52 protein-coding genes, 1 pseudogene and 1 riboswitch (2 of these 54 only partly in view) are annotated in these 57,671 nt (G+C 39.6%); of the genes and pseudogenes, 15 read left to right on the top strand and 38 right to left on the bottom strand.

From position 1 onward, the window contains the following. From PCY12_RS02495 to PCY12_RS02460, 8 genes are all read left to right on the top strand, one after another. Positions 1 to 411 carry the final stretch of an MFS transporter gene (locus PCY12_RS02495; protein WP_301351378.1) on the top strand. It extends 756 nt beyond the left edge of the window, so the window shows 411 of its 1,167 coding nt (coding positions 757-1,167); its start codon lies beyond the left edge, outside the window; its stop codon occupies positions 409 to 411. 360 nt (positions 412 to 771) lie between these two features. Next, on the top strand, positions 772 to 2,268 hold the full coding sequence (locus PCY12_RS02490) for a gliding motility protein (protein ID WP_301351376.1): 1,497 nt from the start codon (positions 772 to 774) through the stop codon (positions 2,266 to 2,268). A gap of 42 nt (positions 2,269 to 2,310) precedes the next feature. Next, positions 2,311 to 2,736 (top strand): hypothetical protein, encoded by a 426-nt coding sequence (locus PCY12_RS02485; protein ID WP_061438612.1) that lies wholly within the window; start codon positions 2,311 to 2,313, stop codon positions 2,734 to 2,736. A 156-nt stretch (positions 2,737 to 2,892) separates the two neighbouring features. Beyond that, complete coding sequence (locus PCY12_RS02480) at positions 2,893 to 3,693, top strand: hypothetical protein (protein ID WP_301351374.1); 801 nt, start codon at positions 2,893 to 2,895, stop codon at positions 3,691 to 3,693. A 265-nt stretch (positions 3,694 to 3,958) separates the two neighbouring features. Further along, positions 3,959 to 4,285, top strand: a complete 327-nt coding sequence (locus PCY12_RS02475) for a PadR family transcriptional regulator (RefSeq protein ID WP_000273854.1) — start codon at positions 3,959 to 3,961, stop codon at positions 4,283 to 4,285. After that, the gene (locus tag PCY12_RS02470) at positions 4,272 to 4,865 is read left to right on the top strand and encodes a DUF1700 domain-containing protein (RefSeq protein WP_301351372.1); all 594 of its coding nucleotides are present in this window, start codon (positions 4,272 to 4,274) and stop codon (positions 4,863 to 4,865) included. The genes PCY12_RS02475 and PCY12_RS02470 overlap by 14 nt, the downstream gene beginning before the upstream one ends. Then, a complete protein-coding gene (locus tag PCY12_RS02465; protein ID WP_301351371.1) occupies positions 4,858 to 5,772 on the top strand; it encodes a DUF4097 domain-containing protein in 915 nt (304 codons plus the stop codon). Before PCY12_RS02470 ends, PCY12_RS02465 begins: the two co-directional genes overlap by 8 nt. A gap of 62 nt (positions 5,773 to 5,834) precedes the next feature. Then, complete coding sequence (locus tag PCY12_RS02460) at positions 5,835 to 6,899, top strand: DUF6574 domain-containing protein (RefSeq protein ID WP_301351369.1); 1,065 nt, start codon at positions 5,835 to 5,837, stop codon at positions 6,897 to 6,899. A gap of 189 nt (positions 6,900 to 7,088) precedes the next feature. On the opposite strand, the gene PCY12_RS02455 is transcribed toward PCY12_RS02460, so the two are convergent. The 18 genes from PCY12_RS02455 to PCY12_RS02370 form a co-directional block, all read right to left on the bottom strand. After that, positions 7,089 to 7,415 (bottom strand): hypothetical protein, encoded by a 327-nt coding sequence (locus tag PCY12_RS02455; protein ID WP_301351367.1) that lies wholly within the window; start codon positions 7,413 to 7,415, stop codon positions 7,089 to 7,091. An 881-nt stretch (positions 7,416 to 8,296) separates the two neighbouring features. After that, a complete protein-coding gene (locus tag PCY12_RS02450) occupies positions 8,297 to 9,151 on the bottom strand; it encodes a hypothetical protein (RefSeq protein ID WP_301351366.1) in 855 nt (284 codons plus the stop codon). 48 nt (positions 9,152 to 9,199) lie between these two features. Further along, positions 9,200 to 14,131 carry a ZmpA/ZmpB/ZmpC family metallo-endopeptidase gene (locus tag PCY12_RS02445; protein ID WP_301351364.1) on the bottom strand — a complete coding sequence of 1,644 codons (4,932 nt, stop codon included), beginning with the start codon at positions 14,129 to 14,131 and terminating at the stop codon, positions 9,200 to 9,202. Between the two features lie 202 nt (positions 14,132 to 14,333). Then, complete coding sequence (locus PCY12_RS02440; RefSeq protein ID WP_025172684.1) at positions 14,334 to 15,218, bottom strand: SPFH domain-containing protein; 885 nt, start codon at positions 15,216 to 15,218, stop codon at positions 14,334 to 14,336. An 827-nt stretch (positions 15,219 to 16,045) separates the two neighbouring features. Further along, entirely contained in the window at positions 16,046 to 17,551 is a 1,506-nt protein-coding gene (gene adcA / locus PCY12_RS02435; protein WP_301351362.1) for a zinc ABC transporter substrate-binding lipoprotein AdcA, read from the bottom strand. 9 nt (positions 17,552 to 17,560) lie between these two features. Then, on the bottom strand, positions 17,561 to 18,367 hold the full coding sequence (locus PCY12_RS02430) for a metal ABC transporter permease (RefSeq protein WP_000950030.1): 807 nt from the start codon (positions 18,365 to 18,367) through the stop codon (positions 17,561 to 17,563). Further along, complete coding sequence (locus tag PCY12_RS02425) at positions 18,360 to 19,064, bottom strand: metal ABC transporter ATP-binding protein (protein WP_301351360.1); 705 nt, start codon at positions 19,062 to 19,064, stop codon at positions 18,360 to 18,362. Before PCY12_RS02425 ends, PCY12_RS02430 begins: the two co-directional genes overlap by 8 nt. Beyond that, positions 19,064 to 19,504, bottom strand: coding sequence for a zinc-dependent transcriptional regulator AdcR (adcR, locus tag PCY12_RS02420; RefSeq protein WP_049511334.1), 441 nt, complete (start codon positions 19,502 to 19,504; stop codon positions 19,064 to 19,066). Before adcR ends, PCY12_RS02425 begins: the two co-directional genes overlap by 1 nt. A 151-nt stretch (positions 19,505 to 19,655) precedes the next feature. Continuing rightward, positions 19,656 to 20,924, bottom strand: a complete 1,269-nt coding sequence (dltD, locus tag PCY12_RS02415; protein WP_301351359.1) for a D-alanyl-lipoteichoic acid biosynthesis protein DltD — start codon at positions 20,922 to 20,924, stop codon at positions 19,656 to 19,658. Next, positions 20,917 to 21,156: a D-alanine--poly(phosphoribitol) ligase subunit DltC gene (gene dltC, locus PCY12_RS02410; protein ID WP_000351967.1), complete on the bottom strand. Its 240-nt coding sequence runs from the start codon at positions 21,154 to 21,156 to the stop codon at positions 20,917 to 20,919. Before dltC ends, dltD begins: the two co-directional genes overlap by 8 nt. 13 nt (positions 21,157 to 21,169) lie before the next feature. Further along, positions 21,170 to 22,414: a D-alanyl-lipoteichoic acid biosynthesis protein DltB gene (gene dltB / locus PCY12_RS02405; RefSeq protein WP_172930091.1), complete on the bottom strand. Its 1,245-nt coding sequence runs from the start codon at positions 22,412 to 22,414 to the stop codon at positions 21,170 to 21,172. Beyond that, on the bottom strand, positions 22,411 to 23,961 hold the full coding sequence (gene dltA, locus PCY12_RS02400; RefSeq protein WP_173212891.1) for a D-alanine--poly(phosphoribitol) ligase subunit DltA: 1,551 nt from the start codon (positions 23,959 to 23,961) through the stop codon (positions 22,411 to 22,413). The genes dltB and dltA overlap by 4 nt, the downstream gene beginning before the upstream one ends. A 20-nt stretch (positions 23,962 to 23,981) precedes the next feature. Further along, positions 23,982 to 24,113, bottom strand: coding sequence for a teichoic acid D-Ala incorporation-associated protein DltX (locus tag PCY12_RS02395; protein ID WP_000813667.1), 132 nt, complete (start codon positions 24,111 to 24,113; stop codon positions 23,982 to 23,984). Between the two features lie 308 nt (positions 24,114 to 24,421). After that, positions 24,422 to 25,600 (bottom strand): ryptide export MFS transporter, encoded by a 1,179-nt coding sequence (locus PCY12_RS02390; RefSeq protein ID WP_301351357.1) that lies wholly within the window; start codon positions 25,598 to 25,600, stop codon positions 24,422 to 24,424. Positions 25,601 to 25,749: 149 nt separating this feature from the next. Continuing rightward, positions 25,750 to 26,454, bottom strand: a complete 705-nt coding sequence (locus tag PCY12_RS02385; RefSeq protein WP_000980824.1) for an MIP/aquaporin family protein — start codon at positions 26,452 to 26,454, stop codon at positions 25,750 to 25,752. A gap of 70 nt (positions 26,455 to 26,524) precedes the next feature. Next, entirely contained in the window at positions 26,525 to 28,351 is a 1,827-nt protein-coding gene (glpO, locus tag PCY12_RS02380; protein ID WP_301351355.1) for a type 1 glycerol-3-phosphate oxidase, read from the bottom strand. 41 nt (positions 28,352 to 28,392) lie between these two features. After that, complete coding sequence (gene glpK / locus PCY12_RS02375) at positions 28,393 to 29,901, bottom strand: glycerol kinase GlpK (protein WP_301351353.1); 1,509 nt, start codon at positions 29,899 to 29,901, stop codon at positions 28,393 to 28,395. A gap of 157 nt (positions 29,902 to 30,058) precedes the next feature. Further along, positions 30,059 to 31,486 (bottom strand): helix-turn-helix domain-containing protein, encoded by a 1,428-nt coding sequence (locus PCY12_RS02370; protein WP_301351351.1) that lies wholly within the window; start codon positions 31,484 to 31,486, stop codon positions 30,059 to 30,061. 164 nt (positions 31,487 to 31,650) lie between these two features. On the opposite strand from PCY12_RS02370, the gene hslO reads away from it, so the two are divergent. After that, entirely contained in the window at positions 31,651 to 32,523 is an 873-nt protein-coding gene (hslO, locus tag PCY12_RS02365) for an Hsp33 family molecular chaperone HslO (RefSeq protein ID WP_031227923.1), read from the top strand. Then, entirely contained in the window at positions 32,510 to 33,490 is a 981-nt protein-coding gene (gene dusB / locus PCY12_RS02360) for a tRNA dihydrouridine synthase DusB (protein ID WP_301351350.1), read from the top strand. Before hslO ends, dusB begins: the two co-directional genes overlap by 14 nt. A gap of 75 nt (positions 33,491 to 33,565) precedes the next feature. Here dusB and PCY12_RS02355 read toward each other — a convergent pair whose 3' ends face one another. The 3 genes and pseudogenes from PCY12_RS02355 to PCY12_RS02345 form a co-directional block, all read right to left on the bottom strand. Then, the gene (locus PCY12_RS02355) at positions 33,566 to 35,410 is read right to left on the bottom strand and encodes an RICH domain-containing protein (protein WP_301351348.1); all 1,845 of its coding nucleotides are present in this window, start codon (positions 35,408 to 35,410) and stop codon (positions 33,566 to 33,568) included. A gap of 76 nt (positions 35,411 to 35,486) precedes the next feature. Beyond that, positions 35,487 to 36,014 (bottom strand): isoprenylcysteine carboxyl methyltransferase family protein, encoded by a 528-nt coding sequence (locus tag PCY12_RS02350; RefSeq protein WP_301351346.1) that lies wholly within the window; start codon positions 36,012 to 36,014, stop codon positions 35,487 to 35,489. A 69-nt stretch (positions 36,015 to 36,083) separates the two neighbouring features. Then, a pseudogene (locus PCY12_RS02345) lies at positions 36,084 to 36,284 on the bottom strand (DUF177 domain-containing protein); the annotation flags it as partial. 539 nt (positions 36,285 to 36,823) lie between these two features. Between PCY12_RS02345 and PCY12_RS02340 the strand changes: the two are divergent. Next, positions 36,824 to 37,612, top strand: a complete 789-nt coding sequence (locus PCY12_RS02340) for a YSIRK-type signal peptide-containing protein (protein WP_301351344.1) — start codon at positions 36,824 to 36,826, stop codon at positions 37,610 to 37,612. Further along, positions 37,548 to 38,024, top strand: coding sequence for an LPXTG cell wall anchor domain-containing protein (locus PCY12_RS02335; protein WP_301351343.1), 477 nt, complete (start codon positions 37,548 to 37,550; stop codon positions 38,022 to 38,024). Before PCY12_RS02340 ends, PCY12_RS02335 begins: the two co-directional genes overlap by 65 nt. A 329-nt stretch (positions 38,025 to 38,353) precedes the next feature. Here PCY12_RS02335 and PCY12_RS02330 read toward each other — a convergent pair whose 3' ends face one another. From PCY12_RS02330 to PCY12_RS02255, 16 genes are all read right to left on the bottom strand, one after another. Further along, positions 38,354 to 39,697, bottom strand: coding sequence for a HAMP domain-containing sensor histidine kinase (locus PCY12_RS02330; RefSeq protein ID WP_301351341.1), 1,344 nt, complete (start codon positions 39,695 to 39,697; stop codon positions 38,354 to 38,356). Next, complete coding sequence (rr06, locus tag PCY12_RS02325; protein ID WP_050112022.1) at positions 39,694 to 40,347, bottom strand: two-component system response regulator RR06; 654 nt, start codon at positions 40,345 to 40,347, stop codon at positions 39,694 to 39,696. Before rr06 ends, PCY12_RS02330 begins: the two co-directional genes overlap by 4 nt. 528 nt (positions 40,348 to 40,875) lie before the next feature. Continuing rightward, positions 40,876 to 43,308 (bottom strand): ATP-dependent Clp protease ATP-binding subunit, encoded by a 2,433-nt coding sequence (locus PCY12_RS02320; protein WP_301351340.1) that lies wholly within the window; start codon positions 43,306 to 43,308, stop codon positions 40,876 to 40,878. 1 nt (position 43,309) lies between these two features. Then, the gene (locus PCY12_RS02315) at positions 43,310 to 43,768 is read right to left on the bottom strand and encodes a CtsR family transcriptional regulator (protein WP_112444684.1); all 459 of its coding nucleotides are present in this window, start codon (positions 43,766 to 43,768) and stop codon (positions 43,310 to 43,312) included. Between the two features lie 118 nt (positions 43,769 to 43,886). Then, entirely contained in the window at positions 43,887 to 44,615 is a 729-nt protein-coding gene (locus PCY12_RS02310) for an ABC transporter ATP-binding protein (RefSeq protein ID WP_261053199.1), read from the bottom strand. Further along, positions 44,615 to 45,622, bottom strand: a complete 1,008-nt coding sequence (locus PCY12_RS02305; protein WP_301351338.1) for an ABC transporter substrate-binding protein — start codon at positions 45,620 to 45,622, stop codon at positions 44,615 to 44,617. Before PCY12_RS02305 ends, PCY12_RS02310 begins: the two co-directional genes overlap by 1 nt. Positions 45,623 to 45,659: 37 nt before the next feature. Beyond that, entirely contained in the window at positions 45,660 to 46,418 is a 759-nt protein-coding gene (locus tag PCY12_RS02300) for an ABC transporter permease (protein WP_301351336.1), read from the bottom strand. Then, positions 46,381 to 46,671 carry a thiamine-binding protein gene (locus PCY12_RS02295; protein ID WP_000647659.1) on the bottom strand — a complete coding sequence of 97 codons (291 nt, stop codon included), beginning with the start codon at positions 46,669 to 46,671 and terminating at the stop codon, positions 46,381 to 46,383. The genes PCY12_RS02300 and PCY12_RS02295 overlap by 38 nt, the downstream gene beginning before the upstream one ends. Before the next feature lie 68 nt (positions 46,672 to 46,739). Beyond that, a riboswitch (TPP riboswitch) is annotated at positions 46,740 to 46,842 on the bottom strand. A gap of 82 nt (positions 46,843 to 46,924) precedes the next feature. Beyond that, complete coding sequence (cbpD, locus tag PCY12_RS02290; RefSeq protein ID WP_301351334.1) at positions 46,925 to 48,271, bottom strand: choline binding-anchored murein hydrolase CbpD; 1,347 nt, start codon at positions 48,269 to 48,271, stop codon at positions 46,925 to 46,927. Between the two features lie 88 nt (positions 48,272 to 48,359). Further along, complete coding sequence (locus PCY12_RS02285; RefSeq protein ID WP_000128619.1) at positions 48,360 to 48,626, bottom strand: Veg family protein; 267 nt, start codon at positions 48,624 to 48,626, stop codon at positions 48,360 to 48,362. A gap of 1 nt (position 48,627) precedes the next feature. Continuing rightward, on the bottom strand, positions 48,628 to 49,980 hold the full coding sequence (gene dnaB / locus PCY12_RS02280) for a replicative DNA helicase (protein WP_120770774.1): 1,353 nt from the start codon (positions 49,978 to 49,980) through the stop codon (positions 48,628 to 48,630). A 43-nt stretch (positions 49,981 to 50,023) separates the two neighbouring features. Next, positions 50,024 to 50,476 carry a 50S ribosomal protein L9 gene (rplI, locus tag PCY12_RS02275; RefSeq protein ID WP_301351333.1) on the bottom strand — a complete coding sequence of 151 codons (453 nt, stop codon included), beginning with the start codon at positions 50,474 to 50,476 and terminating at the stop codon, positions 50,024 to 50,026. Further along, positions 50,473 to 52,446 carry a DHH family phosphoesterase gene (locus PCY12_RS02270; RefSeq protein WP_301351332.1) on the bottom strand — a complete coding sequence of 658 codons (1,974 nt, stop codon included), beginning with the start codon at positions 52,444 to 52,446 and terminating at the stop codon, positions 50,473 to 50,475. Before PCY12_RS02270 ends, rplI begins: the two co-directional genes overlap by 4 nt. Before the next feature lie 135 nt (positions 52,447 to 52,581). Further along, the gene (gene raiA / locus PCY12_RS02265) at positions 52,582 to 53,130 is read right to left on the bottom strand and encodes a ribosome-associated translation inhibitor RaiA (RefSeq protein ID WP_050142688.1); all 549 of its coding nucleotides are present in this window, start codon (positions 53,128 to 53,130) and stop codon (positions 52,582 to 52,584) included. Between the two features lie 78 nt (positions 53,131 to 53,208). Next, positions 53,209 to 53,871 (bottom strand): ComF family protein, encoded by a 663-nt coding sequence (locus PCY12_RS02260; RefSeq protein ID WP_301351330.1) that lies wholly within the window; start codon positions 53,869 to 53,871, stop codon positions 53,209 to 53,211. Beyond that, complete coding sequence (locus PCY12_RS02255; RefSeq protein ID WP_301351328.1) at positions 53,868 to 55,166, bottom strand: DEAD/DEAH box helicase; 1,299 nt, start codon at positions 55,164 to 55,166, stop codon at positions 53,868 to 53,870. The genes PCY12_RS02260 and PCY12_RS02255 overlap by 4 nt, the downstream gene beginning before the upstream one ends. A 55-nt stretch (positions 55,167 to 55,221) precedes the next feature. On the opposite strand from PCY12_RS02255, the gene PCY12_RS02250 reads away from it, so the two are divergent. The 3 genes from PCY12_RS02250 (at position 55,222) to cysK (ending at position 57,339) form a co-directional block, all read left to right on the top strand. Beyond that, positions 55,222 to 55,857 (top strand): YigZ family protein, encoded by a 636-nt coding sequence (locus PCY12_RS02250; protein WP_301351326.1) that lies wholly within the window; start codon positions 55,222 to 55,224, stop codon positions 55,855 to 55,857. A gap of 15 nt (positions 55,858 to 55,872) precedes the next feature. Further along, positions 55,873 to 56,316, top strand: a complete 444-nt coding sequence (locus tag PCY12_RS02245) for a PH domain-containing protein (protein ID WP_301351324.1) — start codon at positions 55,873 to 55,875, stop codon at positions 56,314 to 56,316. Between the two features lie 96 nt (positions 56,317 to 56,412). Next, entirely contained in the window at positions 56,413 to 57,339 is a 927-nt protein-coding gene (cysK, locus tag PCY12_RS02240; protein ID WP_061438556.1) for a cysteine synthase A, read from the top strand. A gap of 121 nt (positions 57,340 to 57,460) precedes the next feature. Here the strand turns inward: cysK and tsf are convergent, their stop codons facing one another. Further along, positions 57,461 to 57,671 carry the end of a translation elongation factor Ts gene (gene tsf / locus PCY12_RS02235; RefSeq protein ID WP_023936278.1) on the bottom strand. 830 nt of this gene lie beyond the right edge of the window, so only the last 211 of its 1,041 coding nucleotides appear in the window; its start codon lies off the right edge, out of view — the gene reads right to left on this strand; its stop codon occupies positions 57,461 to 57,463.

Here is a 57,671-nt window from a genome sequence, read left to right as displayed (position 1 = left end):
TCAATGACCATCCCAAGCCTGACAACCAGCTTGTCAACTCGCGACCGTCAGCTCATGCTCACTCTGGTCTCACTAGCTGGTGTGGTCGGCATTTCCATGCTCTTTTTCCCAGTCGGTAATTTCTTTTACTGGCTTGCCATCCATCTCCTCATCGGAACCGCAACCAGCGCCCTCTTCCCTTATCTCATGGTCAACTTTTCACTCAAGACAAGCGCCCCTGAAAAGACTGCCCAATTGTCTGGTTTATCTCAAACAGGAGGCTATATCCTAGCAGCCTTTGGACCGACTCTCTTTGGTTACAGTTTTGACCTTTTCCACTCATGGGTACCAGCTGTAGCTGCCCTCTTACTCGTCGATATCCTGATGACTGTGGCCCTCTTTACAGTGGACAGAGCTGATAAAATTCTCTAATTATTCTAAAATACTTCTCAGATATAAATAATGCAAAGCCAGACTCTGTCTGGTTTTTTAGCTTCATTCCTTTTCAAATAAAGAGAAGTATCCAGCCAACCACTGCCCCTATCTAAAAAAATGGTATAATATTATTAGACAAAGTCCTAGATACAACTTGTTTAGATTAGAACAGTATGGGAACCTAAAAAATTATTACTTTTTGGAATTGAAGTCCGGCATAGTTATTGATAGACCAGAGATCTATCTGAAGTAAAATCTTGAATCAACTTTAACTGTTTCAACGCCATTAAGAAGAGTTAATTTGATAAAAAATCTCAATTGTCCAAGGACTATAAAAACATTTAAGGAGAAATTGATATGTTCGCAAAAGCTGGAGACGTCTATTGCGTTTACAATACCCATTTAAAAAAATACACAGCTTGTCAAATAACGAAGTTAGAAGAGAAAGGAGAAAAGCTAAAGGCTATCCTTCTGTCATTAGACTGGGTAGGAGAACAACCTCTTAAAGAAGAAGAACTATCCTCATTGAAGCCACTCTACAAAGATTTTATGTACTGGGAACGAGGCCTACACCTAATTTATGTAGATATTAATGTCCCAGCCAATTATATTTTTATCGGAAATAGATCACCTTTAACGACTGAAAGCACCAATGCATATGCGGTTTCTTGGGAAAATGGCTACGACGTTTATAGGCAACTAAAATGGCAAGAAATACCAAAAGAGAAAAGAGACTTCTTTAAAAAGGCGGATAAGAGCAAGGAAACGGTCCTATTTCTAGGGGAAGAATGTGCTATTTCTAGGCAAAATCTGAATAGTAAACTGACAGAGTTTGATGATGCTCTGGAATTGAAGGTTTTCCCTTGCTTGTCTGAACTAACCTTAAACAAATGGCCTCAAAATTTATACGAGTATCTACAGTTCAATCCATTTTTGAATGTGATAAAGCTTGAAAACCATGAACAAACAAAGTTAGATTTCTCTCATACATATCTACGTAGACTGACCCTTGATATGACCGGCGTAAAGGAACTTCAATTAAACGATGATTTGGAAGAATTAATTTTAATTGGCGACTTTAACGAAAACTGTCAGATCCAAGCCAAAGAAAATGGAGCTAATTTACGGTTACTGCTTCATAAATCTGTGCCCATAGTCCAGGGATTAAAAGATTTAGGGGCTCTACATTGCTCAGGTATTCTGGAAATCGATTTTGCACAAGTCTTGAGTTGCTATCCTAAACTTAGGGAATTGAGATTGTGGGGAAAACCAGGAAACATCCGTAATTTCTATAAATTATCAGAATTCAAAGAACTAGCCGTTTTTTCAACCGTCGACCTGTTTGGCTTTACCGCAAAAGATATTCCTAGACCAGAAGATTTACCGAAACTAAACATGTTTTGGATGAGTAGCTTACCCGAAGATGCCGCTAAAGTAGCTAAAACATATTATAAAAAACAACAAGAAAAGGGACTAAATCTCTGGATTCAAAAACCTAGAAAATCTGAATGGCTGGCACAAAACTTGAACAATCCATTTCGTTCATGGGATGGACAAGAGAATATTTCAGCCGCAAACGCAAAAAAGGCAGCTACTCTATATAAAAAAACGAGAGCTGGTATTAGCAAGCTCGTTAAGAGTTCAGCTGACGAAATGATGCAGCAAGTCACTGACTTAGTAAGAGTTTATACCGAAGGCTTTAATAAAATGGACAAGCGTAACTGTTTTATTGAAACAAGCGAACGGGAGGACATCTACGCTGCTCTTGTTGATCTTTTAAATTTGATACCAGCTGAATTCAATATCAATAAAGAAAAACTGTTACAAGTATTTGACGAGCTAAGGGATTTTTAGATTGAAAGTTTGCTTAAGTCAATGTTTAAAATGGAGACTATTATGACTCGCTTTATACAAAATATCACAATAGAAAATCGGCAAGTCGACAGGGAAAATTTGTTTGCAATCGGTTATTGTCCAGAGATAGCAAAACATCTACTGTGTGTTCATATCTCTTGGATTGCAGGCTACGACCGCTATTATGAGTTGGATGAAGGCGATAGGGCTCTCTTTGAAATCAATCGAGAAATATTTCTCAAAAAATATGAAAAAGAAATCAAGGCACATCTGACTGAAAGATTGATTGGTGCTGGGGCATTGAGGGATTATGATTTTAGATGTTTGCCTGATGACATCCTAGAAAGCTTGGATAAATACCCTCCATTTGAAGGCTATGTCTATCAAGATGGCTTACTCTGTCCCCGAATCAAGATTGAAGACAGGTATTTTAATCTTCCTCCGATTTACGATAAAGAGTACAGGTAGTAAACACATCAAGGTTCAGATAGAGATACATAAATGTATATAAACAATAAATGTATATAAACAATAAGTGTTGAAACAATTATATCGGTGATAATGATGGACTGGAGAATCTCGCCCTTTGTAAAATAACTACCCGAGAATAATCAGGAGGTTGCCATGGCAATAGACGGAGTAAAGATTATAGACAGCGATGATGCTTACGATATTTATAACACCATAGTGGGAAGATATAAAAACGGCGAAAATATTGCTAAGATAATCGAAGATATTTTAAATGATGAAAATAATTTTTGTATAGATGATTTTTATACTGAGATTTATTGGACAGCCTTTGCCTACTCCTTGTGGAAGATTGGACATTTACCAGAAGACATAAAAAATAAAACTCTCAAAATTATCGAAAAAGGAGCGGATAAGTTCTGGCTTGAAATTGACAGCAAAGCATTGAAACAAAGACAGAAAGTACTTGATAAACTAGCTATTCAGCTACAAAGTATCAATCCGAAACCTCTTAAAGTTCCAAAGGCAAAAACAAAGAGGGAGCCGTACTTTAAGGTAGGAGATGTGCTTGTAGTTCAATTTGAAAATGAATACGGAGTCGGTTTTGTTTCAGCTCTCAACCAAAGTACGAGAAAAATAGAATATCACCTAGCCTTTACAAGGTTGCTACAAAAGAATAAGCCCAATATGACGGATTTTTTGAATAGCGAGATTGCTTGCAAGATGAATAATAGACAGTATGCTATTGATACTGACTGTTGGTTTAATCACAAGGATTTGGGGCTTTTACTAGATAAATTTGAGAAGATTGGTAAGGTCATATTAGAAGATTATGTTCTGTGGACTTTAGCACCTGCCTGCACCTTGGGTGATATCTATGAAGAAATCACAGCGAGTAAGAGAGCCCGAGGTCTTCGTTTTATGGAGACGTATAAATTGATAAAAGCTATGGAATAAATGAGGAAGATAAGGGTTTAGATGGGAAAGGAATCTGTTTCAAAGCATGTCCTAGATTATACATCATGATTCTAGCTTATCTTTAAAATATAAATTTCTGTGAAATAGCTGATGTTAGTTCCTCTAAACTTCTAGTTTTTCCTAGAAGTTTTTTATATATAAAAATTTTACACATTTCTCTTGACAGGGCTTTCTTTTAGATGTACAATGTATGTGTAGAAAAATTATATATAAAAATCTTACACATTAGAAAAGGAGGTTTCCCATGTACTTTCCAACATCCTCTGCCTTGATTGAATTTCTCATCTTGGCCGTACTGGAAAAAGGGGATTCTTATGGTTATGAGATTAGCCAAACCATTAAGCTGATCGCTAATATCAAAGAATCCACACTCTATCCCATTCTCAAAAAATTGGAAGGCAATAGCTTTCTGACAACCTATTCTAGAGAGTTCCAAGGTCGCATGCGCAAATACTACTCCTTGACAAATGGTGGTATAGAACAGCTCTTGACCCTAAAAGATGAATGGGCACTCTATACAGACACCATCAATGGCATCATAGAAGGGAGTATCCGCCATGACAAGAACTGAATACCTGACTCAGCTAGAACTCTATCTCAAAAAACTGCCTCAGGCTGACCAAATTGAAGCCATGGACTATTTCAGGGAACTCTTTGATGATGCTGGAGTCGAAGGAGAAGAAGAACTTATCGCTAGCTTGGGAACTCCCAAAGAAGCGGCTCACGAGGTTCTCTCCAATCTTCTCGATAAAAAAATCAATGAAGCACCTGCTCAAAAAAATAACCGACAAATTTTACATGTCGCCTTATTAGCCCTCCTTGCAGCACCCATCGGCATTCCTTTGGGAATCGCCATTCTCGTGACCCTGTTCGCAATCCTTGTGGCAGCCTTGACTGTCATTCTAGCTTTCTTTGCGGTTTCCATACTGGGTATCATCGGCGGATTCCTATTTTTAGTTGAAAGTTTCACTGTCCTAGCCCAAGCCAAATCAGCCTTTATCTTGATTTTCGGTTCTGGTTTACTGGCTATCGGTGCTTCTTCACTAGTCTTACTAGGTATTTCCTATGTAGCTCGCTTCTTCGGTCTACTCATTGTTCGCTTGGTGCAATTGGTTCTCAAAAAAGGAAAGAGAGGTGACCAGCATGCGTAAATTGACAAAAGGATTTCTCATTTTTGGTGTGGTGACTACCATTATCGGCTTTATCCTGCTCTTTGTAGGAATCCAATCTGACGGGATTAAGAGTCTGCTTGCCATGTCCAAGGAGCCTGTCTATGATAGTCGGATGGAAGAGTTGACCTTTGGCAAGGAAGTCGAAAACCTAGAGATTACTCTCCATCAACACGCACTGACCATCACAGACTCTTTCGATGATCAAATCCACATTTCTTACCATCCATCTCTTTCTGCTCACCATGATCTTATCACAAATCAGAACGATAAAACGCTGACCCTCACTGATAAGAAACTGTCTGAAACTCCATTTCTCTCTTCTGGAATTGGCGGGATTCTCCATATCGCAAGCAGCTACTCTCGTCGTTTTGAAGAAGTTATTCTCCAATTGCCAAAAGGGAGAACTCTAAAAGGAATCAACATCTCAGCAAATCGCGGTCAAACCAGTATCACCAATGCCAGCCTTGAAAATGCGACCCTCAATACCAATAATGGCTATCTCCTCCGAATTGAAGGAAGTCGTATCAAAAACAGTAAACTCACAACCCCTAATATCATTAATATTTTTGATACAGACCTTACAGATAGTCAGCTAGAGTCAACAGAACATCACTTCCACGCTGAAAATATCCAAGTCCATGGTAGGGTTGAACTGACTGCCAAATATTATCTCAGAATCATCCTAGACCAGAAAGAGAGCCAACGAATTAACTGGGACATCTCAAGCAACTATGGTTCTATCCACCAATTCACAAGAGAAAAGCCTGAATCAAGAGGCACGGAATTAAGCAACCCTTACAAAACTGAAAAAACCGATGTCAAGGATCAACTCATTGCGAGATCTGATGATGATATTGAACTAATATCCACACCAAGCAGACGTTGACAAAAACGCTTACATCTGCTACTATAGAAGCATATTTATCTAACTAAAAAGGAGGTTCTACCATGAAACAAGAATGGTTTGAAAGTAATGATTTTGTAAAAACAACAAGTAAGAACAAGCCTGAAGAGCAAGCTCAAGAGGTTGCAGACAAGACTGAAGAAATGATAGCCGATCTCGATACACCAATTGAAAAAAATACTCAAGTAGAGGAGGAAGTCTCTCAAGCTGCAGTCGAACTGGAAAGCCAGCAAGAAGAGACAATTGAAACGCCAGAAGACAGTGAAGCGAGAACAGAAATAGAAGAAAAGAAAGCATCTAATTCTACTGAAGAAGAGCCAGACCTTTCTAAAGAAACAGAAAAAGTCACTATGGCTGAAGAAAGCCAAGAAGCTCTTCCTCAGCAAAAAGCAACCACGAAAGAGCCCCTTCTTATCAGTAAATCTTTAGAAAGTCCCTATATCCCCGACCAAGCTCCAAAATCTAGGGATAAATGGAAAGAGCAAGCGCTTGATTTTTGGTCTTGGCTAGTGGAAGCAATCAAATCTCCTACGAACAATCTTGAAACAAGTAGCACACACAGCTATACAGCCTTTCTCTTGCTCATTCTGTTTTCTGCATCTTCCTTTTTCTTTAGTATCTACCACATCAAACATGCTTACTATGGACATATAGCAACTATAAACAGCCACTTCCCTGAACAACTAGCTCCTTTAACTCTCTTTTCAATCATCTCTATCCTAGTAGCAACCACACTCTTCTTCTTTTCATTCCTCTTGGGTAGTTTCGTTGTGAGACGATTTATCTACCAAGAAAAGGACTGGACGCTAGAAAAGGTTCTCCAACAATATAGTCAACTCTTGGCAATTCCAATCTTCCTCACTGCTACTGCTAGTTTCTTTGCCTTCTTTGACAGCCTACGATTTACAGCCCTCTTGTGTGTGATTAGCATTGGAATCATCCTGCTTGCTAGCCTTCATATCATTACAAGACCAAATCAAGCAAGTGAAAGCGACTCCTTCTATCAATTATTCTTGTCTATCCTTGTGAACGGAGTCATTATCCTCCTCTTCTTTGTAGCTGAAGTGGCACTGATTGGGGATTATCTCCGTATCTTGGCCTTTCTTTAAAATTCATACTCTTCGAAAATCTCTTCAACCACGTCAGCTTCGCCTTACCATAGATATATGTTCCTGACTTTGTCAGTCTTATCTACAACCTCAAAAAGAATGTTAATCTGTCTGTGGTTAGTCCTGTAGTTTACTTTTTGATTTCTGTTTAGCACTAGTGGATTATTTTTTGTTTCTCAACTACCCACTCTACCATTCTTCATAGTCAAAACCATCATAATCTGGATATTGTTCTGGTGGCGTTCCAACCGAACGTATGAGATAAGCCTCTTCGTCCTCTGTCTCGATTTCTCTCAGCACTTGACATTCGAAACGCCATTCATCACCGAAGTCGAAAATAAACTTAAATTTTTGTTTGACACTTAGGATATCCAGATAGACATTTTCTGTGTAACGTTCTTCAACATCGTCACTGACAAAGCTAAGAAAGTAAGAATCTGCATGACTCCACGCAACATTATCCATGAAAAATGCATGAGCATGATCATTTGCAAAATCAAAACTCCATGAAATCACATCTGCTAGTTCCGCTAACGTTTTTGTTTTTGGAATCTGTATATGTCGGTAGCAACCTTTTTAAAATTTGACGGAAATGACCCAGGCTTCTACAGATGCTGGCTTTTCAGCTTCTATTTCTTGTTTTACTAATTTTAAGTGTACCATAATACCTCTAATAGCTAATCGATAGGGTTGCTCCTAAGAGACATTCCCTCTCATCATTTTAACATAAGTTTGTCTAACTGTAGTATTTGAAACTAGATAATCCCTCTGTTTCACGCGAAACACCCTACGCCAAGCAAGGTGTTCTTATACTAAACAAAAATCATGATGCTGGGCAAAAAATATTTAAAATTAGAAAACACATATTGTCACGTGTCGAAAAATCTTGATACTAGGCGTTTTATTGCGGAAAATTTACTTCACTTTTTCCTGAAGTTAAGTTTTATCCAGCCTCTGTACCAGGGCTATAAATCCAAATTACCAGCCGGCACCTAAAGACGCTGGTTTTCACGTTGTTGTTTAGCTCTCATTGCTCTTGACGCGTCACTGACCTCTTAAAAAAGCTTTGGTATCATAGTGAAATTAAATCTGAACAAATCAATCAGGAAAGTCAAATCAATTTCTAGCAATGTTTTAGAAGTCACAGCATACTATTCCAGCTTCAACTCACTATACATCTGCAAACTCCAAAAAGTATGGTAGAGTATAATAGTCACATAATGCAAAAATCTCCTAGCAGACTTTCCTGCTAGGAGATTTTCTTATGAGAGGTACTTGTTTAAGCTTTGAAAATCGGACTTATTATTCGATAATTATCAAACAATCTACCAATTAAGCTTCTTCGTCTTCTTTACGACGACGACCTGCAAGACCAAGTAAAGCACTTGCGGCAGCTACTACCATAGTGCTGTACCTGTATTTGGTAATTCTTTAGCTGCTTTACGCGTATTTGCTTGTGCTGATGCTGTTTGACTAGCATTAGCTGGAGCTACAGCTGGTGTTTGAGCAGCTTGGTCCTTAGCCGGGCTTGTATGGTCAGTTGCTGGAGAAACTTTCGCCATAAAGTCTTCGATACGTTTCACCATTGCATCCACTTCTGCTTGACTTGCGTCTGCATTGGCAAATACTTTCTTAGCTTCTTCTAATAATGCTTTAGCTTCTTTTGTACTATTTTCATCCAATTTATCTGCTTGATTGATGATTAAGTCATCTAATTGGTGAATTACTGATTCTAATTTAGATTTATCTGTCTTAGAGTCAACTTCTGAGTAATAAACTTCTCTAAATGCGTCATCTCTTGGAATAGCTAATACTTGACCATCTTTTGTAACGATAGTCACATTTCCTTTTTCATCGATACTAATAGCTACTTCTTTTGTTTCTTTCTCACCATCTTTTGTAACGATTGTTGCATTACCATTTTTGTCGATGATAATTTTTGCACCGTTTTTAGATGTGTAAATTGTAGTTCCTTGATCGTCTGTTTCTTTCTTTAAACTATTCAAATCAAATTCTGGAACTTTTGTAATAGCACCTAAAATCATGAATTGGAATTGTTCTTTTTCTTTATCAGTAATCTTCTCAAGATTCGCTACTGTTACTTTACTGAAGTCAAAGTCTAGGTTATCTAAACGACGTTTAGCTTTATCATCGTTTGTATCTTTCACTAGTTTATCTTTAGAAATGGTTGCTGTAGAACCGTCTGGTAATGTTACTGTTGCGTTTCCTTTTTCGTCTACACAAGAGCGCAAAAAAAACACCTCTCTGAATGTTCATTCCAGAGAGATGTCCCTTTGGTCTTAACTATTGTAAATCGACTGTCTAAAGTCATCTGAATCTTTGAGATAAGCTTTATAAATCGCTTGTTTCAGTTTTTGAACTGGGGTTTCGATAAACTCAAACTTTTTAGCCGTGGTATTGCCTGCTTTTATCTGGGCTAGTTCAGCTAAAACAGCTTTCTGCATCAATTCACTTAACTTCTGACTTGTCAGACTTATTTGCTGACCTTCATATTGGATTGTCAAAGGTTTCAATTGATCAATCTTAGCTACTCTTTCCTTGAACTGTGCTTTTTTGAACTCAGCATAGCTCTTACCATTCAAAATTTTATTGAAAATGTAAGTATCAGATAGAGGCTTGTTTTCAGCCTCTGCTGCTTGTTTGTATTGATTTGACACATAAGGTACAAATCCTTCATAATAGCCCAAAGCAGCCATCAATTCAAATGCTTGTTTTCTAAAGGTGATGTCCCCACTCATACCAGTGTCATTTTGACTAACACCATAAATGGTATCAAACATATCCACTAAATAATATCCATTAGCTTGAATAGTACCTTTATCAGTAAATCCTTTTATAATGTAACGGTTCACTAAAATATTATTATCAATCAAGCTATTGATATCCGATAGATCTCTCGCTTCATCTAGTGTAATTTCTGAGATTTTTTCACTCTTGTGCGTAGCTTTAACCGCTGGATTTTTATATGTTACTGTCGCTCTAGTTCCTGTCGACGCAATTGGTGTTATTTTTTTGAAATATTTAGTTTTATCTTCTGCTGTAAGTTGTTTTGTTGCTTCCGCTTCTAAATAATCTAAACTATATAACACATCAAAACTTCCATGCATATAAGATTTCAAATCTGCAGCTGTTTTGAATCTATCTGGTGTTTTGTTGTAAAAGCCATTTTTCTTACTTTCATCGTAAACGAAGTTTAAGTTGAAATATGTATCTGTCTCTGGTGTGTAAGAATTTTCAAAGATTCCTCTAGCATAAAACTCTGCCGCTGTACCATCTCGACGACCATGATTATTAAACAGTACTGTTCTGTCTAATAAATGCGTCATTTCGTGAGAGTAAGTCGCTGAACCTCTATCATCAAGAACTCTATCTATAAAGTAACGGACACCCACTCCATTGGCTTCTGCACCTACATTTTGCGATGGTGAATACAATCCTAGAGGTGTCATAAAGTCTTTAACCCCTTTATCTGCTGTTGGTCCTGATTCTTTAGACCATGTTGTCGTTATTCCAGCAGTCACATTTGTCGTATATTTCTTCATCGTATCTACAATTACTCTATTTGTAATTAGTTTCGGACGATTTTCTTCTTTTGTAATTCTGTATAAAGTATCAACATAATTAGCCTGTCTTGTCGCAGTTAATTCTATCAATTCTTTAACCTTATTAAGCTCTTCGGTATACTTAGCTTTATTTGTTTTCTTTAAAGAAGTATCCATATACGTTCCGATGTTTCCGTAGGTTACCGTCGCTATGTTAGTTATAGCATACACGCTTGGTTCTTTAATATTTACCAAACCTAATAATGTAGCTACATTTTGTTGTCTTCTACTTTCAATTTGAAGATTTTCAGCTCCATATTTCTCAGGAGGAGTAGTTAATTTTGTATATAAGTCTACTTTTTCATCAGTTTTTTCTTTCGAAGCTTTTTCAACTACGATAGCTTTAGTCGCTTTCTTCAACCACGTATCACCATCCATATTAGTGAATGTAGTTCTGTTGTAATCTAGGAAATCTAATAATGTTGGTTTATCTGTAATTTTACCAAAGTATTTCTCAAATGTTTTTGGACTATTGGTTAATCTTAATTCATCATAACTCATAGACCCAAGGTGTGTTAACCAATCTAAAGCAGTAACCTCTTTCTTACCAAATGAGCTTGGATTATAAGCTAGAATATCACGGATATTGGTATCTCCAAAATCAATATTATAAAAACGATTGATATAGGATAATCCTAGTAATATTTTCTCTTTATTAGCTTCAATATCACCTTTTACTTTTTCTCTATTTTGTTGATTGTCACCTAAAATACTCAAGGTATGCGCCGCAACTTTTTTCAAACTAGCTTCTAAATCGGTTTTAGTCGCATCGAGTGTTTCTTTAATAGATAATTTTTCAAGATATTCTTTTCGTAGAATTTCTCTTACTTCATCATCCCTTATCTGCGGCTGCGTTTTTTTCAACTCACTGCGTTTTTTATAAAAATCACGCTCTATTTCTAAAGCCGGCGGAGTTAGTTGGGCTTTAAAGTTTTCATCTGTTAAGAAGTCTACAGACTTCATTTCTCTACTAGCTTCCATCACATCCACTGCATTTTCTAACTCACTATTTTCTGGTAGTAAATGCGGTTTGTCTTCTTTAGTACCAACCAAGATTACTTTTTGGCGCATAGCTTTAGTTGTTTCAGTCTTCTCTACTGGATTTGTTAACTCTCCTGTCTCCGGATTAACTTCATAAGTTTTAGTGACGGTTGTTTCCCCTTGTTCACCTGCATCCTCAACTACTTCTTTTCCTTTCGGAAGTTCAGGATCATCTTTTCTTTCCTCAGTAATATCAATAGGTGACACTATCTTTTCTACATTTCCAACTTTTACTATTTTGTCTTTAGCTGGAGTGTTTTCTGTTGTAGTTTCTTCTGAGATAGCTCCTGTTTCTTGATTTACTGTGTATTTTGTAGTTGATACTGTACGCCCTCTTTCACCTGGTGTTTCTTCTATTTTCTGATTGTAATCTAACGCTGGATTTGCTTCATAAACTGTCTTAAAAGGAATTTCTTGTGATTGAACTGTTGGTTTTGTTCCTACTGCCGTTATTTTCGCTTGCATTGGCTTAGCGACTTTTTTCGTTACATCTGGCTTAGTTAAGTCTCCTGTTTGTTCATTTACTTTGTAAACTTTTATTGTTGTCGTTTCTTCGTCCTGACCCTGATTTCTGACTTCTTTGACACCTTTATCAAGTGACTCATCCGCAACAAACTGTTCACCTCTTTTGACTGTTGATCTTGTTTCTTCTACATTCCCAACCTTAACAACTCTATCTACTGGATGTTTTTCTATCTTTGTTGAAGTGTTTTCTACTATTTTCCCAGTACTTTCATCAAAACTGTAAGAAGTAGTTGTCACTTCCTTACCATTTTCGCCTACTACTTCTACTCGTTGCTCTTTGTAATTTAAGGCTGGTGAAGCTTTATATGTTGTTTTATATGCCAATACTTTTTCTTTAGTTACTGGACTTGGGACAGTTGGTTGCTCTTGGGGAGCTAAGGGTTCAGGCTGAACAGCTGGTTCTGGTTCGTTTCCTTGACTTGGGTTGACCTCTGGAGATGGAGCCGTTTGTTCTGGTTGTTTTTGGGTTTCTTGTGGGGCAGACTCACCAACATCTTTGACCCCCTCAACTGGATTCTCCAGCTGGTTCTCCTCACCCTTTTGTTCCGCAGGAGATTGATCTTCTTCGCGTCCTGATTCCACGGTTGGTGCTGCTGGATCAGAATCTTTTCTCTCAGCAGTTTCTTTAGATGGTGGCTGGGACTCAGTACCTTGTGGGGCATGAGTTTGATTTTCCTCGCCCCCTGATTCCATGGCTGAGGTTGCTGGATCTGGTTGCTTCGGCTCAGCTTCGGGTTTGTCAGGTGTTTGTTTCTCGTCGGGTGTTGCTTCTGTACCCGGCGTTTCTTCTGCTCCTGGTCTTGGTTGTCCTATTCCATCAGCTGGTTTTGTCTCTGTTTCATTCTCTACTATTGGAGTTTTTTCAGGTTGAACTGGTTTAACTTCCTCTGGCTCTGGAGTTACAGGTTGTGTTGGTTTTGGTGCAACTTCTTCCTTAGTCCCAACTGCAATCACCTTATCCACCGGCTCTTTTGTGATTATATTTTCTATAACTTTGCTAGATTTTTCCCCATTAACGATAGTGACTTCCGTATAGATGGTGCGTTCACCAACAACACCTTCTTGAACAACTTTAGTTTGCCCTTTAGCTAAGGTTGCATCTTCTTGTTCTATCGTTTGGAAAGCAACCTCCTCTGTAGTGACTAGCAATTCTGGTTTCTCTACTGTGACATTTAACACACCTTCCTCAGGACTTGTTTTATAATCACTATTATTTTCTGCTTTCGGTTGTTCTACTTGGGGATTTCCTGCAACTTTTTCCTTAGTCCCTATGGGCACAATTTCATCAGGAGCTTGTTTGCTTGCAGGAGCTTCAACAATTTTCTCAACTGCGTAGGATGGTTGAGGAGATTGCACAAGGTCTTCAGTCGAGCTAAAATGCGATGCAGTCTGTGGTACAATCTTCTTAGATTGAGGTTCTGAACTGCCCTCCTTTTGAGATAATGCTGGCGATTCTACCTTATCAACAGAAAGTTCCTTGCTAGCACTATCTCTTACCAAATAATATCCCGTAAATTCATATCCTTGGACTCTTTCAGGACTTGGTAAAAACTGACCTTCTACTCTCTTAACAAGGGCTGATTGCAATTCTACCAGATTTTCGAAAGCAGAGATGGATGCTCCCCAACCACCAACAGCAAAGACTGTCACAAGGAAGTAAGACGCTCCCTTTTTTCTCTTGATTAAAGTGAAGGAAAGCAATAATAATCCTGCTCCCAAGATAAACATCCCATCATTAGAAAAAAGACCTGTTTCTGGTAATCTTGTAGCCAATTTTCGATAGATAAAATAGTATTCTTTTCCCTCTTTTACCTCAATCTTATTTTCTTCAAACCATTGCAACTCAGATTTCAGCTTTTCAGATAAATCCTGCTCATCCAAATAATGACTTGAAATTAGTGTTGAACTCGTTTCTGTAGCCTGTACAGATTGAGGATCCACACCAGCAAAAAATAAACTCGTTCCTAGCAAGACTGAACAAGCTCCTATTGCATATTTCCTCAAAGAAAAACGCTGCTTTCTCTCAAATTGAAATTCTTTCATCTCATCTCCCATCATTCATTATTACTGTATATTTAGTATATCAGAAATAGTCTGTATTCACAAATCTTTCTAGTTATTCCCTTATCATTCCTAATTAAAGTAGACAATATACAATAATTTTTAGTTAAATGTATATCAATGTTTTTTGTTTTTCTTAACAAAAGCAACGCAAAAAGAGCCTGTTGCCAAGCTCTTTAGTCTATTATTTCTTCTCAGCACGGAGGGCTGACAAGATTTGAGTACGGATATCATCCACACCATTTGGCGTATTTGGTAAAAAGATGGTTTGATTTCCTTTAGAGGCAAAGGTATTCAAGGTATCCAAGTACTGGTTGGTCAAGAGGATGGACATGATTTGTTCTTCTGTCATGCCAACATTGGCTTCCTTGAGTTCGGTGATAGACTCTGCCAATCCATCCACAATCGCCTTACGTTGTTGGGCAATCCCCACACCATGAAGGCGATCCTTTTCTGCTTCGGCTTCAGCTGCAGTGACGATTTTAATCTTGTCAGCTTCCGCCAATTCTTGCGCTGCAACCCGCTTACGTTGCGCTGCATTGATTTCATTCATGGATTGCTTAACTTCTGCATCTGGTTCGACCTTGGTAATCAAGGTTTTCACGATAATGTAGCCATAAGTTGTCATTTCTTCTGCTACTTGGTGTTGAACTTCAAGGGCAATCTCATCTTTTTTCTCAAACAATTCATCCAAAGTTAATTTGGGAACAGAAGAGCGAAGGGCGTCTTCAATATAAGATTTAATCTGAGATTCTGGACGCATGAGTTTATAGTAGGCATCTGTCACGCTCTGCTCATTGACACGGTACTGAGTCGCTACATTCATCATAACGAACACATTGTCCTTGGTCTTAGTCTCAACCACAATATCGCTTTGCAACAAACGCAACTGAATCCGCGCTGCAATCGAGTCAATCCCAAAAGGCAAGCGAATATGAATACCGCTATTGGCAACCTTTTGGTATTTCCCAAAGCGTTCAATAATCGCCACCGACTGCTGACGAACCACATAAACTGTGCTCAGTGTGACTATCAGCAATAGGAACACACAAACAATCAGAAAAATCATGAAAAATATTGCCATAATGGAACCTCCACAAGTATTTTTCTAGTATTATAGCACATTTAAAGAAGGCTGTGCAGTTTTTACTGCGATTTTTCCTGAAATGTCAATAATTAGAGGTGAATTGTCCTATTGTCGTCTAATCTCTTGCTAAAATAACTGGTAAGGAATTAGGTGCACCATGCTAGTTCTTTCTAGACCACCCTTATTTCGATTTTAAACAATTAAGAGTCAAACTGGAAACAGACAGATATTGAGCTAATGTAAATCTGTTTGTGACAAATGTTTTTAATATAATGTTTTATCCCTCAAGTTAATGAAGGAAGTTGTTATATATAGCAATTTTACTCACAATGTAAGTTAGTTTCAATATATAAGCTACCACACTTCAAGAATTAAGCAATGTTGATGATCTAAATTTGATGTGTATACTATTTTTGTCATCGGTTACCGATTACGTTCCTATGGGTTCGTGAGAGGAGGTGAAACTAATGAGCCTTATCCCAGAGCTCGCTCTTACTATTATAGCAGACGTCATAGCTGGAATCATCTTGTATTTCGTTTGCAAATGGCTAGATGGTAAGAAGTAGACCGAATGACTAGCCTATCAACACCCGTTAAATCGCTAAGATACGTCAAAAAATCCCTTAACTACTGGCATAGTTAAGGGATTTGGTGTTCTAATGAACCTTATCCGATAAAATTATTCTAACATACAAATCCAGATATTTCAAGAGTTTTATTTATTGTTTAAAGTTCTGAAAAGTCTATAATGAAGTTAGCCATCTAGTATCAAAAAACCGACTAGCTCTTATGAACTAGTCGATTTCTCATCAATGTGCCAACATTTCTTGGGCGATTTCTTGTCCAGATAGGTTATCTGGGTAGTAGGTTGGCCAGTTGTCCATTTCTTCAAAGAGGGCTTCTTGGCTTGTGCCTCCAAAGAAGATATGGAAGTGTTCTGCCTTAACTGGGGCGATATTGTGGTCGCTAAACTGAACATACTTGAATTGTCCAGCATCAGCATCTGTGGCTTCAAAGAGGAAGCGCACACCACGATTACCCTTCTTATAAGTCAAGATTTTTTTGCCAACATACTTGTAAGTATATTTCTTACTTTGTCCACCTTGAACAAATTCCATAGTGTTATCAGTGATATTAATCTTAGTCACATCTGTCTGATAGCCTTTTGTATAGTAGGCCTTGTACTCAGCCTGAGTCATCTTACCAGTCAACTTAGCCTTGTAGTCAAAGACTTGGTCAAAAGTTCCATCTTCAAGGAAAGGATAAACTGATTGCCAGTTACCTGCATAGTCACTCAAGGTACGATCCTTGACATCTGCATCCTCAAAGTAACCATTTTGAACTGTCTTCGTATCCTCTGCCTTTTCAGGTTCGATAGCTGGACCTTCTTGGTCTGTTGTTTGTTTTAGAGCCTTGAGGTTTTTCTCCATGATAGAGATGTAATTTTCTCCAGCCTTGGTGTCCTCTTCTGTCAGACTTTCTAAAGGATTAAGGACATCTGTTTTGACACCTGCCTCTTTTGAAAGTGTATTAGCAAGGGCTTGTGAGGCGTTTTCCTCAAAGTAGATATAGGCAATTTTATTTTTCTTGACGTACTCTGTCAATTCTGCCAAACGAGCAGCTGATGGCTCGGCATCTGGAGAGAGTCCTGATATTGATACTTGCTTGAGACCGTAGTCCAAGGCAAGGTAGTTAAAGGCTGCGTGTTGCGTTACAAAGCTCTTTTGTTTGGCTTGAGACAAGCCTTCTGCATAAGCCTTATCCAAGGATTGCAATTTTTCGATATAGGCAGCAGCATTCTTTTCAAAGGTCTCTTTTTTATCAGGATAATCTGCTGACAAGCTATCACGGATGTGCTCTACAAGTTTAATGGCACGAACTGGTGATAACCAAACATGGGGGTCAAACTCATGGTGATGACCTTCTTCTCCATGGTCATGGTCTCCCTCTTCTTCCTCGCCACCTGGCAAGAGCAACATATCGCCTGTCGCCTTGATGGTTTTGACCTTTTTCTTATCCAAGGTATCTAGCAATTTAGGTACCCATGTTTCCATGTTTTCATTTTCATAAACGAAGGTGTCTGCGTCTTGGATTTTGGCAACTGCCTTGGCAGACGGTTCGTATTCATGAGGTTCTGTACCAGCACCGATGAGGAGTTCTACATTAGCAGTATCTCCTGCAACTTGCTTGGTAAATTCATAGACAGGGTAAAAGGTTGTCACGATATTGAGTTTGCCATCTGCCTGTTTTTGATTGGAACAAGCCACTAAAAACAAGGCACATAGACTGGCTAGTAATAAGCTAATTTTTTTCATCTTAGTCTCCTATTTGATAAAACGTCTTACTAAACTAATTAGCAAGAAAACAGTTACAAAAATAATAGTAATACTTGCACTTGCAGGTGTTTCTGCATAGTAGGAAATGTAGAGTCCTGCCACCATTCCCAAAAAGCCAATAGCACTAGCAAGTAGCATAACCGATTTAAAGTTTTTCCCCAGACGCAGGGCAATACTAGCTGGCAAGACCATGATGGTCGATACCAGAAGAGCTCCTGCCGCAGGAATCATAAGGGCAATGGCCACCCCTGTCACCATGTTAAAAAGAATAGACATGGTACGAACAGGCAAGCCATCTACAAAAGCTGTATCCTCATCAAAGGTCAGGATATACATTGGACGAAGGAAGAGGAAGGTCAAAATCAAGACAACCGCCGCAATGACAAAGAGGGAAATAACCTGCTCTTCACTAATCGTCACGATGGAACCAAAAAGGTACTGGTCCAAACTCATTGAACTAGAGCTTTTACCCTTGCTCATGACAATCAGAGAAACAGCCAGACCCGTTGACATGAGGATAGCTGTCCCGATTTCCATAAAGCTCTTGTAAACCGTACGGAGATACTCCAAAAAGACCGCCGCAATCAAGACAATAGCAATAGTGGAAATAGTCGGAGAAATCCCCAAAACCAGGCCAAAGGCTACACCCGAAAGTGAGACGTGGCTGAGAGTATCACTCATCAAACTCTGACGACGCAAGATAAGGAAGGTTCCCAATACCGGCGAGAAAAGACTCATGGCAATAACAGCCAGAAAGGCACGCTGCATAAAGTCATAAGATAACAAACTAAGCATGACCCACCTCCTGATCATTCTCATGAATGTTGAAACAACGCCATGGCGAGTCTTGGTTACGGACTAGATGGATATTGCGGTCCGCATAGTCCTTAACTTCTTCAGGGTCATGGGTAATCATCAAAACAGCCTTGCCATGATGATGGGCGCTGTGGTGCATGAGTTCGTAAAATTCATTTTTACTTCCTGCATCCATCCCCGTTGTCGGTTCATCTAGGATAAACACATCTGGATCCGAAGCAAACATACGCGCAATCACCGCTCGCTGCTTTTGCCCCCCAGATAGAGACCCCAAGCGTTTGTCTCGGTGTTCCCACATACCAACTGAGTCCAGACTAGCCTTGATATGCTCCTCATCATGAGCATTCAAGCGACGGAACCAACCCTTTCGCGGATAGCGACCCGACTTGACAAACTCATAAACCGTACTTGGAAAACCAGCATTAAAACTGGCAATCTGTTGAGGAAGGTAAGCTATTCTCAATTTCTTACCCTGGGCATTTGTCTTTGAAATGGTCACCTTACCAATGCGTGGTTGGAGGATTCCAAGACTGGCCTTGATCAGTGTCGTCTTAGCCGCTCCATTTTCCCCTGTCAAGGTAACAAATTCCCCACTATCAACACTATAATTGATATGTTCAAGAACAGGCTCCTTATCATAATAGAAGGATAAATCCTCTACCGTAATATATCTCATTATTTGATTTCTCCTACTAAAGCAGTCAAAAACCGCTGAATCACTTTTTGTTCATTTGGAGTAAACTGAGTCGCCACTTGTTCATAGGTTAAAAGCGTATGCTCATGGTGATGGTGGTGCTCCTCAGCAATTGGACGAGCCAAATCAGTCAACTGATAAAAAATCACACGCGCATCCTTAGGATCTTTAGATGTTTCCAACATCCCTTCCTTGACCAAAGACTTAATGGCCTTGGTAACTGCCGCCTGACTGACATTGAGACGACGGGCCAATTCTGAATTTGTTAAAGATTCCTCTGACAAAAGCATGAGGATATGCTCCTGAGTATTGGTCAGAGCCACCTCACTAGTGCAATGACCTATTAGGATTTCATGCTGATTTTCAGCTCTTAAAATAACCTCATTTAAAAATGTGTCAATTTCCTGTGCAAGCTGTCTCATGTATTACTCCTTTCCCATCCCTTCTTCTCTATTTCTAAGAGAAAACCAATTTATTAACCGGTCATTTACTGGTTCATTATATCATAATCTAAAAAAGAGTCAAGAAAAAACGTGAAAATAGGCTTCATTCTTGAACTCTTCTGTCATTCATCTACTGAAATTCCTTGACATCTCCATCATAAGTCGCCCAATCTTTGCTGAAAAAGCGCTCATTCAGATGGTAAGTCGGAGCTGGTGTGGGATTGGATAGGAAAGGATCAACTGCCTTGTCAAAAGCCAACCAACCCAACCAACCAATATGAATTGTATCTTTTACAAAATAAGGTTCAGCACCATTTTTTGAAAAATCTGCTATATTGGTAAAACCTTGGCTTTCTAACTGGTAACGAATCTTTTCAACTGCGTGTTGATACATATCTTGATTTAATCCTGTATAATCCATCCATTTTTTATTAACAGGTTGAATCACAAACAATACATTCACTTTTGAATTCGCAAATTGATTTAAGACTAATTGCAAGTCATTATATTCAGATGATTTTAGAAAATTATAATTTTTCTGATAATCCTTCCACTTTTTTAAATCTTTCTTTACTTGCGTATCATAGAAACGATTTTCCATCCCCATATCATTATTCGTGGTATTTGCTTCAGCATCTTTTACAGCGATTTCTCTCAATTCATCGTAGGAAAATTTATCTGGTAAGTCTTTCAGATACTTCTCCACACGCTCTCTATATTTTTCTCCATCATTCACTGACAATTGTCCAAATAGAAATGATTGTTTTTGGTTGAATCGTGCCAATGTATCTATGAATGTCTTATCTATTTCTGAAAGTTGCTCGCCCTCGGTTATTTTTTTGACTATATCTCCCAATACTACATTAGGATACTTTTTCATTAAACGCGTAGCGGCGTAACGACTTGACACATCTCCAGACTGATTTTCCAAAAAAGCGCCCAATTGATCCGTGTTAAAATACCTACGAAAAACTGCAGGTTCATACTCCGTTTCTGTAAACCACTGAGGAGAAATAACAAAAACAGCTTGTTTATTTTCTAGCTCTGGCAATATTTGCTGCATACCAAAGTACTGATTCAAAGAAGCTGCTCCTGCTTGTCCTAAGAAATAGGGTCTATACGAACGATTGTACTTCTCCGCTAAAACAGCTGGATGCATACTATCAAATCGAATCCACTCACTAGAACCAAAAAAGGGAATGAATCGTAGACTTGGGTCCGAAAGAGCTCTCACTTTCTGAAATCTTTCTCTAAAACTTTGTGTACTAATCGCTGCTGCATATCGTTTTTCTTCTGATAAATTATAACTTTTACTAGTAGGATAAAAGAAAATGAGCAGAAAAACCAACAAACCAGCTATCAAGACCGGTCCGAAGATCATCCATAAGCGTTTAAGCATTTTGTAGCTCCACAATACCAGCTATGATTTTATTAGCTGTATTCCAGTCATCGCGACCAAACTCTGTTACAGGGACACGAATGTCAAAACGGTTCTCAATCTCCACAATCAACTCAACCGTTCCCATACTATCCAAGACACCTGCATCAAAAAGATCTTCATCCATCATGTCAGAAACATCTTCCATAAACAACTCATCAATAATTTCGATAACTTCTGATTTGATATCCATATTTTATTTCCTTTTATTTTTTAAACCATAAATCATTCAAGAATCCAGAAAAGATTAAGAATGACAGCATGACGACATGGAAGGTGACAACCATGCCAAGCAACTGAATCCAGCGATTCTCAGGTAGAGCAGCTTTCCCTGCTTTTTTCCGTTCCTTATTGAGCGTTTTTTTCTTGCGAATCCAAGCGTCATTGATGACCAAGCCTAGTCCATGAAAGAGTCCGTAGGCGATATAGTACCAAGTCACTCCATGCCAAAATCCCATAATCAGCATATTTACAATGTAGGCCACACTTGAGGTTACATTGCGATTTTTAAAGACCTTCTTTCTGGTTAACACCATGACCATTCGCATAAAGACAAAGTCACGAAACCAGAAAGACAGACTCATATGCCAGCGATTCCAAAACTCCTTCAAATCCCTTGATAAAAAAGGTTTGTTAAAGTTGATAGGGCTACGAATTCCCATCAAATTTGAAATGGCTAAGGCAAACATAGAATAACCTGCAAAGTCAAAGAAGAGTTCCAGACCAAAGGTATACATAACTGCCAAGGCATAGAGGTTAAAGAAGCCACCTGACTGCAAGGCTAAATTCTTCAAAGGAGGCAACAAGGTCTCTCCTAAAACATGAGCTAGGATAAACTTATACAAAAAGCCCCACATGATATAGCGAACAGATTCATCCAGCATATCCATCAACTCATCTCGCTCAGGAATGGTCTGATAATTTTCATTAAATCGCTTAAAGCGATCGATTGGACCACTTGAAAAAGTCGGCATGAAGAGAAGGAAACGAAGGAATTCCCAGAGGGTAAAATCCTTAATCACTCCATCTCTCAGCTCGATGATAATCCCAACCGAACGAAAGGTCAGGTAAGAAATACCCAAAAAGCCAAGCAAAGACTGCGTTCCATTGATAGCTGGCTGCACCTTGACAAAGATAATCGGAAGGAGGGACAGAAAACTAACTAAGTAGAAGACCCACTTGCCATCCTTGCTTTTTCGATAATGCTTGTAGAAAAGCAGGAGCAATATTTCCCAGCAAAGGTAAATACCCAAGGCAGCTAGTTGATTGGTCTTCCCACCTACCAACATGGTGACGATAAAGAAGAGGCTAACCAGCACTTCATACCAGGCAAAGCGTTTCTTGAAAAAGAGGCCGATAAAGATGGGCAAGGTTGCAGCAATCACATAGACAAAATACTGAGGATTGCCATATGGCTCTAAATGAGGAAGCTGTTGAAAGAACTCCATCATCTCTCATTCACCTCGTTAATCAATCCTTTGATGTCAATTTTTCCATTTGGAGTCAGTGGCAGACTGTCTCGATAAAGGAATTTAGACGGCATCATGTAGGACATCATGATATCTGTTAAATCTTCCTTGATAGCCTTGGTAATATCAATATCTCGCTCAAACTGCTCACGCACACCATCTTTTAAGATGACATAGGCCAACAGATTTTGCACCTTATGATCCTTGTTATAACGTGGAACAGCAACAGCAGATTCGATAAAACGAGACTTGTTGAGGTTTTGCGAGACATCTTCTAACTCAATGCGGTAACCGTTGAACTTAATCTGGAAGTCCATGCGTCCGCCGTAGAGAAGCAAGCCCTCATCTGTCATGGTTCCCACATCGCCTGTGTGGTAGGCTGGCAGTCCTTCAAACTCAAAGAAAGCTTCCGCTGTTTTTTCAGGATTGTTCATATAACCTTTTGAAACGGCTGGTCCAGAAACAATGATTTCTCCCTGTTCGCCATTTGGCAATTTATTGCCGTCCTCGTCAATGATAAAGGTTGGAGAATCAGCCTTGGTATAACCGATTGGTAGGCGTTTGAGAGTCGCTAGCATCTCATCTGTCACGGCAACTGCGGACAGGGCCACTGTCGCTTCTGTTGGGCCGTAAGCATTGATAATACGGGCATTGGGGAAACGCTCACGTAGTTTTTGAGCTGTTTTGACCGTCAATTCTTCACCATCAAAGTAGAAATGCGTGATGTCAGGCATTTTTTCGCTATTAAAGTCTTCAGACAACATGGCCATATCTGCAAAAGAAGGGGTTGATGTCCAGATAGCGATTGGCAATGAAAAGATGGTCGTAAAGAGTTGCTTAAAGTCCTGAGTAATAGCTGAAGGAAGAGCGAAGAGCGTACCACCTAATGCCAAGGTCGGAGCCCAGTACATGACAGACAGGTCAAAAGAATAAGGTGGCTGAGCCAGCATTTGCGGACGACTTGGCGTCGCAAATTCCTTGTCCGTAATCATCCAATTGGTAAAGCTGAGGAGGTTATCATGTGAAATCTGCACTCCCTTTGGCTTACCAGTTGTACCAGAAGTAAAGATGATGTAGTAGTTATCATCTCCCTTGACTGGATGCGTGATCTCATATCTAGACCCTTGGGCAAAGGCTTCTTGAACCTGAGCTAGAGTCATCATCGGTGTAGAAACCTGCTCCAATGAAAAGTCTGAGATAGCAATAATCAAACTTGGCTCCGCTACTTCTAAAATAGCCGAAACTCGCTCCAAGGCCGAATGACTATCAATTGGAATGTAGGCATGTCCTGACTTAGTCAAGGCTACAAAAGTTGCCAACATTTCATATTCTTGGCCACCAAAAACGACCACAGGAGACTTCTCAGGCAATCCTAGTTGGTCAATGGCTGCAGCCAAACTATCCGAATCAGCCTTTAAATCGCCATAAGTGTGTTCCTGACCCAAAACATTGTAAACAGGATAGCTAGGCTGTATCTGAGCAAAATGCTCAATGGTTTCAATCATATCTACTATTGGTTTATTTGACACAATAGGAATTCTCCTTCAAGTTAAAATTCATTATAGATAAAGCTTCCTTGACCCTGACCAAGATAGCTAAAGAAGTAAAGCAGCCCTAGAAAGATAAGAAAATACAAGGCTGTCCGACCAAGAAAAAGGTACAATTCTTTTCTCTGTTTCATCAAGAAAAACCATTCATTTCTGTAATTTTTGCTAAATAAGATAGACTCTTACTATAGTATTTTTCTACTATTGTACCACTTTATAGACTAGTTTTTCAATTGTTTACCATATGTTTTCAATAGATTTCAGCTTATTTTAAGGATTATGCGGTTTTTCTATGTATATTTCAAATAGAGTGATCCTGCTTCAAAACTCCATTTCAGGAGACAATGAAGTAAATCTTCTCATAATAAAACGCACAATATCAAGTTTTCGACACCTGATACTATGCGCTTTTCTAATTTTTCAAGACTTTTTAACCCGTCTCTCATTTAAAATAATCTCGTCTGATATAAATTAAAATAGCTTCTATCATCAGACAAATGGCTGATAGCCAAAAACTGATGCTAATACCAAAACTCTCAGTAATATAGCTCATTAGCAAAACAAATACTGAAAATGCTAATGTCGAAATCACTTCAAGAACGGAATAGACATTAACCAAGTTATTTTCCTCTACTGTTTCCTGAAGAAATACAGTTTCAGGAACTTCTTTTAGCTGCGATAACATACCAACTAAAGCTGAAAATACTAAAAATATCTGTGCATTTGAAAAAAATAGAATAGTCAGTGTCACTATTGCCATAGCTACAAGAGGAAAAAGAATACTTTCCCATTTAGCAGCAAGGAACTTTTCAGATAGCCTAAAAGCAATTAAGCCACTAATTATAATACCAATAGAGTATGCTGTATTAGAATATCCCCAGTAACTTTCCGTTTTATTTAATAACTCAGTTACAAAAACAAGTATAATGGAAGAAACCCAAATCGTATTTGAAAAAATTTCCAATAAATTGGCTGATACAAAAAGTCTTAATCTAGAATCTCTAGCAACTAACTTCCAACCTTTGAGCAAAATTTCAAGATTAGTTTCTGACTCTAACACCTCCACTTCAGCGTTAGGAAGAAATAACATCAGAAAGCTAGAAATGATATACAACATTAAAATGATAAACGTGGTAGGTAAAAGACCAATTGTTGCAAACAAGAGTCCACCTAATCCCCAACCCACTAACTGAACAGCTTCACCACTCATTGATAAGGCTGAATTAGCCTTACCCAAATCGGTCGCATAGCGTGGCACAATAGCATAGGAAACAGGTGCTGCAAAACCATCTAATATTGAAATTGCCACAACAAATAGATAGGTCACCAAAGGCGCTACTGATTGCATTACGGTAAACATTCCTACCAGTATCGCCAATAATATAGTCTTTCCAAATTGGGATAAAGATAAAACTCTATTTAGCGCTATCCTTTTAGTAACTAAAGGAACTAAAAGACTCGCAACAAAAGAGGATATCCCTATTAAAATGGGAACTAGTGATGTGGCAATTACTGATTTTGAAATAATGTATATGTTAGCAATGATTGTTACTCTAAAGAAAATATCTGCTAAATTTGCAAACAATTGAGAGACTAACAACTTGATAAATGAATTAGACATGTAGCGCTCCCCCTTTAGTTACAAGCTTTGGAATTAAATTTGATTTTTAATATTCTAGCATAAAATAACAGAAAATAAAAGCGAGGTTTTCACATGAAAAAGCCCGAGATTTTCATCTCAAGCTCTTATCAACATAATTATTTTCTAAACTAGAAAAGTGAGAATACAAGCACGGCCAAAGCTGCTCCGATAACAGGTCCTACAACAGGAATCCAAGCGTAAGACCAGTCTCCGTCTCCCTTGTTTGAAATTGGCAAGATGCTATGCATGATACGAGGTCCAAGGTCACGAGCTGGGTTCAAGGCATAGCCTGTTGTCCCACCTAGTGATAGACCGATACCGACAATCAAAGTCCCCACTGCGAAGGTTCCGATTCCTGCTTGAAGGTCATAAAGACCCAAAGCAAAGATTGTCAAGACCAAAACAAAGGTTCCAAGGATTTCGCTAATCAAGTTTGATACAGTATCTTTGATGGCCGGTCCTGTGCTGAAAGTAGCCAAAATATTTCCTGCATTTTCTTCTGCCTCATAATGCGGTTTGAATTGCAACCAAACCAAAATCTGACCCAGCATAGCCCCTGCAAACTGAGCTAGGATATAAGGGAAAACGGAAGCCCAAGGTAAGCCACCTTTTAAGGCCACACCGATGGTCACAGCTGGGTTTAAATGAGCTGGACTGAGTTTTCCAGATACAAAGACTGCAACCGCAACTGCAATCCCCCAACCCATAGTGATCACAATCCAACCTGAGCTGTTGCTCTTGGTTTTAGGAAGAACCACACCTGCAACAACACCATTTCCTAGAAGAATCAGGATTAAAGTCCCTAGAAATTCTCCAAATAATTCATTCATCATCTTTCTGTCTCCATTAAAAAGGAGGAGAGGGTAGACTAGGAGTCCTGCCCGCCACCTCTTTTATTTTTTCTTAATTTTTTAATTCTGCTAAATCGTTGTTAGCAAGAGCTGATTTGACATCCGCACGGTAGCCTGCTTTTTCTTCTTCTGACCAATCATAGAATCGTCCCATTTCATTCAAAACTGGCTCAACGATGCTATCCAAACTATCACGCATAAAGAGCATGTGGTTGGTACGACGAAGGAGGAAGTCAACTGGGCTCAGAGCCAACTCATTACGCATTGCATAGTGAAGTGACAAAGTGTCTGCCAAGCTGAGTCCTGGTGCTTGTTCTAAACTATGAGCAAGAGCAAAGACTTTCGGTGCATTTGAACCATAGAGATTTGCTAGGTAATGAGCTTCCTTGCTATCCAAGCCACGTGACACTCCAAGTTGCGCAAAGGCTTCGATTTCTGAGTCCACATTTGCTGGGTTCAATTCCCCACCTGAAACAGGATATGTCTTAGAGTTGATGAGTTTAAAGCTGCGGTCAAATTCTGCTTTGAGGATGTCAACCACACGCTCCATAGCTCCTTCAGCCATCTTACGGTAATCTGTGATTTTACCACCAGCAAGTGTCAAGAGACCATTATCATCTCGGTCCAAGCTAGAACCACGAGAAACTGCAGATGGGTCCAAATGTTTCTCAGAGGTACTGCTTTCAAGCTTGCTGACAGCAGCCTCAACATCTTCACGCGTTTTTTCTTTAGAGAGATAAGATTCAACAGTCGCAATCAAGTTGTTAAAGCTTTCATCACTGATGGTTCCGTTATTTCCTCCATTGTAGTCAGAAGCGCTATTACCTGCGATCAATGGACGAAGACCTGCCCAGCTACTTTCAATGTCAGCAACTGTAATGTTGGCTTCTGGGAAGCGGTTGTTGACAATGCCAAGTAGATAATCTACATCTTCCTGAGTCACTTTTGGATGTTCCAAATCACCTGTGTAGTCTGTATCCGTTGTACCAAAGTAAGTCTTGTTTTCACGTGGGAGAACAAAGACCATACGGCCATCACCCAAACCTGTATCAAAGTAAACTGGCTGTGAAACCTTGATCTTGCTTGAATCCACTACCAAGTGAACTCCCTTAGTTGGACGCATTTGTGAGAATTGTGTTCCCTTATTAGACAAATTGCGCACCTTATCGCTCCAAGGACCTGTAGTGTTAATAACCAGACGCGCCTTGATTTCAAAGACTTGGTCTGTCAACAAATCACGGGCTACAACACCTGTAATCTTACCACTTTCGTCAAAGAGGAAGCCTTCTGCCTTAACGTGGCTGGCAATGAGGGCACCGTCTTGGTTGGCACGTTTGATGTTTTCAATCACGAGACGGGCATCGTTGTTACGGAAGTCAAGATAAACTCCACCTCCTACCAAACCTTCTTTCTTCAAGTTTGGCTGGCGTTCCAAAACTTGATCCTTGCTCAAAACCTTGTTAGCAGCTGGGGTGTTGTTAACACCCGCCAAAAGGTCGTACAAGTCCATAGCTACTTTAAGACGGAAGAGGCTAAAGGTCGCTCCATCTTCATCGTAAACTGGTAAGAGCATTGGGTCCGGTTTTGGAATGTGTGGAGCAATTTGTTGTACTACTGCACGTTCAGAAACTGTATCTGAGACCACTTCTACGTCAAATTGCTTAAGGTAACGAAGTCCTCCGTGAACCAATTTAGTTGAACGGCTAGATGTTCCTTCTGCGAAGTCCTGCATTTCAATCAAACCAGTCTCAAGACCGCTAGCTGCTGCCTGCAAGGCTACACCAGCTCCTGTGATTCCTCCACCGATAATCAAGAGATCCAGGGTACGTTCCTGCATTTTTTTAATTGATAATTCACGTGTTTTCTTTGAAAATTCCATATTTACACACTTTCTAAATAAATCGCTTTATTCTGCCAGTATTAGTCGTCTACTTCCGCAAAGACTTGGGTTGCTTTTACAGCTTTCTTCCAGCCCTTGTAGAGTTGTTCCTTGCGCGATTCGTTCATCGATGGTTCAAAAAGTTCTCCTGTCTCGTTCAAGAGTTTCAACTCATCCAAATCCTTCCAGTAGCCTACTGACAAACCTGCTAGGAAAGCTGCCCCTAGAGCTGTTGTTTCCAAGTTTTTGGCGCGTGCAATGTCAATTCCTAAAATATCAGCTTGGAACTGCATGAGGAAGTTGTTCATAGCTGCACCACCGTCTACTTTCAAGACTTGGATAGCTGTCTGCGCATCCACTTGCATGGTGTCGATGATGTCACGCACTTGATAAGCGATAGATTGCAAAGTCGCCTTGATAAAGTCTTCTTTACTTGTTCCACGAGTCAATCCAAAGACAGAACCGCGAGCGTTTTGGTTCCAGTATGGAGCACCTAGACCTGTAAAGGCTGGAACGACATAAACTTCATCATCATTGTGAGAATTACGAGCGTATTTTTCAGATTCTGGTGAATTTTCAACCATGCGAAGACCGTCACGAAGCCATTGAATAGCACTTCCTGCGATGAAGATAGAACCTTCCAAGGCATAATAAACCTTGCCGTTGATTCCGTAACCAATGGTTGTCAAGAGGTTGTTCTCAGACAACTGCATTTCTTCACCAGTATTCATGATGATGAAAGATCCTGTTCCATAAGTATTCTTGACCATACCTGGTTCAAAGGCCAACTGTCCAAAGAGGGCCGCTTGTTGGTCCCCAGCCATACCTGAGATTGGCACTTGTCCACCGTAGAAATGGAATGGAGCTGTCTTACCATAGATTTCAGAGTTAGAACGAACTTCTGGCAGCATAGCCTTCGGAATGTTGAGAATTTCCAAAATCTCATCATCCCATTTGAGTTCTTTAATGTTATAAAGCATGGTACGAGCTGCATTTGAGTAGTCCGTCACGTGAGTCGCACCGTCAGTCAATTTCCAAACCAACCAAGTATCGATAGTACCAAAGAGCAATTCCCCTTTTTCTGCTCGCTCTTGAGCGCCCTCTACATGATCCAAAATCCAACGAACCTTAGTAGCAGAGAAGTAAGCATCGATGATCAAACCAGTCTTTTCATGGAATTTTTCCACATAACCTTGGCTTTTCAGCTGTTCAGCCAGAGGAGCTGTCTGACGTGATTGCCAAACGATAGCATTGTAGATAGGAAGTCCTGTTTTCTTATCCCAAACGACCGTTGTTTCACGTTGGTTGGTAATTCCGATTGCTTCGATTTGATTTGGCTTGACACCACTTTCGATGAAAGCTCCAGCGATAACTGACTGAACAGAGTTCCAAATTTCATTGGCATTGTGCTCAACCCAACCTGCCTGAGGGAAAATCTGGGTAAACTCTTTTTGACTCGAGCTGACCTTTTCTCCTTTTTTATTAAAAATGATGGCACGAGAACTTGTAGTTCCCTGGTCAATGGCCATGATGTATTTTTCTTGTGACATGTGCTGTCCTCCTGATAAAGATCTTGAGGTGTTTCCTCTTTACACTTACTAGTATACAAAATAAAGCGCTTTCTTGTTCATCAACTTTTTTTAATTTTTTAAAAAATGTGAGGAGATTGTGTGAATTTCACAAAAAGGCCTGGAACAACCAAGCCTTTTAACTAAATAATAACTGACGAATCCCTGCCAAATCTTCCATATCCAAGTCGTTTTTTAAATAATAGACTGGGGTCTGTTCCTTCTTATGAATCGGGTTATTGGTAACCAGCAAATCATAATGCCGAGTTCGGTCATAGGCTTCAATGGTGATAAAACGATTGTATTCCAAATACCGTTTCAAAATGGCTGCCATCCTTGAAAAGACAAGAAAACCAGATGTCAAATCCAGACCAATCCGCATATGCTGACCACCATTTTCAGCCATATATTCGATCAACTGGAGCCATTCCCAGAGAATTTTCTTATCCAAATCCGTCCCCTGATGAAAGGCAGGTAGAGCATGAAAAATCTCCTCTGCTGTCTCTTTAAAATCATGTTCCATCAGCAAATAAGGATGACGATTCTCTAACTGATACTTGTAGCGATCCTGTAAAATATAGCCCTTATAGAGGTAGACTTGAGCACAAAGTTGACTGAGTTCATAGGTGACATGGTCCTCTGTATAATCCCCCAGTAACTCCTCTTTCTTCATTTCTTGAATCAATTGCGTCAGCAAATCTACCAACTGCCCTCCAAAACCAAGGATATACTCCATAGTATGAAGAGGAAGAATGCGATGGGATAGGAGGAAAGAGAAGAATATCATCATCTCACCATCCTCAGTTCCTAGAGGAAGGTGTTGTCCAGCGAAAAAGGACGGAGCCTTTCGATGCAAACGAAGGTAGAAAATATTGTCAAAATACCCTCGCATTTTCTCTTCTATCACTTGAAACTGACAGGCATTGACACGGAGACGTTGTTGACTGATATGAGCCCAGAGAACCAAGTCCAATTTCTGACCCGAAGACAAACTTGCACCGCAGATTTCTTCTAGTGTAGCAATTTCCTGCTTTCTCTCTGGTTTCTGCATGTGACCTTCCCATTCCTGACTCGACCAGACCTTGCGGAAAAGACAAAAATAGAAATAACGAATCTGATGCTCTGGACCTCGCCAACGTCCATTTTGGATGGATAAATCAAATTCTGACAAAATCTGATTTAGACTAGCTAAGTGACGACCAAGCGTGGCCTCGCTAATCATCAATTCTTGAGCCAGCTGATGGGCTAAAAACTGTTGGTGGTAAAGAAGATAGACCAAAATCTGATATTTAACAGCATTCTCCAAAAACAAGCTCCGGATATCTCTCCCCTTGGTAGCTGCACCGATCGATAGACGCAGATTTTCATCTTCTAAGGAGATATTCAGCTCTAAGCCACTGTCCAAAGCCTTGTCATTGAGTAGGGTGACATATTTGGTTAGGGTTGCTTTTGAAAATCCTGTTTCCTCCATTACAGCCTTGACAGTCGTCTGAGACTCTTGTAATAGAAAGGAAAGGATTGAAAATTGGCCAGATTCAGCCTTTTCCATCAAGTCTCCTAAATACATTTGTTACCCCTTTCATTTTCTACCTTAAGCATAGCATAAATCTTACAAATGCTGAAATAATCTGTTTCTCTTTTTATTTTCATGCTGATTTCCTGGTCCATTATCCTGAAAATCAGCAAACACACGGCTCCCCCTTTGGGCATTTTTATGCTAAAATAGTAGCTATGGATAAAATTATTAAAACTATATCAGAAAGCGGCGCCTTTCGTGCTTTTGTCCTTGATAGCACAGAAACCGTCCGCACTGCTCAAGAAAAACATCAAACCCAAGCTAGCTCAACTGTAGCACTTGGTCGAACTCTTATCGCCAGCCAGATTCTCGCAGCCAATGAAAAAGGAAATACCAAACTAACCGTTAAGGTGCTGGGCTCTAGCTCTCTAGGTGCCATTATCACCGTCGCTGATACCAAGGGGAATGTCAAAGGTTACGTTCAAAATCCTGGTGTTGACATCAAAAAGACTGCAACTGGTGAAGTTCTAGTCGGACCTTTTGTTGGAAATGGTCAATTCCTCGTTATCACAGACTACGGTACTGGAAATCCTTACAACTCTATGACTCCCCTCATCTCTGGGGAAATCGGTGAAGACCTGGCCTTTTACCTGACTGAGAGCCAACAAACCCCTTCAGCAGTCGGCCTCAATGTCCTTTTGGATGAGGAAGACAAGGTCAAGGTTGCAGGTGGCTTCCTAGTTCAAGTCTTGCCAGGAGCCAAGGAAGAAGAGATTGCTCGCTTTGAGAAACGCATCCAAGAAATGCCAGCTATCTCGACGCTTCTGGAGAGCGACGACCATATCGAAGCCCTCCTCAAAGCTATCTACGGTGACGAGGCCTACAAGCGTCTTTCTGAAGAAGAAATCCGTTTCCAATGTGACTGTAGCCATGAACGCTTTATGAACGCTCTTGCCAGCCTTCCTAGCTCAGACTTGCAGGAAATGAAAGAGGAAGACCACGGGGCAGAAATCACTTGTCAATTCTGCCAAACAACTTACAACTTTGATGAAAACGACCTGGAGGAACTCATTCGTGACAAATCTTAATACACCCTTTATGATTGGCAATGTTGAGATTCCCAATCGTACCGTTTTAGCGCCTATGGCTGGCGTGACAAACTCAGCCTTTCGTACTATTGCAAAAGAGCTCGGAGCTGGACTTGTTGTCATGGAAATGGTCTCTGACAAGGGAATCCAATACAATAACGAAAAAACCCTGCACATGCTTCATATCGATGAAGGCGAAAACCCTGTCTCTATCCAACTCTTTGGTAGCGATGAGGACAGCCTAGCACGCGCAGCAGAATTCATCCAAGAAAACACTAAGACCGATATCGTGGATATCAACATGGGCTGCCCAGTTAATAAAATCGTGAAGAACGAAGCTGGTGCTATGTGGCTCAAGGATCCAGATAAGATTTACTCTATCATCAACAAGGTCCAGTCTGTCCTTGATATTCCACTTACTGTCAAAATGCGTACAGGCTGGGCTGACCCGTCTCTTGCAGTAGAAAATGCCCTCGCTGCTGAGGCAGCAGGTGTTTCTGCCCTCGCCATGCATGGCCGTACCCGTGAGCAAATGTATACAGGTCACGCAGACCTTGAAACCTTACACAACGTATCTCAAGCTCTGACCAAGATTCCCTTCATCGCCAATGGTGATATCCGTACGGTCCAAGAAGCCAAACAACGCATCGAAGAAGTCGGTGCTGATGCAGTCATGATTGGCCGCGCTGCCATGGGAAATCCTTACCTCTTCAACCAAATCAACCATTACTTTGAAACAGGAGAAATCCTACCTGATTTGACCTTTGAGGACAAGATGAAAATCGCCTACGAACATTTGAAACGCTTGATTAACCTCAAAGGGGAAAACGTCGCAGTTCGTGAATTCCGTGGCCTCGCTCCTCACTATCTCCGTGGAACATCTGGCGCTGCCAAACTCCGTGGAGCCATTTCACAAGCTAGCACTCTGGCAGAGATTGAAGCCCTCTTGCAATTGGATAAAGCTTAATAGACAAAAACCCGTAACTATCTTAAAGTTTACGGGTTTCTTTGATTTATATAAGCAATCAATGTCTATATGAAATTAGTCATTCTCCGTCTTTTTTCCTTTTAATAGATAAACACCTACTAGAGATATAAGACCTAAGAATTCCATAAGCAACGTTGACATTGTTCCAGTTGATGGGAGCGCTTGCTTATCTTTTTTATCTGAATTTGAACGATTTTCACTCATTTGATTTGCTTTATCAGCAAGAAGAACCATTTCCTTATCATCAGATTGAGTTTTTCCTTCCCTATTTGCCTCTGGCTCAGTAGCCATTTGTTTTTTAGGAAGTGTTTTAATCGCAAACAAGCTGAAATGACTCGTTTTGAAAACGACTTGCCCATTTTCAACTGTTGATGGGAGCAACTCCAACTCTCCATTTTCCTTCACATGGTAAACTTGAATCTCAGAATCAATATTACCAATTGCAAGACGAACTACTCTCTCTCCCTTCACATGGGTTTCTTTTCCATCTTTTGAAAGGGAAATATCAAATATGCGCACTGTTCCTTGTCCTGTTTGACGGGTAACATTATCAATCATTTCTTTTGTTGTTACCTCTTTAAGATTGACAGAGTCTGCTTCTGTAGCAGTTTCAAACATAACAGTAATCTTCGTATTTCCCTGTTCAGTCATGAATACCTTTTGGACAGGAGACTTCACTTGGGGTTTACTTACATCAGATTTCGATTGAGACGGAAGTGTAGGAGAAAGTTTGTTATCTCCAGTGGAAGATCCTGAACTTGACGAAGAAGATAAGCCCTTTTTAAAGTTAGACAAAGCTTCATCTAGTTTTGATTTACTTTCTGTGACCAGTTTCTGTAGTTGGGCTTTTTGGGTTGATTCATCTAATTTATGCAAATACGTTTTTTCAATATCTTTCAAGTTTTTAATTAAGTCGACAGTATTGATATGTTGATCTTTTTCTAAATTTTTCTCGATGTCATTCAATAATTTTGCTAGATGTTTAGTGACCTCTTTCTTTGCCTTATCTCGCTCTAAGCCGATTTCTCGTCCCTTATGTTTAACGACTAGAGCTTCTATCTCCTGTTCAGCTTCTTTCACCAAGTTTTCCACTTTTTCTTTACTCGAAGCCTCATCAAACATCTTTTTATACTTCTCTACAGATTCTTCGGATTCTTTTAAAAGTTCTGTAAACCAAAAAGCTCCTGGATTCTCCTGTTTTAAACGAGTAACTCTATAAGCGCTCAAAGTAGTTTTAGCAGTTTCTTTAGCTTCTTTAAGATTTGTCTCCGTAGTTTTTTCAGTAGAATCTATATTTCCTCCTTGATTTTCTACTTTTGGTGGAGTTGAATTATTCGAATCCTTTGGTTTTGTTTCCCCAGATGTTTCTGGTGGTACCGGCTTCGAATCTCCTTGATTGGATGCGCCTGGCTGTTCTCCTTGTCCTGCTGAAGGAGCATCTCCCTGTACACCATCATTTTGAGATGGGTTTTCGGGAGGAATCTGGTTATCCGAATTATTTTGGAATGCCTCTACCAGTTCATCTATTTTTTTCTTAGCTTCCTCCCCTAACTTTTCTACCCCATCTTTACTTAAAGCTTCATCAATCTGTTTTCTGTAACCTTCCACAACACCTCGAACTTTTTGTAGAATTTCTGGAAATCCAGAAGCAGACTGATTCAGTTTAGCTAGACTTTTATCCATATATTCAGAGAGTTCTATGTTAACTTTTCGTACAACGTCCTCATATTCTTTATCACCCGAAGATACCTTTTGTGGACTAGGGTGATTAGCAGGAACAGACCCTTCTGCATGGACTACTCCTCCTAAGAACAGACTAGCAACCACTACACTAGCTACTCCAATACTAAATTTACGAATTGAATAACGTACTTTTCTTTCACTTTTTGATGCAAACATAATTATTTCCTCCAATATTTTTCTTAACACTACTATATCATTTCAATATGAACTGTATATGAATTGAATCTTGTATTTATCTCTTTATGCTTCCATTTGGGATTATAACTTCATGTAATAACTTTTCCTCTTCAGCTATTCGTCGAAACAAAATAACTGCATAAACTGGAAAAACTAAAACAAAAGTCATATAGGCATGACTCAGCAAGGTCAAACCAATCAACTCAGGAAGGATATTTAAAAAGTAATTGGGATGTTTTACTGTCCTAAATAAGACATGATCCACAAACTTATGATTCGGTGCTAACATCAACTTGACTGTCCAAATATCCCCAAGCAGATGAATAACAAGTAGCAACATCAACATAGAAAATATCAGGAGCACCAAACCCACAACACTCATCATATTGAAAGACGGTCGATAGACTAGGGCTTCCATAAAACAAGCCAGATAAAAAACAATATGAACCAAGGTAAGACGTTTGGTATTTTTAATGCCAAATTCTCGCCCACCATCCCTACGAAGCCGTTTTTCATTTGCAATTGATTTCTTTAGGAACAACAAGCGAATTAAAAATACACAGATAATGATTATTGCTATCATCATGATCCCCTTTCTTTATCACTACTGTAACATTTCTATGTTAACCCAATATGAATTAAAAAAAGAAAAAGAAGCAAGGACAATGGTATAAGACAACTGATAATCTAAGAAATACATACGGTCTTCGTACTGAACTTTCCCAACTGCAAAGATATCTTTTACATCTAAAATTTCTTGATTACGTGCACGCAGGTCTGCGGCTAGATCTAACGTTTGTTCAAAATGCAAGCCTTCAGACTGCTTACGAATTTCTTGAATATTTAATTTCATACTTCCTCCATAAAGATTTATTCTCTTGATTATACCATGAAAAGGCTACAAGTAAGCCTTCCAAACTTTGATATTAAAATTATAGTTTTTAACATGTTTACTTTCATTAAATTTGAGTCTGCCTATCCCTTGACTATTCTTTCCTTTCACAAACGAGTCGCTTATTCAAGTATAAGTTTAGGTGCTCAGAGTCACAGTTCTTGTGCTTGTTGATAGGAATAAGGACACCTATAAACATGCGAGTAAGTATCTCTACCACTTGCTTATTCACCTCCCCATGATTTGTAGTAGTGATAGGCTTTTTCATTTCTATTATAGACTAAAACAAAGAACACAACACGGTTTCATTCTGTGTTGTGCCTTGAGTGAAACCAAAGGAATGAATTAATTATAATTATGAATCTAGTAAAGCATTCTCCGAGAGCCGTTTTAAAGGTCGAGTTGGAATTAAAAAAGAGAAAACTATCTAAAATTCATATCTAGTTAACATTTATAGGATAGACTAGTATAAAATAAAAATATATTGGAGGAACTTACTCATGAGAGCAAGACATGAACGACGGAACCGATATTCTATCCGGAAATTTAGTGTAGGGGTAGCCAGTGTATTGGTTGCGACCTTCTTCTGCGGAGCAGCCGGTGGCCCTCAAGTAGTACAAGCTGCTGAAGGAGCGAGGCCACAAGGGGTATCATCCTTAAGTGCTTATAAGAAGACCTTGCATGCCCTGTTAGAAAAGTTATCTTTAACTGAAGGAGAAAAAGAGAAATATAGAAACCAAATTGATACTGAGACAGAGCTTGATAAATTGGTTGAACTAGAGGACACCTTGAGTCGGCTCCAAGAGAAAGAAACTCAGGATGCTATTGACAAAGCGAAGCTAGCTCTGTCTCAGTATATGGATATTTGTTTAAAGGAACTTGATAAAACAGGTTCTGGTTTTACAGAGCTTCTGACAAAGCTTCAAGGAGTTGTACAAGAGTATCGCGAACAACTTGATGACCTTCCAAATAGGAAAGCAGTGGAAGACTTGGTAGAACAAGCCAAAGAGGAAATGGATAATCTTGTTGCTGAATACAAGAAAACGTTAACTACTGGACAAGGCGACAAAGGTAAGCCAGATGGTGACGCTGGACAAGGCGACAAAGGTAAGCCAGATAGTGACGCTGGACAAGGCGACAAAGGTAAGCCAGATGGTGACGCTGGACAAGGCGACAAAGGTAAGCCAGATGGTGACGCTGGACAAGGCGACAAAGGTAAGCCAGATGGTGACGCTGGACAAGGCGACAAAGGTAAGCCAAGCAGGTGGAGGCACTATTCGCCTATTTGACCTATCCTTAACAAGAAATGGCAAGGAAACACATGTAAATGAGGAGCGGACTGTTCGCCTTGCATTTGAAGGTCTTGGAGAGGATGTTCAAGTCTACCATGTGAGACCAGATGGGAAACTCGATCCTATTCCTTCCAAAGTAGAAAATGGGCATGTCATCTTTAGAATCAATCATTTTAGCTTGTTTGCTATTAAGACTATGTCTAATAAGTCTAATCAGGAGACACCTTCTAACCAAGCGACTCCAAGTACTCAAGCGAAATCGACTCCTAAAGAAACGACCAAGGATACTACAAGTAAGAAAACATTGCCAAATACAGGAACTGCTGATTCAACAGCCTTGCTGGCTGCAGCAGCAAGCACTGCTATCTTAGGACTTGGTCTAGCAAGACGCCGTCGCAAAGAAGATTAAGGGAAAAGACCTTCTGTCCCCTCTAGCCTTGCCTAACAGAGCTAAGAACCTGGGATAAAAGTCTAACCTTAAATATAAAAAACGAGTCTGGGACAATAGTCCCTTATCTCCAAAAAAAGCAACGGTTTGTGCCGTTGCTTTTTTGCATGGTTGCGATAGTCTTGGTAAAATAGAATTGCACAATAAACCATTTAGAAAGGTTACCCCATGCATATTCACTATAACACAAATCAAACAACTTTACCACTAGAAATCAGTTCTTTCTTGCCACAAGATCATCTCGTCACTTCTTCAAATCATCCTCAAGTAAGAAAAGAGTCTTACTAAAGCTAACTATCTGGTAACAGGCAGATTTTAAATTCCATCCCTTGTTCATAAGGCAAGAAACTATAGGACATACGATGACTTTCTAAGATATTCTTAACAATATAAAGACCCAATCCTGATCCTGTTTCTCTGTCTGTTACAATTTGTGAATGGTAAAAAATATCAAATAAATGTTCTAACTCTTCCTGATTCAACGGAGCACATGTATTCCTAATAGAAAGATAACCATCTTGCTCAGAAATAGTCACAATGCCAGATTGATCTGAATACTTGATAGCATTACTGATAAGATTTGTCAAGACTTTATCCAAAGCCTTCAAGCTCATCCTTACTTTTGTATCAGTAGTCAACTGATTATCAATCACAAGATTTTTAGAAAATGTCAATTCCTGATATCGAGACAAAACATCTGTCAAAACGGTATTTACCATTAAAATCTCACTGCACTCTGTCCATTCTTGAAATTTAGAAGATTCCAACACTTCCTCTAGCAAGAAACTCATCTGATCGATTTTATCAATACTTTTTTCAAGATACTTAGGATGATCCTTATAATCTCCCACATTGTATTGCATATTTTCTAAGATAATCCTGAGAGTAGCTAGAGGTGTCTTTAATTCATGTGATGCTCCACGGACAAAGGAAACCTTTTGATTTTGCAATTTTACAATTTGCTCATTGCGATTTTCCAACTCATGAATAACTTTCAACAAGTGCTCATACACACCATTAATCTGTTTTCCAACTTCACCAACTTCATCTTTTCTGCTTTCATCAAAACGAATATTGTCATCCAAATCTTGCATCTTACTAGTCACTTCTGAAATATAAAAAAGAGGATTGAGCAAGCGTTTCGTATAAAAATAAGAAAAAACAAAGGAAAAAGCAATTGTAACCAAAAATGTATATGGGAGATACAAAAGCAAAATATTCTTTGCTTCTTTGTAGATATCCACTCCTTGCACAAACTGCACCGTTACCTGTTTACCATCTGCTGTACTAACAGGCATATCTAACATCACGATATAATTTGATAGCTCTCCATCTTTAATATCTAAGTCATGCACAAGAGGAAGTCGCTTATCTAAGATATCTCTTTTAAGGTGAGCAGATATAGTCAAGGACTTTGAATAAGACTGGAGTAAGCTTGGAATTTCATCCGCTGTCTTAGTCTTTAAATACTCCGTAAACACTCTTGCGCTCTCATTAAACTTTTCCCCCTCTAATTGAATATAATAAAAAGGAAAGGTCAAATAAATAGCTATATGAATAACTAGACCAATACCACCTAGAATTGCAAAACTTCTTAAAAAAGACTTGGTTAATAATTTAGGATTTTTTATCATAAGCTAATCTTATACCCAACATTTTTCACAGTCACAATGCAATCCAAAGCCAATTTTTTGCGAAGAGTACGAATATAGACGTCAACGACCCTATCACAAGGTAAATCAGCTACATCTTTTGAAATTTCTTCCAATATCTGCTCTCTACTTAAAACTTGATTTTTATGTTGAATCAAACACTTTAGTACCAGTAATTCCTTTGGTTTGAGATCAATTTCTTCATTTTTATAATGTGCTTTGTAAGAGGTAAAATCCACTGTTGCATCCTGATATTGCCAAAGATCCTCTATGACGTAGTAACGTCTGATAAGCGCTTTAATACGCTTGGCAAGCAGTACCAAAGAAAAAGGCTTTGTCACATGATCATCAGCATAGAGATCAAATACCTGTGACTGAGTAGTTTCATCTCCCAGAGCACTCAAGACGATGACAGGAATATCGTGCTCTTGATTGATTTCTTTTAACACTTCAAAACCACTCTTCCTAGGCATCATTAAATCCAGTACCATGAGATGGATAGGGAGATCTTGAAATTTTTCCAAGGCCTCTTGTCCATCCTTAGCCATAATGACATGATAACCCTCTTCTGTCAGAAATGCTGCAATTCCTTCTCTAATCATTTCCTCGTCATCTGCAACTAAAATGTTCATCTCTCTCCCTTTCTACTACCAGAACTTCACACATCTATTTCCTGTATGTTATTTGAAAATTTCCTACCAGCCTATCATCTATGATAATGGAATGGATTTCATTTATCCTCTACTTGTTGTCAACAACAACGTAAATACAAGAAAATCATTCATCTTGCAGCTTAGTTTGATTTTTCAAATACCAGCTAGAACGGATTTGACAGGCAAAAAAGAAACAGGTCTCTTTTGAAAGGATAAAAATTTCAGATAAGACTGCTCTTTTTCTACTACACACGCCCTAAGACAAATACGATGGAGGGTAAATAAACATATGAATTTTGGGTTGAATAGTGAAAACCACGGATCCTTTAGAAGCTATAGGTTTTAGTTTCATACTCTTCGAAAATCTCTTCAAACCACGTCAGCCCTATCTGCAACCTCAAAACAGTGTTTTGAGCAACCTGCGGCTAGCTTCCTAGTTTGCTCTTTGATTTTCATTGAGTATCACTCCACTGTGACTTATGGTCAGATGCTGATACTTTTATTCTTTTATACAATATCAAATTTTAACTGGCCTGCTTTGACACCAATCTTAAGTGTGCTACCTGCCACTAATTCTCCCTTAAGAAGAAGTTCTGCCAACTTGTCTTCCACTTCTGTTTGTAGGGTTCTGCGAAGTGGACGAGCTCCCATCTCTGGGTCATATCCTTGATTGGCCAACAATTTCAGTGCGGAAGTTTGTAATTTCAAGTCAATACCTTTTTCAGCCAAACTTGCCACTAAAGGTTTAACCATAATCTTCACCACTTCCTGCATATGGTCACTAGACAGGCTATGGAAGACCACCTTTTCATCAATACGGTTAATAAACTCAGGTCTATAAGCTTTTTTCAGCTCTTCAAACATGCGTTTTTCCATATTTTCCTGATCAAAACGAATATCCTTAGCCCCAAATCCGACAGTCTTGTCATCACGAAGGGCTGTCGCACCAAGGTTTGACGTCATGATGATAATGGTATTTGAAAAGTCAACCTTGCGTCCCTTGCTATCGGTCAAGACACCGTCATCCAAGACCTGCAAGAGAACATTAAAGATGTCTGGATGGGCCTTCTCTACCTCGTCAAAGAGGAGAACGGAATAGGGTTTATTGCGAACCTTCTCTGTCAACTCCCCACCTTCTTCATAACCCACATAGCCCGGAGGAGCTCCATTGAGACGACTGGCTGCGAATTTCTCCATATACTCACTCATATCAAAGCGGATAAGGGCTGATTCATCGTCAAAAAGAACTTCTGCCAGAGCTTTGGCCAATTCGGTCTTACCGACACCCGTAGGCCCTAAGAACATAAAGGAACCAATCGGACGCTTGTGACTGCGAATCCCTGACTGATTGCGGCGAATCGCACGGCTAATACTTGAAACAGCTTGATCTTGACCGATGACACGTTTGTGCAGTTCAGCTTCCAGATTCAGGTATTTCTTAGCATCAGTCTGAGTCAGTTTTTGGACTGGAATACCTGACAAGCGACTCAAGGTAGTCAAAATATCAGACTCTGTCACCAAATCTTTATAGACTGGGACTTCCTCTTCTTTTGCGATTAGCTGAGCCGCCTGTTTCCACTTGCCATCCATCAGGGCCTTGTCAGCTGAACTCAAGCCAGAATCGTCTGCTTTTACATGCTTGGATTTATTTTGCACTGTTGCTGCTGCCTCATCCAAGAGATCGATAGCAGAGTCTGGCAAATGACGACTAGTCAAGTAACGATGGGCCATCTTGACCGCTGTTTCAACCGCTTCATCTGTGATTTGCACACGATGGTGCTTCTCATAAGTCGCCTTCAAACCTTGCAAAATGGCCATACTGTCGGCCACACTTGGCTCTTCAATCGTCACTTTGGCGAAACGACGAGAAAGGGCTGCGTCTTTTTCGATGTGTTTTTGGTACTCTTCCTGAGTGGTGGCACCAACCGTTCTCAAAGTTCCACGGGCCAAGGCTGGTTTCAAGATATTGGCCGCATCCAGAGTTGAGTCAATCCCGCTCCCAGAACCCATGATGGTATGAAGTTCATCGATAAAGAGGATTACTTGGCCATCTTCTTCAATATCCTTGATGATATTATTCATGCGTTCTTCAAAGTCACCACGGAAACGTGTACCTGCAACAACGTTCATCAAATCAAGTTCTAACACGCGCATCTTAGCCATCTCCACAGGCACATCACCACTAGCAATACGCTGGGCAAGACCAAGCGCCAGAGCTGTTTTCCCGACACCAGCATCTCCAACCAAGACAGGATTGTTCTTGGTCTTACGGCTCAAGATTTGAATCATACGCGAGATTTCCTTATCCCGACCGATGACTGGCTCCAACTTGCCAGAACGCGCTTGCTCTGTCAAATCATGCGTATAGTCCTCGAGACCACCACTCGGAGTCTGGGGCATGCCCATCATATTAGCCATAGAATTTTGCTTATCAGCTACTGTACGATGGCGTTGGCGTAAAGCCTTGAGATCTTCACGAGTCCAGCCTGCTCGTTCTTCTAAATTTCGACGAAGGGCTGCAATCTTGACCTGATCTTTCTTGTCTTCATAAGAAAAACCAGCCCTCTCCAAGATACGAGTCGCCAAGGCATTGCCATCATGCAAAATCGCATAGAGGACATGCTCCGTCCCCAGCACCTTAGCATGAACCACTGACGCTACATACTCTGCTTCATCAAAAAGGACCTGCAAACGATGAGAAAACAGCAATTCCGTAAAGGTTTCATCCTGGCTATAGTCCGTTTTAGTCAGTTCCAAAGCGACTTCTTCTAAACGGTCCATCTCATATGGATAATCATTTAAAGTCGCCCCTGCCACACTATAACTGTGATTGGACATGGCAATCAACAAGTGCCAAGACTCTAGATAACGAGCTCCAAAATGGCCAGCAACCATGTAGGCACTTTCGATACATTCATTCAATGCTTTTGAATAGTTCATCTTACTTCCCTTTTCTATCTACCTCTTGTATGACCTGTCGTAGCATGTTTGCTCGAACAACTGGAGCTTCTTCTCCTAGAACACGATCCAAAGCTACTGATACTAGCAAATTCATCTCCTGCTTGGTCATCAATTCCTGCTCAACCAAAAGCTGTAGAATATCCTCATAAATTTCTTGACTGACCTGCTCACCAATCGAGTAAAGCAGCTCCCGGAGCATTTCATGATGACTAGAAAACTCAATCCGCCCTATACGAATGTAGCCTCCGCCACCACGCTTACTTTCAACCAAGTAGCCTCTACTTTCCGTAAAGCGTGTCTTGATCACGTAGTTAATCTGACTAGGGACAACCTGAAAGGTATCTGCCAACTGACTCCGTTGCAACTCCACAATACCAGATTGATCTAAAATCGCCTTGATGTAGGCCTCAATATGATCCGATGTATTTTTAAATCTCATTACAAACCCACCTCTCTCTTTAAACCTTGACTATCTTTGACTATTATACCGAAATTTTCTCATTTTTAAAAGAAAAAGGGCGCTGGTAAAGGATAATCTTCATCAACTCCCTATTTTTCTACTTATCTAAGCCTAATTCTGCCAAAATTTGACGTTTGTAGGCAATCTTTTGGACTTCCTTGTCCTCACCTTCAGACCAATCTAGTTTAATTTCTGAAACAATCTGCCCAGGACGATTTTTCAAGATATAGATGCGGTCGCTGAGACTGAGGGCCTCCTCGATACTATGCGTGATGATCAAGGTTGTTAGCTGCAACTGCTTGTGAATCTCAAGGTACCAAGCGTGTAGTTCCATCTTGGTCATCTCATCCAAGGCGCTAAAGGCTTCATCTAAGAGAAAGAGCTTGTGCCCGAAAAGGTAAGTTCGAAGCAAGGCCACGCGCTGGCGCATCCCACCACTGAGTTCATGAGGGTATTTATCTCTTACAGCTGTCAACTGGAAGGTCGCAAGAATTTCATCCGCGCGGGCAATGGCTTCCGCCTTATCCACCTTTTGAATCAAGAGGGGCAGAATGATATTACCAAGCACGGTCTTATGCTCCAAGAGCAAATCCTTTTGCAACATATAACTCACGCGTCCCTTAGGATTTTCCTCGCCATCAAGGACAATTCTCCCTGACTGAACTTCTAAAATCCCCGCAATTAAATTGAAAAGCGTAGTCTTACCTACACCACTTGGGCCTAGGATAGAAACCACTTCACCTGAAGTCACCTGCAGGTTGATGTCTTCTAAAATCCTCTCCTGACCATAGGCATAACTGACGTGTTCTAGTCTAATTTCTGTCATTATTTCACAAATTCATTGGTAAAACCTTTGTCTGTCAAGTCTTCTTTAAGGATACCATTTTCTTTATCCCATTTGTAGAAGGCATTCCAGCGAGCTGCATCAAATTGACCCCATTTTTCCTTGTCACTTGCGTATTCTTTTGACAAGTATTTTTGAGATTCGATGACAAAGTCACGTTTTTCCTTGAGTTCAGGTGCATTCTTGATGAGGATATCTGCCGCTTCCTCTGGATGCTCCATAGCATATTGGTAGCCTTTTTTGATGGCTTGGATGACTTTACGAGCTTCTTCTTTGTTGGCTTTCAAATAGTCGTTGTTTGCGATGATAACTGGTGAGTAGTAGTCAAATTCTTTAACGTAGTCTTTCAAGTACATGAAATTAGCATCTACACCTTGAGATTTTGCAAGGATACCATCCCAACCGTAGTAGATCCAAGCAGTATCAAAGACCCCATTGGCAATCGGTGTGATTGAGTTTGAGTCGTTATTTGGTACTTTTTCAACCTTCTCAAAGTCTCCACCTTGTGATTCTACCAAGGTTTTCAACATAGCAAGTTCCGTTGGGTCATTCCAGGTTCCGTATTTCTTCCCAACCAAGTCTTTTGGACTAGCTACATTGTCAGATTTACGAGAGATGATTCCTGATGTATTGTGTTCAACAATAGCTGCAACGGCAGTAATTCCTGCCCCTTTTTCCAATTTTTTAGCCATATAGTCTTGGAAATAGACTGCAAATGGTGCCTTACCGTTAATAACCAAGTCAGAAGAACTTTCTTCTGGTGGCAATTTCAAATCAACATCCACTCCAGCTTCCTTGAAGTAGCCTTTTTCCTTAGCCACATAAAGCCCTGTGTGGTTGGTATTTGGTGTCCAGTCTAGGATAAAGTCGATTTTCTTGAGTTCTGCCTCTTTGTTATCCTTAGAAGCAGTTCCTTGACCACAGGCCACAAGTACAACAGCTACAAGAGCTGTTAAAACAGTTAAAAACACTTTCCATGTTTTCTTCATTTCAATTTCCTCTTTTCTTTTTTGAAACATTCTAATTCTACGAACGTTTCCATTTAATAACATATTTTTCACTGACATCAACCAGCTTCATACCGAGAAGACTGATAATCGATACCAGAATAATAATCACGAACATGGTATCATACTGAAACAGTTTCTTGGACTGAATCATATAAACACCAAGACCCTCAAAGCCTCCCAACCACTCAGATACCACTGTTGTGATAAAAGCGTAGGAGACACTGACCCTCAGACCAGCATAAAAGTAGGGCAGGCTGACTGGAATTTTAAAATGCCACAGGATTTGCCAAGGCTTGGCCCGCATCAGACTAAACAAGGTCAGCATATCCTTGTCACAATGCCTAAAACCGTCCAAAATGCTGACGATGATAGGGAAGGTTGTCGTCAAGATAATCAGGACAATCTTGGGCAGAATCCCATAACCTAGCCACAAGACCAAGATAGGAGCTATGGCAATGGTCGGAATGGTCTGAACGACCACCATCATAGGGTAAATCAGGTCATTGAGCCAAGTCAAACTATCCATAAGTACAGCCATGAGACAGGCAATCAAGACTCCCAAAATTAGACCCAATAAAGCCACTCTCAAGGTCGCCCAGCTATGGTACCAGAGAAATTCTCTGTCACGAACAAAGGACTGGAGAATTTCAAGAGGTGTCGGCAGGATAAACTTGGGGAGAAGTTTAAGAAAACCTGCTAACTGCCAGATTGACAAGACTCCCAGAAAACCCAATAGACTAATGTGTCGTCTCAGTATACTTTTCAAGCTTCTCATCAATACTTAAAATCTCTCCTACATTTATTTTGACATTGGCAAAGACATTATCTGCCTCCTGCCCTGCCACTTCCAGCGCTTCTTTTAGAATGCGCATAAGCTCATCAAACTCCCCTTCCAAGACCGTTTCAAATGGTGTCACTACCATCGTCACTTCTTGAGCTTGTAGATAAGCAATGACCTGATCGATAACAGCTATGCGGTCAATCCCCTGTGCTAGGGGTAAAACTTGCAAGGCAATGCTTGCTTTCATAAAAACCTCCTCTTCTCGTTTTCCTTTGACAAAAAGAAAAACCTTTACCATATATGGAAAAGGTGCAGAATAGACTAAGTATCGTTCCCTACGCTGGCATTACCCAGATCAGGTGCGGTCGAAGCTTAACGCTTCCTCTCAGACTGTACACAGACTCCCATATATTATATGGATATATGATAGCGCAAAATAAGAAAAATGTCAAGGAAACTGCTTACAGAAAAGAGCAGGAAACATTTCCTACTCCAATTTTCTATACTCGTTCTCCATAACTATTTACTCTGTAGCCATCCACCGTCGTATTAACAGCTAAGGCACCTGAAGAGTAAGAATAATACCACTTACCAGAAACTTGATACCAGCCTGTTTTCATTGCCCCTGAACTATCCAGGTAATACCACGAGCCATTCTCCTTTAACCATCCTGTCTGCATTTCACCAGATGATTTCAAATAATACCAGCTAGAACCATCTTTCAACCAGCCTGTTGATTTAGAGCCATTTGATTTGAAATGATACCAACTACCATTTATTTTCTTCCAACCGACAGTTGAACTGTTATTAGATCCATAGCTAGAGATGTTTCCTGATTGATTCTGATAATTCTGTGAAGAAGTCATCCCCTCTAGCTGGATATAGCGACGACTTCCATTATAAGCCGTATAACTCATCCACTTGTATCCATCTTTTTCGAGAATTTGATCATAATGAACCTTCTCCCCAGGATAATAGTAATCAATCGCAGTTGCACTAGCTAATGGCTGATTTTTGATAGCAGACTTGGTCTTAAAATAATGAGTTCCACCGGTTGAAGAAAGAACAGAATTACCTAGAGGATTTTTATTCACAGCCTCCAATTGAACATAACGATAGCTTCCATTATAGGCAGTATAACTCAACCACTTGTATCCATCTTTTTCGAGAATTTGATCATAATGAACCTTCTCCCCAGGATAATAGTAATCAATTGCAGTTGCGCTAGCTAGAGGTTCAGTTTTAATAGCAGACTTGGTCTTAACATAATGAGTTCCGCCTGTTGAAACTGAGGTTTGACTATTCCCAACACTGCCACCAGCCAAATCTTTAAAATGAATAAATCCTGTCATCGTATTTGCTTTTATACTTCGTTTATTATAGGCTTCTGTATAACCATAGTTATATTCCTCGATCTCAATCTGATCTCCCATTACATTTGACACCCAGGCAACATGCCCATAAGTTCCTGCAGTAGACCAAGCAATAGAGCCAATCGTCGGTGTATTATCTACACGATAGCCTTCACGACGAGCACGATGCCCCCATTCATTCGCATTTCCATAAGCCCTTGGAATCTCAAAACCATTGACACTACTCAAGCGAAAGGCTGCAAATGAAGTACACTGACGAGAGTACATGCGCCACTGATCAATTTCCTGACTCCCATTTTTATAGTAAGCAGGATAATCATCTCCACGCGCAATCGATCCATTTCCTCCGGAATAGGCATAGACACTATCGCCAGTTGCTAGCATCAATCCTACTACTAAAAAAGGAACAACCTTTTTAACCGACTTTCTCAAAGAAAATCCTGTCTCTGTTACTTTGAATGGTAAAACTTTCATTCTTCCTCCTTGAAAAATAATATAAATCGAAGATTACCTTCACTTAAACTATTCGGAGAAAAAAGAAAAAGTGAGAAAATTTCTCACTTTAGTCCAGATAATGAATCAAATTCTTTTCAGTAAGGATATCTGAGTAAGTAAAGGATTCAACGTAAACATTAGCTTGTTTATCTCCTTCCACATTCCCAAATTCCACAATAAATAGGGATGGATAAACTTCAATTAACTTACCCAATCTATTTTTTTGACGCTTACGCCCATTTTCCAAAGTCATTTCAATTACATGACCCTCATGCGCCTTGATTTCCTCTTTAATTTTTTTCATCTTAGCTACATCTGTAAATGCGTCTGTCATCTTATGCCTCCCTTTTTGATATACTTGAAAATTTATTGTATTCTTTTTGGAAAATTAATTCCACTGTTCCACGAGCTCCACTACGGTTTTTCTCAATAATAACTTCCACCTTATTATTTGGGATACCTTCCTCTTCTTCACCACCACGCTCATAGTAGTCGTCACGATAAAGAAAGGCTACGATATCAGCATCCTGCTCAATAGATCCCGATTCACGAATATCAGACAAGACTGGCCTCTTGTCCTGACGTTGTTCTACACCACGAGACAACTGACTTAGAGCAATTACTGGAACTTTCAGTTCCTTGGCTAGGATTTTCAACTGACGTGAAATTTCTGAAACTTCTTGTTGACGATTTTCTCGGCCTGTACCTGTAATCAATTGCAAGTAATCTATCAAAATCAAACCAAGATTGCCCGTTTCTTGAGCCAATTTACGAGAACGAGAACGAATCTCTGTAATCCGAATCCCTGGCGTATCATCGATATAGATACTTGCATTCGCTAGATTCCCTTGAGCAATGGTATACTTTTGCCATTCCTCATCAGTCAATTGACCCGTACGGATAGAATGGGATTCCACCAAACCTTCTGCAGCTAACATACGGTCTACTAGACTTTCCGCACCCATTTCGAGCGAAAAGATAGCAACCGTTTTATCCAACTTAGTCCCAATATTCTGAGCAATATTCAAGGCAAAGGCTGTCTTACCAACCGCTGGACGGGCTGCTAGAATAATCAACTCCTCCTCGTGCAGACCAGTCGTCATATGATCCAAATCACGATAGCCTGTCGCAATACCTGTAATATCGGTCGTTTGTTGCGAACGAGCTTCCAGATTTCCAAAGTTGATATTCAACACATCTCGAATGTTCTTAAATCCACTTCGATTAGCATTTTCACTGACATCAATCAGGCCTTTTTCTGCCTGAGCAATAATTTCATCAGCTGGTTGTGACGCTTCGTAAGCTTGGTTGACAGACTCTGTCAACTTGGCAATTAAACGACGTAGCATTGCTTTTTCTGCAACAATCTTAGCATAATACTCCGCATTAGCAGAAGTTGGCACAGAATTGACAATCTCAACCAGGTAAGACAGGCCACCAATATTCTGTAAATCCCCTTGATTATCAAGAATGGTGCGAACAGTTGTTGCATCTATGGCATCACCACGATCGGATAAATCGACCATAGCTTGGAAAATCAAACGATGGGCATACTTAAAAAAGTCCCGAGACTCAATGTATTCTCGCACAAAAACAAGTTTACTCTCGTCAATAAAGATAGCCCCTAAAACAGATTGCTCAGCTAAGATATCTTGAGGTTGTACTCGTAACTCTTCTACTTCTGCCATCAGACTGCCCTTCCTTTTACAATATTGTCAAGAAGGTGTAAACTTATCCTTCTTTCACACGAAGATTGATTACACTTGTAATATCTTGATAGATTTTCACTGGTACATCGATTAAACCAACCGCTCGAATCGGAGCTTGTACTTGGATATGACGTTTATCAATCTTAATTCCAAATTGCTTTTGCAATTCTTCTGCAATCTTCTTATTGGTAATCGAACCAAAGGTACGACCATCTGGACCAACTTTTTCAACAAATTCTACAACCGTTTCTTCTGCTTCAAGTTGGGCTTTAATTACTTTTGCTTCTGCAATCATTTCAGCGTGAGCTTTTTCTTCAGATTTTTGTTTACCACGAAGCTCACCTACCGCTTGAGCAGTCGCTTCTTTGGCTAGGTTCTTTTTGATAAGAAAGTTTTGCGCATACCCTGTTGGTACTTCCTTAATTTCGCCTTTTTTACCTTTTCCTTTAACATCTGCTAAAAAGATTACTTTCATTCTTCTTTCTCCTTTTCCTTTATTTCATTTAATACAATTTCTGTCAGTTTTTCACCTGCTTCTGACAAGGTTAAATCTTTAATTTGAGCTGCTGCCAAATTAAAGTGACCTCCACCGCCTAACTCTTCCATAATTCGTTGTACATTCAGCTTACTACGACTTCGAGCTGAGATCGAGATAAATCCTTGTGTATTCTTCGCAAGAACAAAACTCGCTTCAATACCTGACATAGCTAACATGGCATCTGCTGCCTTACTAATAACAACTGTATCATAGCATTTCGAGTCCTTAGCCTCTGCTATCAATACATCTGAACCTAATTTACGCCCCTGTAAAATCAGTTCATTGACCTCACGATATTCTTCAAAATCTGTCGCAGCGATTTCTTGGATAGCAATACTATCACTTCCGCGCGTTCTGAGATAGCTAGCAACATCAAATGTCCGACTAGTCACTCGTGAGGTGAAATTTTTAGTATCCAGCATCATACCAGCCATCAAGACACTGGCTTGCATACGACTCAAACGATTTTTCTTAGAATTCTGGAACTGAATCAGTTCTGTTACTAACTCACTGGCACTGCTTGCACCACTTTCGATATAAGTGATAACTGCATTGTCTGGGAAATCCTGATCCCTTCTATGGTGGTCAATAACAATAGTTTGGGTAAATAAATCATAAAATTCTTTTGATAATGTTAAGGCTGTCTTTGAATGGTCTACAAGAATCAACAAAGAACGATTAGTCACCATCCCCATTGCATCCTTAACAGACAACAACTTCGTAACTCCTTCTTTTTCTAAGAATGAAACAGCTCGTTCAATATCTGGAGACATTTGATTTTCATCATAAAGAGCATAGCTATTTTCAATCACATTGCTGGCAAACAACTGCATACCTACAGCAGAGCCCAAGGCATCCATATCTAAATTTCTATGTCCAACTACAAACACTTGATCCACACTACGAATCTTATCAGATATGGCTGTCATCATTGATCGAGTACGGGTACGAGTGCGCTTGATGGACGCAGCCGACCCACCACCAAAGTAGACTGGATTTTTCGTTTCATCATTCTCCTTGACAACCACCTGGTCGCCACCACGTACTTCAGCCAAGTTCAAGTTGAGCAAAGCAACTTTCCCGATTTCATCATGATTTCCATCACCATAAGAAAATCCCATACTTAAGGTCAAGGGCAACTGTCTCTGTTTCGACTCTTCTCTGAAAGCATCTATAACAGAAAATTTATCATTCATCAAGCCCTCAAGCACTGTGTAGTCAGTAAATAGATAAAATCGATCCATACTTACCCGACGAGAAAACATCATGTATTTTTCTGAAAACTCTGATATAAAATTAGCTACAAAACTATTGATTTGACTAATATCTGACTCAGAAGTTGCATCCTCCAAATCATCATAATTATCCACAGACACAACTCCAATCACTGGTCGACTCGTTACTAACTCATCTGTTATGGCTTGCTCCCTGGATACATCTACAAAATACAAAACACCGGAAGAAGCATCCATATGAACAGCATAACGCTTCTCACCCAGTTTGGCATAAGTAGACGGATTTCCTACTGAAGCCTTGATAATCGTTTGAACAGCTTCCAAATCAAAATCGCCATCTTCCTTGGTCAAAATCAATTCAGCATAGGGATTAAACCACTCAACCTCTCCAGAAGATAAATTCAATTTCATAACACCTACAGGTATCTGTTCCAATAGAGCTGTCAAACTTTCTTCCGCTTGGTGGTTTACATACTGGATTTGTTCTACTTCACTCCTTGTATAATGCACTCTCAGTTTCTTAAATAAAAAAACATAGCCTCCTACAAAAAGAAACAAAATTAAAAGCGTCAACAGATTATTATTAACAAAAATAATGAAAGTGGATAAGACTCCAAACGCAATCAATCCTACTAAAATAGGAAAGAATGGACTTACATAAAATTTTTTCATTCCAAACCTCTTGGCACCCATTATACCATAATACCCCTCAAAAAGCGACTTTTTAAAAGTGTAATCAGTAATTCTATCAATTATAAGAAAAAGGAGGTTTACAATTCAGTAAACCTACCTTTACACATATTGAAATTAAGATTCTTTAACTTCTAACAAACCAATTTCGCCATCCTCACGACGATAAATCACATTGGTTGTCTGATCTTCAACATCCACATAGATAAAGAAATCATGTCCTAACAAATCCATTTGTAGAATAGCTTCTTCCAAATCCATTGGTTTTAAATCAATTTGTTTTGAACGAACAACTTTAGACTGGACAACATTTGAATCTTCCACCAAAGCATCTGTAAATAATTGACTAGTTGCTACCTTATTTTTATTTTTACGCTCGATTTTTGTTTTATTTTTACGAATCTGACGTTCAATTTTATCGGTTACAAGGTCAATTGAACCATACATATCTTGAGACACATCTTCTGCACGAAGAGTAATAGAGCCAAGCGGAATCGTTACTTCCACTTTAGCAGTTTTTTCACGATACACCTTCAAGTTAACTCGAGCATCCAACTCTTGTTCAGCTTGAAAATACTTTTCGATCTTTTCGAGTTTAGAAACTACATAATCACGAATTGCTTCTGTTACTTCTAGGTTTTCACCACGGATACTATATTTAATCATATGAGTACCTTCTTTCTAAACATTTTTGTTTTTATGATTTTATTATAACGCTTTCATTCTATTTTTGCAAATTTTTCCTCATCTTACAAGGGAAAATGTTTTTACATCCTCAGCACCAGCTTCTTCCAGCAGTTTCTTCACACGATTTATAGTTGTTCCTGTAGTATAAATATCATCTATAAGTAGGATTTTCTTAGGAATGCGGACTCCACTTTTAATAAAGAAAGGAAGTTCTGTCGCCAAGCGCTCTGAGCGACTTTTAGAAGAACTGGCTCGTTCTTCTCTTTTCTCTAGTAAGTCTTGAAAAGAGAACCCTGCTGCTTCAACTAAACCTTCAACCTGATTAAATCCTCTATCAGCATATCTATCAGGGCTTAGGGGAATGACTACAAATTGGTACTCTTTGTACTTTTTCAACTCCTCACTTAAAAATGAAGAAAAAACTTTTCTTAAAAGGAAGTCTCCATCAAATTTATATCGACTAAAAAAATCCTTCATAGCTTGATTGTAAGTGAAAATCGCTCTATGACTGACCTCAACTCCTTCTTTACACCAAAATTGACAATCTTGACACTTTGTTGACAATCCTATTTTCATACAGTTTGGACAGTTCTCTTCCCCAATTCTTTCAAAAGTAGAATCACAATCTAAACAAAGACAGGAGGCATCATTCTTCAGAAGTAAGAGACTACTAAAAGTTAAAACAGTCTTCATAGTCTGCCCACATAACAAGCACTTCATAGACCAGCCTCCTTATTCATCATCTGAATTTCCTTAATCGCCTTCTTGATTGAATCATTTAACCCATCATGGAAGAAAAGCAAATCTCCTGTCGGTCTATCCATGCTTCGTCCAACTCGTCCACCAATTTGAATCAAACTAGACTTGGTAAACAAACGATGATTGGCCTCTACTACGAAAACGTCCACACAAGGGAAGGTAACCCCACGCTCCAATATCGTCGTACTAATAAGTATTGTCAGTTCTCCATCTCGAAAAGCTTGCACCTGCTCTAATCGATCCTCTGTTACAGAAGATACAAAGCCAATTTTCTCATTTGGAAATTGCTCCTGTAAGATTTCTTTTAACTGCTCCCCTTTCTTAATTTCTGAAGCAAAAATGAGTAACGGATAACCTGTCTTTCTCTGCTTATCAATATAGGACTTTAACTTTGGTGACAACCGATTTTTCTCTAAACAGTGATTAAAATCCGATAACCAGACAGGTTTAGGAATAATCAACGGATTTCCATGAAATCGTCTAGGCAAACTCAACCTTTTTAATTCTCCTAAACGGACTTTCCTATCTAACTCATCGGTAGAAGTCGCTGTTAAAAAGATTCTCAGCCCATTCTCCTTTACACTATTCTTGATAGCATGGTAAAGCGTGGGATTATCAACATAAGGAAAGGCATCTACTTCATCCACTATCAGCAAATCAAAAGCTTGATAAAATTTCAATAACTGATGGGTCGTCGCAACAACTAGTGGTGTTCGAAAATACGGCTTTGATTCTCCATGTAGGAGGGCTATCTCGCAAGCAAAATCATCTTGCAGGCGTTTGTATAGCTCCAAACAAACATCTATGCGAGGACTGGCCAAACACACTGCACCACCCGCATTGATTACTTTAGCTACAACTTGATAAATCATTTCTGTCTTTCCAGCTCCTGTTACCGCATGAACTAAGGTTGGCTCCTGCTTGTCTACTGCTTGAATCAGTCCCTCTGACACCTTCTCTTGAAAAGGAGTTAATTGACCACGCCATTTAAGAACATCTTGCTTCGGAAAATCCTCCTGTGGAAAATAGTATAAAGCTTGATCACTCCTGACTCGCTTCATCAGTAAACACTCCCTACAATAGTAAGCACCGATGGGCAAATACCATTCATCTAAAATAGCACTATTACAACGTTGACAGAAAAGTTTCCCTTTCTCCTTTCTCATTGCTGGAAGTTTCTCCGCCAACTGACGTTCTTCTTCTGTTAATTCATTCTCCGTAAACAAACGACCGAGATAATTTGGATTTACTTTCATACTTCTTTATTCGTAAAAACTAGCGCTTTAGATGATTTTTTAGTACAATTAAATCATGGAATTTAGAACAATTAAAGAGGACGGTCAAGTCCAAGAAGAAATCAAAAAATCACGCTTTATCTGTCATGCCAAGCGTGTTTATAGTGAAGAAGAGGCTCGTGACTTCATTACTGCCATCAAAAAAGAACACTACAAAGCGACACATAACTGCTCTGCCTTTATTATTGGAGAACGTAGTGAAATTAAACGTACAAGTGATGATGGTGAGCCTAGTGGTACTGCTGGTGTTCCCATGCTTGGGGTACTAGAAAATCACAATCTCACCAATGTCTGTGTGGTCGTGACACGCTACTTTGGTGGTATTAAACTAGGCGCTGGAGGACTAATCCGTGCTTACGCCGGGAGTGTCGCCTTAGCTGTCAAAGAAATTGGTATTATTGAAATAAAAGAACAGGCTGGCATTGCTATTCAAATGTCTTATGCTCAGTACCAAGAGTACAGTAACTTCCTTAAAGAACATGATCTCATGGAGCTGGACACAAACTTTACAGATCAAGTCGATACGATGATTTATGTTGATAAAGAAGAAAAAGAAACTATTAAAGCTGCACTTGTAGAGTTTTTTAATGGAAAAATCACTTTAACTGACCAAGGTTTACGTGAAGTTGAAGTTCCTGTAAACTTAGTGTAAACAAAGGAGAGAAATATGGTATTTGGAACATTCATTCAAGGACTCGCTGGTAACTTTAGCGAGCAAAACAAAGAAACTCTCATCAAAGAATATGGACAATATCTACTAGAAAATGAAGAAATTCAAAGTGGATATAAACTGATCCGTGACTCAATTATATTTACAAATATCCGTATTATCTTTACAGATAAACAAGGCGCTACTGGTCGTAAGATGTCCATTAAATCAATCTTTTTAATGAACATTATTAACGTTGAAATGGAAACTGCAGGAGCAGGTATAGATGATAGTGAAATAACGATTACTTATTTAGAAAATATCTTTCTAAAAGCACATAATGAGCATTTTAGTGCTCATAAATTTGAATTCCCGAAGAAAACGGATATCGTTTTCCTTTACACCTATTTACTAGAATTAGCTGAACACAATCGCTTAAAAATTAATGGCTTAGACCTATGATATAAAAAAATCCTATCGCTCCGATAGGATTTCTATATTTTACAAATGATATAGATAGCGTTATACTAGAAATATCTTATACAAAGAGGTATTCATATGTCTATTTATAACAACATTACTGAACTAGTCGGTCAAACACCGATTGTTAAACTTAACAACATCGTGCCAGAAGGTGCTGCGGACGTCTATGTAAAGCTTGAATCATTTAATCCTGGTTCATCTGTAAAAGACCGTATTGCCCTTAGCATGATTGAAAAAGCTGAACAAGATGGTATTCTGAAACCTGGTTCTACTATTGTTGAAGCAACAAGTGGAAATACTGGTATTGGACTTTCATGGGTAGGGGCTGCTAAAGGGTATAAAGTTGTCATCGTTATGCCTGAAACTATGAGTGTAGAACGCCGTAAGATTATCCAAGCCTATGGTGCTGAACTCGTCCTTACGCCTGGTAGCGAAGGAATGAAGGGTGCTATTGCTAAGGCTCAAGAAATCGCTGCTGAACGTGATGGCTTCCTTCCTCTTCAATTTGACAATCCAGCTAATCCAGAAGTACACGAAAGAACAACAGGAGCTGAAATACTAGCTGCTTTCGATAAAGATGGACTAGATGCCTTTGTTGCTGGAGTGGGTACCGGTGGAACGATTTCTGGTGTTTCTCATGCACTCAAATCAGCAAATTCAAACATTCAAGTTTATGCAGTGGAAGCTGATGAATCTGCTATTCTATCTGGTGAAAAACCTGGTCCTCACAAAATTCAAGGTATCTCAGCTGGATTTATTCCTGATACACTTGATACTAAAGCCTATGATGGTATCGTTCGCGTAACATCAGATGATGCTCTTGCACTCGGCCGTGAAATTGGTGGAAAAGAAGGCTTCCTTGTAGGGATTTCTTCAGCTGCAGCTATCTACGGAGCCATCGAGGTTGCCAAAAAATTAGGTACAGGTAAAAAAGTTCTTGCTCTAGCACCAGATAACGGTGAACGTTATCTCTCTACAACACTCTATGAATTTGAAGTTTAGTCTCCTAAATGCACTTAGCCCTTATTATAGGGCTTTTTATTTTTACCTTGAAAATAGGAAGCTCTCCCTATAGGGATCGACTGCATAGAAAAAAGGAAGCAAATTTACTTCCTTTCTATAATTAGTTATTCAAGGCTGCTGCCATTGTAGCTGCAACTTCAGCTTCGAAGTCGTTTGCAGCTTTTTCGATACCTTCACCAACTTCAAAGCGAGCGAACTCAACTACTGAAGCGTTAACTGATTCAAGATATGCTTCAACTGTCTTGCTATCATCCATGATGTAAACTTGTGCAAGAAGTGTGTAAGCTTGGTCAACTTTAGTATTGTCAAGC

This window comes from Streptococcus sp. SPS1, from assembly GCF_030439915.1.
Taxonomy (GTDB): Bacteria; Bacillota; Bacilli; order Lactobacillales; family Streptococcaceae; genus Streptococcus.
This window is presented reverse-complemented; position numbering and strand designations above follow the sequence as displayed.

Excerpts from the sequence above, each read along its gene's own strand:
- PCY12_RS02490 (WP_301351376.1), top strand. The coding sequence starts at position 772 with ATGTTCGCAAAAGCTGGAGACGTCTATTGCGTTTACAATACCCATTTA.
- PCY12_RS02485 (WP_061438612.1), top strand. The coding sequence starts at position 2,311 with ATGACTCGCTTTATACAAAATATCACAATAGAAAATCGGCAAGTCGAC.
- PCY12_RS02480 (WP_301351374.1), top strand. The coding sequence starts at position 2,893 with ATGGCAATAGACGGAGTAAAGATTATAGACAGCGATGATGCTTACGAT.
- PCY12_RS02475 (WP_000273854.1), top strand. The coding sequence starts at position 3,959 with ATGTACTTTCCAACATCCTCTGCCTTGATTGAATTTCTCATCTTGGCC.
- PCY12_RS02470 (WP_301351372.1), top strand. The coding sequence starts at position 4,272 with ATGACAAGAACTGAATACCTGACTCAGCTAGAACTCTATCTCAAAAAA.
- PCY12_RS02465 (WP_301351371.1), top strand. The coding sequence starts at position 4,858 with ATGCGTAAATTGACAAAAGGATTTCTCATTTTTGGTGTGGTGACTACC.
- PCY12_RS02460 (WP_301351369.1), top strand. The coding sequence starts at position 5,835 with ATGAAACAAGAATGGTTTGAAAGTAATGATTTTGTAAAAACAACAAGT.
- PCY12_RS02445 (WP_301351364.1), bottom strand. The coding sequence starts at position 14,131 with ATGAAAGAATTTCAATTTGAGAGAAAGCAGCGTTTTTCTTTGAGGAAA.
- PCY12_RS02440 (WP_025172684.1), bottom strand. The coding sequence starts at position 15,218 with ATGATTTTTCTGATTGTTTGTGTGTTCCTATTGCTGATAGTCACACTG.
- adcA (WP_301351362.1), bottom strand. The coding sequence starts at position 17,551 with ATGAAAAAAATTAGCTTATTACTAGCCAGTCTATGTGCCTTGTTTTTA.
- PCY12_RS02430 (WP_000950030.1), bottom strand. The coding sequence starts at position 18,367 with ATGCTTAGTTTGTTATCTTATGACTTTATGCAGCGTGCCTTTCTGGCT.
- PCY12_RS02425 (WP_301351360.1), bottom strand. The coding sequence starts at position 19,064 with ATGAGATATATTACGGTAGAGGATTTATCCTTCTATTATGATAAGGAG.
- adcR (WP_049511334.1), bottom strand. The coding sequence starts at position 19,504 with ATGAGACAGCTTGCACAGGAAATTGACACATTTTTAAATGAGGTTATT.
- dltD (WP_301351359.1), bottom strand. The coding sequence starts at position 20,924 with ATGCTTAAACGCTTATGGATGATCTTCGGACCGGTCTTGATAGCTGGT.
- dltC (WP_000351967.1), bottom strand. The coding sequence starts at position 21,156 with ATGGATATCAAATCAGAAGTTATCGAAATTATTGATGAGTTGTTTATG.
- dltB (WP_172930091.1), bottom strand. The coding sequence starts at position 22,414 with ATGATGGAGTTCTTTCAACAGCTTCCTCATTTAGAGCCATATGGCAAT.
- PCY12_RS02395 (WP_000813667.1), bottom strand. The coding sequence starts at position 24,113 with ATGAAACAGAGAAAAGAATTGTACCTTTTTCTTGGTCGGACAGCCTTG.
- PCY12_RS02390 (WP_301351357.1), bottom strand. The coding sequence starts at position 25,600 with ATGTCTAATTCATTTATCAAGTTGTTAGTCTCTCAATTGTTTGCAAAT.
- PCY12_RS02385 (WP_000980824.1), bottom strand. The coding sequence starts at position 26,454 with ATGATGAATGAATTATTTGGAGAATTTCTAGGGACTTTAATCCTGATT.
- glpO (WP_301351355.1), bottom strand. The coding sequence starts at position 28,351 with ATGGAATTTTCAAAGAAAACACGTGAATTATCAATTAAAAAAATGCAG.
- glpK (WP_301351353.1), bottom strand. The coding sequence starts at position 29,901 with ATGTCACAAGAAAAATACATCATGGCCATTGACCAGGGAACTACAAGT.
- PCY12_RS02370 (WP_301351351.1), bottom strand. The coding sequence starts at position 31,486 with ATGTATTTAGGAGACTTGATGGAAAAGGCTGAATCTGGCCAATTTTCA.
- hslO (WP_031227923.1), top strand. The coding sequence starts at position 31,651 with ATGGATAAAATTATTAAAACTATATCAGAAAGCGGCGCCTTTCGTGCT.
- PCY12_RS02355 (WP_301351348.1), bottom strand. The coding sequence starts at position 35,410 with ATGTTTGCATCAAAAAGTGAAAGAAAAGTACGTTATTCAATTCGTAAA.
- PCY12_RS02350 (WP_301351346.1), bottom strand. The coding sequence starts at position 36,014 with ATGATAGCAATAATCATTATCTGTGTATTTTTAATTCGCTTGTTGTTC.
- PCY12_RS02340 (WP_301351344.1), top strand. The coding sequence starts at position 36,824 with ATGAGAGCAAGACATGAACGACGGAACCGATATTCTATCCGGAAATTT.
- PCY12_RS02335 (WP_301351343.1), top strand. The coding sequence starts at position 37,548 with ATGGTGACGCTGGACAAGGCGACAAAGGTAAGCCAAGCAGGTGGAGGC.
- PCY12_RS02330 (WP_301351341.1), bottom strand. The coding sequence starts at position 39,697 with ATGATAAAAAATCCTAAATTATTAACCAAGTCTTTTTTAAGAAGTTTT.
- rr06 (WP_050112022.1), bottom strand. The coding sequence starts at position 40,347 with ATGAACATTTTAGTTGCAGATGACGAGGAAATGATTAGAGAAGGAATT.
- PCY12_RS02320 (WP_301351340.1), bottom strand. The coding sequence starts at position 43,308 with ATGAACTATTCAAAAGCATTGAATGAATGTATCGAAAGTGCCTACATG.
- PCY12_RS02315 (WP_112444684.1), bottom strand. The coding sequence starts at position 43,768 with ATGAGATTTAAAAATACATCGGATCATATTGAGGCCTACATCAAGGCG.
- PCY12_RS02310 (WP_261053199.1), bottom strand. The coding sequence starts at position 44,615 with ATGACAGAAATTAGACTAGAACACGTCAGTTATGCCTATGGTCAGGAG.
- PCY12_RS02305 (WP_301351338.1), bottom strand. The coding sequence starts at position 45,622 with ATGAAGAAAACATGGAAAGTGTTTTTAACTGTTTTAACAGCTCTTGTA.
- PCY12_RS02300 (WP_301351336.1), bottom strand. The coding sequence starts at position 46,418 with ATGAGAAGCTTGAAAAGTATACTGAGACGACACATTAGTCTATTGGGT.
- PCY12_RS02295 (WP_000647659.1), bottom strand. The coding sequence starts at position 46,671 with ATGAAAGCAAGCATTGCCTTGCAAGTTTTACCCCTAGCACAGGGGATT.
- cbpD (WP_301351334.1), bottom strand. The coding sequence starts at position 48,271 with ATGAAAGTTTTACCATTCAAAGTAACAGAGACAGGATTTTCTTTGAGA.
- PCY12_RS02285 (WP_000128619.1), bottom strand. The coding sequence starts at position 48,626 with ATGACAGACGCATTTACAGATGTAGCTAAGATGAAAAAAATTAAAGAG.
- dnaB (WP_120770774.1), bottom strand. The coding sequence starts at position 49,980 with ATGGCAGAAGTAGAAGAGTTACGAGTACAACCTCAAGATATCTTAGCT.
- rplI (WP_301351333.1), bottom strand. The coding sequence starts at position 50,476 with ATGAAAGTAATCTTTTTAGCAGATGTTAAAGGAAAAGGTAAAAAAGGC.
- PCY12_RS02270 (WP_301351332.1), bottom strand. The coding sequence starts at position 52,446 with ATGAAAAAATTTTATGTAAGTCCATTCTTTCCTATTTTAGTAGGATTG.
- raiA (WP_050142688.1), bottom strand. The coding sequence starts at position 53,130 with ATGATTAAATATAGTATCCGTGGTGAAAACCTAGAAGTAACAGAAGCA.
- PCY12_RS02260 (WP_301351330.1), bottom strand. The coding sequence starts at position 53,871 with ATGAAGTGCTTGTTATGTGGGCAGACTATGAAGACTGTTTTAACTTTT.
- PCY12_RS02255 (WP_301351328.1), bottom strand. The coding sequence starts at position 55,166 with ATGAAAGTAAATCCAAATTATCTCGGTCGTTTGTTTACGGAGAATGAA.
- PCY12_RS02250 (WP_301351326.1), top strand. The coding sequence starts at position 55,222 with ATGGAATTTAGAACAATTAAAGAGGACGGTCAAGTCCAAGAAGAAATC.
- PCY12_RS02245 (WP_301351324.1), top strand. The coding sequence starts at position 55,873 with ATGGTATTTGGAACATTCATTCAAGGACTCGCTGGTAACTTTAGCGAG.
- cysK (WP_061438556.1), top strand. The coding sequence starts at position 56,413 with ATGTCTATTTATAACAACATTACTGAACTAGTCGGTCAAACACCGATT.